This is a genomic window from Serratia sp. TSA_105.2, assembly GCF_052692115.1.
The window spans coordinates 1-57,671 of record NZ_JBQZFT010000015.1; the positions used below are offsets into that span (position 1 = coordinate 1).

At 59.4% G+C, this 57,671-nt stretch carries 50 protein-coding genes and 1 tRNA gene (1 of these 51 running past the window's edge); 16 read left to right on the forward strand and 35 right to left on the reverse strand.

Annotation, left to right across the window (positions count from 1 at the left end; all coding sequences use genetic code 11):
• Window positions 1–101: 101 nt before the first annotated feature.
• The gene (epmA, locus tag ACUTSC_RS23620; protein WP_004929681.1) at window positions 102–1,079 is read right to left on the reverse strand and encodes an elongation factor P--(R)-beta-lysine ligase; all 978 of its coding nucleotides are present in this window, start codon (window positions 1,077–1,079) and stop codon (window positions 102–104) included.
• A gap of 385 nt (window positions 1,080–1,464) precedes the next feature.
• On the opposite strand from epmA, the gene frdA reads away from it, so the two are divergent.
• From frdA to blc, 5 genes are all read left to right on the forward strand, one after another.
• On the forward strand, window positions 1,465–3,261 hold the full coding sequence (gene frdA / locus ACUTSC_RS23625) for a fumarate reductase (quinol) flavoprotein subunit (RefSeq protein WP_038879239.1): 1,797 nt from the start codon (window positions 1,465–1,467) through the stop codon (window positions 3,259–3,261).
• Window positions 3,254–3,988, forward strand: coding sequence for a succinate dehydrogenase/fumarate reductase iron-sulfur subunit (locus ACUTSC_RS23630; protein WP_070914371.1), 735 nt, complete (start codon window positions 3,254–3,256; stop codon window positions 3,986–3,988). The genes frdA and ACUTSC_RS23630 overlap by 8 nt, the downstream gene beginning before the upstream one ends.
• A gap of 15 nt (window positions 3,989–4,003) precedes the next feature.
• On the forward strand, window positions 4,004–4,396 hold the full coding sequence (gene frdC, locus ACUTSC_RS23635; protein ID WP_004929673.1) for a fumarate reductase subunit FrdC: 393 nt from the start codon (window positions 4,004–4,006) through the stop codon (window positions 4,394–4,396).
• A 12-nt stretch (window positions 4,397–4,408) separates the two neighbouring features.
• Window positions 4,409–4,768 carry a fumarate reductase subunit FrdD gene (frdD, locus tag ACUTSC_RS23640; RefSeq protein WP_197773557.1) on the forward strand — a complete coding sequence of 120 codons (360 nt, stop codon included), beginning with the start codon at window positions 4,409–4,411 and terminating at the stop codon, window positions 4,766–4,768.
• 84 nt (window positions 4,769–4,852) lie between these two features.
• On the forward strand, window positions 4,853–5,386 hold the full coding sequence (gene blc / locus ACUTSC_RS23645; protein ID WP_038879243.1) for an outer membrane lipoprotein Blc: 534 nt from the start codon (window positions 4,853–4,855) through the stop codon (window positions 5,384–5,386).
• Here blc and sugE read toward each other — a convergent pair.
• The 4 genes from sugE to efp all read right to left on the reverse strand — a co-directional run bounded on the left by sugE (window position 5,380) and on the right by efp (window position 6,911).
• Window positions 5,380–5,697 (reverse strand): quaternary ammonium compound efflux SMR transporter SugE, encoded by a 318-nt coding sequence (gene sugE, locus ACUTSC_RS23650; protein ID WP_004929669.1) that lies wholly within the window; start codon window positions 5,695–5,697, stop codon window positions 5,380–5,382. The two genes, blc and sugE, sit on opposite strands and share 7 nt — an antisense overlap.
• 192 nt (window positions 5,698–5,889) lie before the next feature.
• A complete protein-coding gene (locus tag ACUTSC_RS23655) occupies window positions 5,890–6,021 on the reverse strand; it encodes an entericidin A/B family lipoprotein (protein WP_033636766.1) in 132 nt (43 codons plus the stop codon).
• Window positions 6,022–6,142: 121 nt separating this feature from the next.
• On the reverse strand, window positions 6,143–6,274 hold the full coding sequence (locus tag ACUTSC_RS23660; RefSeq protein ID WP_019453400.1) for an entericidin A/B family lipoprotein: 132 nt from the start codon (window positions 6,272–6,274) through the stop codon (window positions 6,143–6,145).
• Between the two features lie 70 nt (window positions 6,275–6,344).
• Entirely contained in the window at window positions 6,345–6,911 is a 567-nt protein-coding gene (gene efp / locus ACUTSC_RS23665) for an elongation factor P (protein ID WP_004929666.1), read from the reverse strand.
• 42 nt (window positions 6,912–6,953) lie between these two features.
• On the opposite strand from efp, the gene epmB reads away from it, so the two are divergent.
• Entirely contained in the window at window positions 6,954–7,982 is a 1,029-nt protein-coding gene (epmB, locus tag ACUTSC_RS23670) for an EF-P beta-lysylation protein EpmB (protein WP_033636765.1), read from the forward strand.
• A gap of 82 nt (window positions 7,983–8,064) precedes the next feature.
• Here the strand turns inward: epmB and ACUTSC_RS23675 are convergent, their stop codons facing one another.
• The 5 genes from ACUTSC_RS23675 to ACUTSC_RS23695 all read right to left on the reverse strand — a co-directional run bounded on the left by ACUTSC_RS23675 (window position 8,065) and on the right by ACUTSC_RS23695 (window position 13,103).
• Window positions 8,065–8,409 carry a DUF4156 domain-containing protein gene (locus tag ACUTSC_RS23675; protein ID WP_025305007.1) on the reverse strand — a complete coding sequence of 115 codons (345 nt, stop codon included), beginning with the start codon at window positions 8,407–8,409 and terminating at the stop codon, window positions 8,065–8,067.
• A gap of 178 nt (window positions 8,410–8,587) precedes the next feature.
• Complete coding sequence (locus ACUTSC_RS23680; RefSeq protein ID WP_084826952.1) at window positions 8,588–10,213, reverse strand: methyl-accepting chemotaxis protein; 1,626 nt, start codon at window positions 10,211–10,213, stop codon at window positions 8,588–8,590.
• Window positions 10,214–10,438: 225 nt separating this feature from the next.
• Entirely contained in the window at window positions 10,439–12,085 is a 1,647-nt protein-coding gene (gene groL / locus ACUTSC_RS23685; RefSeq protein WP_004929662.1) for a chaperonin GroEL, read from the reverse strand.
• Window positions 12,086–12,129: 44 nt separating this feature from the next.
• Window positions 12,130–12,423: a co-chaperone GroES gene (locus ACUTSC_RS23690; protein ID WP_004952634.1), complete on the reverse strand. Its 294-nt coding sequence runs from the start codon at window positions 12,421–12,423 to the stop codon at window positions 12,130–12,132.
• Window positions 12,424–12,611: 188 nt separating this feature from the next.
• Complete coding sequence (locus ACUTSC_RS23695) at window positions 12,612–13,103, reverse strand: FxsA family protein (RefSeq protein WP_197767121.1); 492 nt, start codon at window positions 13,101–13,103, stop codon at window positions 12,612–12,614.
• Window positions 13,104–13,472: 369 nt separating this feature from the next.
• Between ACUTSC_RS23695 and aspA the strand changes: the two genes are divergently transcribed.
• The 6 genes from aspA to ACUTSC_RS23725 all read left to right on the forward strand — a co-directional run bounded on the left by aspA (window position 13,473) and on the right by ACUTSC_RS23725 (window position 19,646).
• Complete coding sequence (aspA, locus tag ACUTSC_RS23700; RefSeq protein WP_004929659.1) at window positions 13,473–14,909, forward strand: aspartate ammonia-lyase; 1,437 nt, start codon at window positions 13,473–13,475, stop codon at window positions 14,907–14,909.
• 323 nt (window positions 14,910–15,232) lie between these two features.
• Entirely contained in the window at window positions 15,233–16,534 is a 1,302-nt protein-coding gene (locus ACUTSC_RS23705) for an anaerobic C4-dicarboxylate transporter family protein (RefSeq protein ID WP_197767123.1), read from the forward strand.
• Between the two features lie 109 nt (window positions 16,535–16,643).
• Window positions 16,644–16,967, forward strand: a complete 324-nt coding sequence (gene cutA / locus ACUTSC_RS23710) for a divalent cation tolerance protein CutA (protein WP_004929657.1) — start codon at window positions 16,644–16,646, stop codon at window positions 16,965–16,967.
• Window positions 16,943–18,664: a protein-disulfide reductase DsbD gene (locus ACUTSC_RS23715; protein WP_443003605.1), complete on the forward strand. Its 1,722-nt coding sequence runs from the start codon at window positions 16,943–16,945 to the stop codon at window positions 18,662–18,664. Before cutA ends, ACUTSC_RS23715 begins: the two co-directional genes overlap by 25 nt.
• 170 nt (window positions 18,665–18,834) lie before the next feature.
• Complete coding sequence (gene dicD / locus ACUTSC_RS23720; RefSeq protein WP_015376374.1) at window positions 18,835–19,410, forward strand: division control transcriptional repressor DicD; 576 nt, start codon at window positions 18,835–18,837, stop codon at window positions 19,408–19,410.
• Between the two features lie 160 nt (window positions 19,411–19,570).
• Window positions 19,571–19,646: transfer RNA gene (locus ACUTSC_RS23725), tRNA-Phe, on the forward strand.
• A gap of 724 nt (window positions 19,647–20,370) precedes the next feature.
• Here ACUTSC_RS23725 and ACUTSC_RS23730 read toward each other — a convergent pair.
• From ACUTSC_RS23730 to ACUTSC_RS23780, 11 genes are all read right to left on the reverse strand, one after another.
• Window positions 20,371–20,655 (reverse strand): hypothetical protein, encoded by a 285-nt coding sequence (locus tag ACUTSC_RS23730; protein WP_197767126.1) that lies wholly within the window; start codon window positions 20,653–20,655, stop codon window positions 20,371–20,373.
• A 125-nt stretch (window positions 20,656–20,780) separates the two neighbouring features.
• Window positions 20,781–21,329 carry a LuxR C-terminal-related transcriptional regulator gene (locus tag ACUTSC_RS23735; protein WP_197767127.1) on the reverse strand — a complete coding sequence of 183 codons (549 nt, stop codon included), beginning with the start codon at window positions 21,327–21,329 and terminating at the stop codon, window positions 20,781–20,783.
• 159 nt (window positions 21,330–21,488) lie between these two features.
• Entirely contained in the window at window positions 21,489–22,085 is a 597-nt protein-coding gene (locus ACUTSC_RS23740; protein ID WP_197767128.1) for an MrpH family fimbial adhesin, read from the reverse strand.
• A complete protein-coding gene (locus ACUTSC_RS23745; protein WP_197767129.1) occupies window positions 22,069–22,551 on the reverse strand; it encodes a hypothetical protein in 483 nt (160 codons plus the stop codon). The genes ACUTSC_RS23740 and ACUTSC_RS23745 overlap by 17 nt, the downstream gene beginning before the upstream one ends.
• 165 nt (window positions 22,552–22,716) lie before the next feature.
• Complete coding sequence (locus ACUTSC_RS23750; RefSeq protein WP_197767130.1) at window positions 22,717–23,244, reverse strand: fimbrial protein; 528 nt, start codon at window positions 23,242–23,244, stop codon at window positions 22,717–22,719.
• A 10-nt stretch (window positions 23,245–23,254) separates the two neighbouring features.
• Window positions 23,255–23,749, reverse strand: a complete 495-nt coding sequence (locus ACUTSC_RS23755) for a fimbrial protein (RefSeq protein WP_197767131.1) — start codon at window positions 23,747–23,749, stop codon at window positions 23,255–23,257.
• A gap of 85 nt (window positions 23,750–23,834) precedes the next feature.
• Complete coding sequence (locus tag ACUTSC_RS23760) at window positions 23,835–24,449, reverse strand: fimbrial protein (protein WP_197767132.1); 615 nt, start codon at window positions 24,447–24,449, stop codon at window positions 23,835–23,837.
• Window positions 24,450–24,498: 49 nt separating this feature from the next.
• Entirely contained in the window at window positions 24,499–25,248 is a 750-nt protein-coding gene (locus tag ACUTSC_RS23765) for a fimbria/pilus periplasmic chaperone (protein WP_197767133.1), read from the reverse strand.
• A 63-nt stretch (window positions 25,249–25,311) separates the two neighbouring features.
• A complete protein-coding gene (locus tag ACUTSC_RS23770) occupies window positions 25,312–27,843 on the reverse strand; it encodes an outer membrane usher protein (RefSeq protein ID WP_197767134.1) in 2,532 nt (843 codons plus the stop codon).
• A gap of 29 nt (window positions 27,844–27,872) precedes the next feature.
• Complete coding sequence (locus ACUTSC_RS23775; protein ID WP_445653575.1) at window positions 27,873–28,418, reverse strand: fimbrial protein; 546 nt, start codon at window positions 28,416–28,418, stop codon at window positions 27,873–27,875.
• A gap of 66 nt (window positions 28,419–28,484) precedes the next feature.
• Complete coding sequence (locus tag ACUTSC_RS23780; protein ID WP_197767136.1) at window positions 28,485–29,042, reverse strand: fimbrial protein; 558 nt, start codon at window positions 29,040–29,042, stop codon at window positions 28,485–28,487.
• Window positions 29,043–29,457: 415 nt separating this feature from the next.
• On the opposite strand from ACUTSC_RS23780, the gene ACUTSC_RS23785 reads away from it, so the two are divergent.
• Window positions 29,458–30,210, forward strand: a complete 753-nt coding sequence (locus ACUTSC_RS23785; protein ID WP_197767137.1) for a winged helix-turn-helix domain-containing protein — start codon at window positions 29,458–29,460, stop codon at window positions 30,208–30,210.
• 58 nt (window positions 30,211–30,268) lie between these two features.
• On the opposite strand, the gene ACUTSC_RS23790 is transcribed toward ACUTSC_RS23785, so the two are convergent.
• From ACUTSC_RS23790 to fes, 11 genes are all read right to left on the reverse strand, one after another.
• Entirely contained in the window at window positions 30,269–30,628 is a 360-nt protein-coding gene (locus tag ACUTSC_RS23790; protein ID WP_197757325.1) for a hypothetical protein, read from the reverse strand.
• A gap of 118 nt (window positions 30,629–30,746) precedes the next feature.
• Window positions 30,747–31,541 carry a winged helix-turn-helix domain-containing protein gene (locus ACUTSC_RS23795; RefSeq protein WP_197767138.1) on the reverse strand — a complete coding sequence of 265 codons (795 nt, stop codon included), beginning with the start codon at window positions 31,539–31,541 and terminating at the stop codon, window positions 30,747–30,749.
• A gap of 262 nt (window positions 31,542–31,803) precedes the next feature.
• A complete protein-coding gene (locus ACUTSC_RS23800) occupies window positions 31,804–32,421 on the reverse strand; it encodes a DUF2238 domain-containing protein (protein ID WP_197767139.1) in 618 nt (205 codons plus the stop codon).
• 121 nt (window positions 32,422–32,542) lie between these two features.
• Window positions 32,543–33,562, reverse strand: coding sequence for a 7-bladed beta-propeller protein YncE (yncE, locus tag ACUTSC_RS23805; protein ID WP_443003615.1), 1,020 nt, complete (start codon window positions 33,560–33,562; stop codon window positions 32,543–32,545).
• A gap of 105 nt (window positions 33,563–33,667) precedes the next feature.
• Window positions 33,668–34,528, reverse strand: a complete 861-nt coding sequence (locus tag ACUTSC_RS23810) for an isochorismatase (protein WP_047569701.1) — start codon at window positions 34,526–34,528, stop codon at window positions 33,668–33,670.
• Window positions 34,529–34,531: 3 nt separating this feature from the next.
• Window positions 34,532–36,160, reverse strand: coding sequence for a (2,3-dihydroxybenzoyl)adenylate synthase (locus tag ACUTSC_RS23815; protein ID WP_197767141.1), 1,629 nt, complete (start codon window positions 36,158–36,160; stop codon window positions 34,532–34,534).
• Between the two features lie 7 nt (window positions 36,161–36,167).
• On the reverse strand, window positions 36,168–37,373 hold the full coding sequence (locus ACUTSC_RS23820) for an isochorismate synthase (RefSeq protein ID WP_197767142.1): 1,206 nt from the start codon (window positions 37,371–37,373) through the stop codon (window positions 36,168–36,170).
• A gap of 212 nt (window positions 37,374–37,585) precedes the next feature.
• Window positions 37,586–38,854, reverse strand: a complete 1,269-nt coding sequence (entS, locus tag ACUTSC_RS23825) for an enterobactin transporter EntS (protein WP_103774166.1) — start codon at window positions 38,852–38,854, stop codon at window positions 37,586–37,588.
• Window positions 38,855–39,030: 176 nt separating this feature from the next.
• Complete coding sequence (locus tag ACUTSC_RS23830) at window positions 39,031–42,975, reverse strand: non-ribosomal peptide synthetase (RefSeq protein ID WP_197767143.1); 3,945 nt, start codon at window positions 42,973–42,975, stop codon at window positions 39,031–39,033.
• A 32-nt stretch (window positions 42,976–43,007) separates the two neighbouring features.
• Window positions 43,008–43,214: an MbtH family NRPS accessory protein gene (locus ACUTSC_RS23835; protein ID WP_197767166.1), complete on the reverse strand. Its 207-nt coding sequence runs from the start codon at window positions 43,212–43,214 to the stop codon at window positions 43,008–43,010.
• Window positions 43,189–44,562: an enterochelin esterase gene (fes, locus tag ACUTSC_RS23840; RefSeq protein WP_197767144.1), complete on the reverse strand. Its 1,374-nt coding sequence runs from the start codon at window positions 44,560–44,562 to the stop codon at window positions 43,189–43,191. Before fes ends, ACUTSC_RS23835 begins: the two co-directional genes overlap by 26 nt.
• Before the next feature lie 284 nt (window positions 44,563–44,846).
• On the opposite strand from fes, the gene ACUTSC_RS23845 reads away from it, so the two are divergent.
• Window positions 44,847–47,129, forward strand: coding sequence for a TonB-dependent siderophore receptor (locus tag ACUTSC_RS23845; RefSeq protein WP_103774170.1), 2,283 nt, complete (start codon window positions 44,847–44,849; stop codon window positions 47,127–47,129).
• 59 nt (window positions 47,130–47,188) lie between these two features.
• On the opposite strand, the gene ACUTSC_RS23850 is transcribed toward ACUTSC_RS23845, so the two are convergent.
• From ACUTSC_RS23850 to ACUTSC_RS23860, 3 genes are all read right to left on the reverse strand, one after another.
• Window positions 47,189–48,421 (reverse strand): hypothetical protein, encoded by a 1,233-nt coding sequence (locus ACUTSC_RS23850; protein ID WP_197767145.1) that lies wholly within the window; start codon window positions 48,419–48,421, stop codon window positions 47,189–47,191.
• 47 nt (window positions 48,422–48,468) lie between these two features.
• Entirely contained in the window at window positions 48,469–51,378 is a 2,910-nt protein-coding gene (locus ACUTSC_RS23855; RefSeq protein WP_197767146.1) for a condensation domain-containing protein, read from the reverse strand.
• Window positions 51,379–51,456: 78 nt separating this feature from the next.
• Window positions 51,457–53,550: a TonB-dependent receptor gene (locus ACUTSC_RS23860; protein ID WP_103774173.1), complete on the reverse strand. Its 2,094-nt coding sequence runs from the start codon at window positions 53,548–53,550 to the stop codon at window positions 51,457–51,459.
• A 536-nt stretch (window positions 53,551–54,086) separates the two neighbouring features.
• On the opposite strand from ACUTSC_RS23860, the gene ACUTSC_RS23865 reads away from it, so the two are divergent.
• Both ACUTSC_RS23865 and ACUTSC_RS23870 read left to right on the forward strand, forming a co-directional pair.
• Window positions 54,087–55,697, forward strand: coding sequence for a condensation domain-containing protein (locus tag ACUTSC_RS23865; protein ID WP_103774174.1), 1,611 nt, complete (start codon window positions 54,087–54,089; stop codon window positions 55,695–55,697).
• 64 nt (window positions 55,698–55,761) lie between these two features.
• Window positions 55,762–57,671: the 5' portion of an amino acid adenylation domain-containing protein gene (locus ACUTSC_RS23870; RefSeq protein WP_445653576.1), read on the forward strand. Its footprint extends 1,186 nt past the window's final position; 1,910 of the gene's 3,096 nt are visible here — the first part of the coding sequence; it begins with the start codon at window positions 55,762–55,764; its stop codon lies off the right edge, out of view.

Sequence of the window (57,671 nt, forward strand, 5' to 3'; positions counted from 1 at the left end):
TTACGGATTCTTACACAGCGACAGGATCGTTCAAGTGATCCTTAACTGATCGGCATTACGGCAAATGCCGGCCCTTTTTGCTTTTCTTACCGCCTGAAACGTCAGGCGATCCCGACCGGGAAGGCCAATACGTCGCTCAGGCTCTCGGCGCCCAGCGCCAGCATCACCAGGCGATCCACGCCCAGCGCCACGCCGGAACACTCCGGCATGCCGTGCTGCAACGCCGCCAGCAGGTTATAGTCGATCGGCTGCTGCGGCAGGCCGCGCTCCGCGCGCTTACGGTTGTCCTGCTCGAAGCGCTGCTGCTGTTCACGGCCGTCGGTCAGCTCGCGGAAACCGTTCGCCAGCTCGATGCCCTTGAAGTACACCTCAAAACGCTCCGCCACGCGATGGTCCTCGGTGCTGATCTCCGCCAACGCCGCCTGGCTGGCCGGGAAGTGGTAAACGAACGCCGGCTTTTCACGGCCGATATGCGGCTCCACGCCCACGGTGAACAGCAGCTGCAGCAGCGTATCGCGATCTTCTTCGGTATCGGCGATGTTGCTCAAGTCGAGTTTGGCCGCCGCTTCGCGCAGCTGCGCCTTCTCCGCCGACAGCGGATCGATGTCCAGATGGCGCAGGAAGGCCTGCTGATAAGACAGGGTCTCCGCGCTCTCGCAGTCCAGCACCTGTTGCAGCAGATCGTCCACTTCGTTCATCAGGCGGTACATGTCGTAGTGCGGACGGTACCACTCCAGCATGGTGAATTCCGGGTTGTGATGCCGCCCGGCTTCTTCATTGCGGAAGCTGCGCCCCATTTGGTAGATCGGGCCGCTGCCCGCCGCCAGCAGGCGCTTCATGTGATATTCCGGGCTGGTCATCATGTATAGCGTCAGGCCCTCTGCCGCCCCCGGCCCGACGAAACGCGTCTCGAACGGGAACAGGTGAACGTCGGTGACCGTCGCCTGGCTCATAGTGGGCGTCTCAACTTCCAGCACGCCACGATCGGCGAAGAAACGCCGGATCTCAGCCAGAATCGCTGCGCGTTTCAACAAATTGGCGATGGGTGCACTAGGCTGCCAGCTTGCCGTTTCGCTCATGGTAATTAACTCCGAAATCAAACAGGGGATGCAGTCTACTCGCATCCTTGCAGCCAAACAAATTCTTCACGATACACAACCGGCCATAACGCCAATTTCCGATAAATAGGCGGCAAAAGCGCGTTAAAAAGGGTAAAGCACGCCGAACACGCGAAAAGGCAGGCAAGCCTGTTGGGCGAGTGTTAATCGACAAAACAATCGATCACATCAAATTTCGACTACTTAACTTTAGGTATAGTTAATTCCCCATTATTGGTGGGAGATATCTATCCTTAACCTTTAAGCAACATTAATTGGTTCAATTAGTTAGCACCCGAAGAGTTCGCTAAATTTTAAGCATAGATATTTAACTTGCCGTTCTTAATAAGAACATTGGAGGAATGCAGTGCAAACCTTTAACGCCGATCTTGCCATTATTGGGGCCGGGGGCGCTGGTTTACGTGCAGCAATAGCCGCAGCGGAAGCCAATCCCCAACTGAAAATCGCGCTGATCTCTAAGGTCTACCCGATGCGCAGCCACACGGTCGCCGCCGAGGGGGGCTCCGCCGCCGTCACCCAGGATCACGATACCTTCGACTACCACTTCCACGACACCGTCGCCGGCGGCGACTGGCTGTGCGAACAGGACGTGGTCGATCACTTCGTGCATCAGTGCCCGCGCGAGATGACCCAGCTCGAGCAGTGGGGCTGCCCGTGGAGCCGCAAACCGGACGGGTCGGTCAACGTGCGGCGCTTCGGCGGCATGAAGATCGAACGCACCTGGTTCGCCGCCGACAAGACCGGCTTCCACATGCTGCACACTCTGTTCCAGACCTCGCTGAAATACCCGCAGATCCAACGCTTCGACGAGCACTTCGTGCTGGATATCCTGGTGGATGACGGCCAGGCGCGTGGCCTGGTGGCGCTCAACATGATGGAAGGCACCCGCGTGCAGATCCGCGCCAACGCGGTGGTGATGGCCACCGGCGGCGCCGGGCGCGTCTACCGCTACAACACCAACGGCGGCATCGTTACCGGCGACGGCATGGGCATGGCGTTCCACCACGGCGTGCCGCTGCGCGACATGGAGTTCGTGCAATATCACCCGACCGGCCTGCCCGGTTCCGGCATCCTGATGACCGAGGGCTGCCGCGGCGAAGGCGGCATCCTGGTGAACAAGGACGGCTACCGTTACCTGCAAGATTACGGCATGGGCCCGGAAACCCCGCTGGGCGAGCCGAAGAACAAATACATGGAGCTGGGCCCGCGCGACAAAGTGTCCCAGGCCTTCTGGCACGAATGGCGCGCCGGCCGCACCATCGCCACCCCGCGCGGCGACGTGGTCTACCTCGATCTGCGCCACCTGGGCGAGAAAAAGCTGCTGGAGCGGCTGCCGTTCATCTGTGAACTGGCCAAGGCCTACGTCGGCGTCGACCCGGTGAAAGATCCGATCCCGGTGCGCCCTACCGCGCACTACACCATGGGCGGCATTGAAACCGACCAGAACTGCGAAACCCGCATCAAGGGGCTGTTCGCAGTCGGCGAATGTTCCTCCGTCGGCCTGCACGGCGCCAACCGTCTCGGCTCCAACTCGCTGGCAGAACTGGTGGTGTTCGGCCGCGTCGCCGGTGAGCAAGCGGCCCGCCGCGCGCTGGAAACCGCGCCGGCCAACGGCAGCGCGCTGGATGCGCAAACCCGCGACGTCGAAACCCGCCTGAGCAACCTGATGAAGCAGGAAGGCAACGAAAACTGGGCGAAGATCCGCGACGAAATGGGGCTGTCGATGGAAGAAGGCTGCGGCATCTACCGCACGCCGGAGCTGATGCAAAAAACCATCGATAAGCTGGCGGAGCTGAAAGAGCGCTTCAAGCGCGTCAACATCACCGACAACTCCAGCGTGTTCAATACCGATCTGCTGTACACCATCGAGCTGGGCTACGGCCTGGACGTCGCCGAATGCATGGCGCACTCCGCGTTTAACCGCAAAGAGTCGCGCGGCGCTCACCAACGCCTGGACGAAGGCTGCACCGAGCGTGACGACGTCAACTTCCTCAAGCATACGCTGGCGTTCCATAACCCGCAGGGTGCACCACGCCTCGAATACAGCGACGTGAAAATCACCAAGCTGCCGCCGGCCAAACGCGTCTACGGCGCAGAAGCCGAAGCGCAGGAGAAAAAGAATAAGGAGCAGGCAAATGGCTGAGATGCAAACCCTGAAGATCGACGTCATGCGCTATAACCCGGAACGCGACGCCGAGCCGCATTTCGTCACCTACGCCGTGCCTTACGACGAACAGACCTCGCTGCTCGACGCGCTGGGCTACATCAAGGACAACCTGGCGCCGGATCTCTCCTACCGCTGGTCCTGCCGCATGGCGATCTGCGGCTCCTGCGGCATGATGGTCAACCGCGTGCCGAAGCTGGCGTGCAAAACCTTCCTGCGCGATTACGTCGGCGGCATGAAGGTCGAAGCGCTGGGCAACTTCCCGATCGAGCGCGATCTGGTGGTCGACATGACCCACTTCATCGAAAGCCTGGAGGCGATCAAGCCGTACATCATCGGCAACGATCGCAAACCGGAAGACGGCCCGAACGTGCAGACCCCGGCGCAGATGGCCAAGTATCACCAGTTCTCCGGCTGCATCAACTGCGGCCTGTGCTACGCCGCGTGCCCGCAGTTCGGCCTCAATCCCGAATTTATCGGCCCGGCGGCGATCACGCTGGCGCACCGCTACAACCTGGACAACCGCGACCACGGCAAGAAACAGCGCATGCCGCAGCTTAACGGCCAAAACGGCGTCTGGAGCTGCACCTTCGTCGGCTATTGCTCCGAAGTCTGTCCGAAACACGTCGATCCCGCCGCCGCCATCCAGCAGGGCAAGGTGGAGAGCGCCAAAGACTTCATGATCGCCATGCTGAAGCCGCAATAAGGGAGAAAAATTGCCATGACAACTCAACGTAAGCCCTATGTGCGCACCATGACGCCCACCTGGTGGCAAAAGCTCGGCTTCTACCGTTTCTACATGCTGCGCGAAGGCACCTCGGTGCTGGCGGTCTGGTTCAGCATCGTGCTGCTCTACGGCGTGTTCGCGCTGAAGGGCGGCGCCGAGAGCTGGGCCGGCTTCGTCGGCTTCTTGCAGAACCCGCTGGTGCTGTTGATCAACGTCGTCGCCCTGCTGGCGGCGGCGCTGCACACCAAAACCTGGTTCGATCTGGCGCCGAAGGCCGCCAATATCGTGGTCAACAGCGAGAAAATGGGGCCAGGCCCCATCGTGAAAGGGCTGTGGGCCGTCACGATCGTCGTCAGCGTGGTCATCTTGGCCGTGGCCCTGATCTAATCCGGAGGAAACATGATAAATCAAGCACCTAAACGCTCCGACGAGCCGGTTTTCTGGGGATTGTTCGGCGCCGGCGGCATGTGGGGCGCGATCGTCGCACCGGCCATCGTGCTGCTGGTCGGCATTCTGCTGCCATTGGGGCTGTTCCCCGGTGAAGCACTGGGTTACGAGCGCGTGCTGGCGTTCTGCCAGAGCCTGATCGGCCGCCTGTTCCTGCTGCTGATGATCATTCTGCCACTGTGGTGCGGCCTGCACCGCATCCACCATGCGATGCACGATCTGAAGATCCACGTACCGGCCGGCAAATGGGTGTTCTACGGTCTGGCGGCGATCCTCAGCGTGGTCACCGTTATCGGCATCGTCACCCTGTAAACCGCTCAGGCGGCCAACGCCCGTTGGCCGCCCTTTTCTCATCGGCTACACTGTCTACTCGCCCCCGGTAAACAGGAGTCACCGATGCGTTTATGGTCAAAGCTTAGCGTCATGCTTTCTGCCCTGCTCTCCGTCGCTTGCAGCGTCTCCCCGCCCAAAGACATCAAGGTCGTGACCCCTTTCGACAGTCAGCGCTATCTCGGCACCTGGTACGAAATCGCGCGTCTGGATCATCGTTTTGAACGCGGTTTGCAGCAGGTGACCGCCCACTACAGCCCACGCGCCGACGGCGGGCTGAAAGTCATCAATCGCGGCTTCAATCCACAGAAACAGCAATGGCAAGAAAGCGAAGGCAAAGCCTACTTTATCGGTTCACCGCAGGTCGCGGCGCTGAAAGTGTCGTTTTTCGGCCCCTTCTACGGCGGCTATAACGTGATTGCCCTGGACCCGGACTACCGCTACGCGCTGGTTTGCGGCCCAAACCGCGACTATCTGTGGATCCTGTCGCGCACCCCGACGCTTGACGCCGGCGTGCGCGACAGCTTATTGCAGACGGCCAAGGGCTACGGTTTCGCCACCGATGCGCTGATCTGGGTGCAACAGTCTGCCGATCAGTGACTGCTGAACTTCAGCCCGAGGATGCCGACCACGATCAGGCACAGGCTGATGATACGCGCGATATTGGTCGACTCACCCAACAGCACCATGCCCATGATGGCCGCGCCCACTGCGCCGATGCCGGTCCACACCGCATAGGCGGTGCCGGCGGGCAGCGTTTTCATGGCGTTGGCCAACAGCAACATGCTGACCACCATCGCGGCGATGGTGATGATGCTCGGCGTCAGCCGGGTAAAACCGTGGGTGTATTTCAGACCGATAGCCCAAACCACTTCGAGCAAACCGGCGATAAGCAGAATAATCCAGGCCATGAGACGGCCTCCCTACCACTGGGGTCGTCCCCGATATAATGACGCGTAAACGGGTCGTCCCGTTCAGCGGGGTGATGAACGGCGGGTAACCTCACCCGCACTGCGGCAGGATAGCAGCAGCGTTAACGCTCAGGCAAGAGGAGGAAATGCGGCGGCCCTCCGCACGCGGAGGGCCGCCGGGTGGAGAACGGATTATTCCGCGCTGCGCTGAATGGCCTTGCCGCCGGCCTGAATGTCCTCACCCACGCCGCGGGTGGTGTTACAGGCGGTCAACGAGGTCAAAATCATCAAAGAGAAGATCGCGATAATACTTTTCTTCAGCATAAGAAAGTCCTTATTTGTCGTTGATGAAAAAGTACGGCTTTCTAAGCTTAGTCAAAATTGGCGCAGGGAGTGGGATCGCCACCGGCTTTGTGGCGCAAATACATCGGGTTAAAGGGTGGGATCAGCTGGCCGTGCGGGAGATGGCGCCGCCGAGATGCTGAACGTCTTCGCCGAAACCGCGAAACGTATTGCAACCGCTAAGGGAGAAAAGGAACAACAGGGAGAGCACGGCCAACAACGTTTTCTTGAACATGCGGGTTTTCTGCCAACGAACGGGGATGGGATAAAACAGAGGAACCGCGGGGGTTCCTCTGCTTTGAAACTTATTTAACGCGAGAGACGTATTCGCCAGAGCGAGTGTCAACTTTGATCACTTCGCCGATCTGGACGAACAACGGCACTTTAACCACGGCGCCGGTGCTCAGGGTAGCCGGCTTGCCGCCAGTCCCTGCGGTATCGCCTTTCAGGCCCGGATCGGTATCGGTGATTTCCGCTTCGATGAAGTTCGGCGGCTGAACGGCGATTGGACGGCCATCCCACAGGGTGATGATGCACTCTGCGTTGTCCTGCAGCCATTTGGCCGCATCGCCTACGGTTTTGCCGTCAACCTGATGCTGTTCGAAAGACTCAGGGTGCATGAAGTGGTAGAACTCACCGTCGCTGTACAGGTAGTTCATGTTGGTGTCCATCACGTCTGCGCCTTCGCAAGAATCGGTAGACTTGAAGGTTTTTTCCACGCGGGTGCCGGTCAGCAGACGACGCATTTTCACGCGTGCAAACGCCTGGCCTTTGCCCGGCTTAACGAACTCACTGGCTTCGACGGCGTAAGGTTCGCCCTCGAACATGATTTTAAGACCCGGACGGAAATCGTTGCTAGAATAAGTCGCCATGATGGCCCTCTGAATATTTGAACTGGTAGCTTAGCCAAAAAAATGGCACACATTATAACCCAAAGTACGGCACATAGAGAAGATTGGTTGCATCAACTCGCCGATGTTATTACCGATCCTGATGAATTACTGCAGCTTTTGTCACTGAATACGCACCCGGAACTGCCGCAGGGGCGCGATGCCCGCCGGCTGTTCGCCCTGCGCGTGCCGCGCGCCTTCGCCGCACGCATGCGCCCCGGGGATGCCAACGACCCGCTGCTGCGCCAGGTGCTGACCGCCAGAGAGGAGTTCATCAACGCCCCAGGGTTCACCACCGATCCGCTCGATGAGCAGCGCAGCGTGGTGCCGGGCCTGCTGCACAAATACCGCAATCGCGCACTGCTGCTGGTCAAGGGCGGCTGTGCGGTCAACTGCCGTTACTGCTTCCGCCGCCACTTCCCCTATCAGGATAATCAGGGCAATAAGAACAACTGGCGGCAGGCACTGGATTATATCCGCCAACACCCGGAACTGGACGAGATCATTTTTTCCGGCGGCGATCCGCTGATGGCCAAAGACAGCGAGCTGGAATGGCTGGTTGGCGAACTGGAGGCCATCCCGCACCTGAAACGCCTGCGCATCCACACCCGTTTGCCGGTGGTGATCCCGGCGCGCATCACGCCGGCACTGTGCCGCCTGCTGTCGGCCTCGCGCCTGCAGGTGCTGATGGTCACGCACATCAACCACGCCAACGAAATTGACCGCGATCTGCAAAGCGCCATGGCGCAGCTGCGCCTCGCCGGCGTCACGCTGCTCAACCAGAGCGTGCTGCTGCGCGACGTCAACGACGATGCCGACACGCTGGCGGCGCTCAGCAACGCGCTGTTCGACGCCGGTATCCTGCCTTACTACATCCACGTGCTGGACAAGGTGCAGGGCGCGGCGCACTTCATGGTCAGCGACGATGAAGCGCGCGCCATCATGCAAGCGCTGCTGAGCAAGGTGTCCGGCTATCTGGTGCCGCGCCTGACGCGCGAAGTGGGCGGCGAACCGAGCAAAACGCCGATCGATCTGCGCCTGATGCAGGAGTGACGCGCGCCAAGTCCCCCAACGAAAAGAGGAATGCCGTGGCATTCCTCTTTTTTTATCTCTTTGCGGCTCCGGCCTCAGCGCCTTACGGGCACTTGTAAACCTGGCCGACCATTTTGCTGTCCAGCGGTGCGAAGCTGGAGAGCAGGTTCTGGCTCGGGCTGTTGGCGCCGTAGATTACGTTGCCGCCCATGGCCGCCGCCTTGTTGCGCAGATCGTTGGCCGCACCGCGCATGGAGCTGCCTTCACCGCCGTTGCCGGACAGCCAGTTGCTCTGGGTGCCGGTCACTTCCCCCAGCAGCTGGCATTCCGCCGCCGGCTTGCTGTCGGTGAACTTGATCTGCTGACCCGCAGCGGTCAGTTCATGAGTGGTGCTGCAACCCGCCAGCAGCATCGCTGCCGAGAGACCCAGTAAGGCTTTAATCCGCATCTTGTTCCCCATTCGATGTTGAGAATTACGCAAAAGCTTATCAGAAAGCGATGCCATCTCTTAAGCATCCGTTGCCACGCGAGCGGGCCAACGTCTTGAGCGACAGCTGATGACTTACCAGTTTACCAGCTAAATCGCCCCGGGCGGCAAAAATATCATCAAATACAGTGCGGCGGCGTTAGGCCCAAGCGGCAACGGCCGCCGATGCCTGCGCCTCCACGTCGCCCTGGTGCGGTTCCCCCTCCGCCAGTTGGAATACCGCCACCGCCTGCGCCAGCAGGGCCGCCTGCTCCTCCACGCCGACGGCGGTGGTCGCCACCTCCTCCACCAGCGCGGCGTTCTGCTGGGTCACCTGATCCATCTGGGTCACCGCTACCCCGACCTGCTCGACGCCCTTGCTTTGCTCTTCCGACGCGTACGAGATGTTATCCATCAGCGACGTCACCTGGTTCACCGAGCCAACGATGGCATTCATCGTCTCGCCTGCCTGCTCCACCAAGCGCACGCCGGCGGCGATATCGCCGGTCACGCCGTCGACCAAACTGCTGATTTCCTTGGCCGAAGTCGCGCAGCGCTGCGCCAGATTGCGCACCTCGCCGGCCACCACCGCAAAACCCCGCCCCTGTTCACCGGCCCGCGCGGCCTCCACGGCGGCGTTCAGCGCCAGGATATTGGTCTGGAAGGCGATGCCGTCGATCACGCTGGTAATATCCCCCACCTGACGCGCGCTGTCGTTGATCGCCCGCATCTTGTCGACCGCGCTGGCCATCAGCGTTTCGCCGTTGCGGGCAATGCCGGCGGTCTGATTGACCATCCCGGCGGCCTGGTTGGCGTTATCGGCGTTTTGCCGCACCGTCGCGGTGATCTGTTCCATGCTGGCGGCGGTTTCCGTCAGCGCGCTGGCCTGTTCTTCCGTGCGGCTGGAAAGATCGGCGTTGCCGACGGCGATCTCGTGCGTACCGTGGTTGATCGACTCCACGCCGTCACGCACCTGCTGCACGGTGGCGCTCAGTTCCTGCTGCATCGTTCGCAGGCTGGCAAACAGCATGCCGATCTCATTGTTGTTGCGTACCGCGATCTCGCAGCGCAGATCGCCGCGCCCAACCTTCTGCAAGTGTTCGGCGATCTGGCGCAGCGGCAGGATCAAGCGCCGGCGGAAATCACGTTGCACGGCGACCAGCAGCAGCAGGATCGCCGCCAGGGTGCCGCTCAGCAGGCGTGCAAAGACTTTTTGGGTCTGCTCCGCCTCTTCCACCGCCAGACGATGGGCGGCCACCGTGGCCCGCATGTAGTCGGCAAACTGGCTATCCAGCCGCTGGCGCACCTGGCGCTTCTCTGCCGCCATAGCGTGCAGCCGCTCGATCAGCGCCACCTGCGGCGTGTCGGCCAACAGCGTCAGCTCTTGCTTCAGCACCGCCTGCTGCGCCAGGTAGACCTTTTTCATCGCCTCGCCCAGATCCGGGCGCGATACCGTCAGGCCCGGCGTCTCCCAGAACAGGTTGAACGCGACGTCGGCGCTGCGCAGCTCGTTACGTGCCTCAATGATGCCCTGCCGGATATCGGCGGCGTCCGTCTGCGCCATGCGCTCGAACGCCATGTTGTCGATCAGCGTCTGCGTTTGCAGCAAAGCACGCCAACTGCGGTTCAGCGCGGCTTCCTCGTCGGAGAAAGTGCTCATCCTGCCGATGCTGTTGCCGTTTTGCTGCATGAAATAGAAGGCGATGGCGCCGGTTCCCATGGGCATCAAGCCCAACAGCAACAGCATCAACATCAGCCAGGTGGCTATTTTCATATTTTTCAGCATAAGTCGTCTCCGTTGACAGTCACACCGGCGAGGGAAAATTCCCCGCCTGGTAGGGGCTATATCGGTACGAAACGACAACGGTTTAGGGCAAAAGCAAAATAATGCAATAATTCATTCAGTGAACTAATATCAAGCTAAATAAACATTCTTTTTATTGATTTTTAAGATAAAAAAAACCCCGGTCGCTTGACCGGGGTTCTCAGCACACAAGCGTGTGGGGGATGATTACATCATGCCGCCCATGCCGCCCATGCCACCCATGCCGCCTGCTGCGCCCAGATCCGGTGCGTCAGCCTTCGGCAGGTCGGTGACCATGCATTCGGTGGTGATCATCAGGCCAGCCACGGAAGCCGCGTACTGCAGAGCAGAACGGGTCACTTTGGTTGGATCCAGGATACCCATCGCGATCATGTCGCCGTATTCTTCAGAGTAAGCGTTGTAGCCGTAGCTGCCTTCGCCCGCTTTCACCTGGTTGGCGATAACGGAAGCTTCTTCACCGGCGTTGACCACGATCTGACGCAGAGGGGCTTCCATTGCGCGCAGCGCAACTTTGATACCCACGTTCTGGTCTTCGTTGTCGCCTTTCAGCGCGGCGATTTTGCCTGCAACGCGGATCAGCGCTACGCCACCGCCAGCAACCACGCCTTCTTCCACTGCAGCGCGGGTCGCGTGCAGGGCGTCTTCAACGCGGGCTTTCTTCTCTTTCATTTCAACTTCAGTGGCTGCGCCAACCTTGATAACGGCAACGCCGCCGGCCAGTTTCGCTACGCGCTCCTGCAGTTTTTCACGATCGTAGTCAGAGGTCGCTTCTTCGATCTGCTGACGAATTTGAGCAACGCGGCCCTGGATGGTCGCTTCGTCGCCCACGCCATCGATGATGATGGTGGTGTCTTTGTTGATCACAACGCGTTTTGCCTGGCCCAGGTCTTCCAGGGTGGCTTTTTCCAGCTCCAGACCGATCTCTTCAGAGATAACGGTACCGGCAGTCAGGGTCGCGATGTCCTGCAGCATGGCTTTACGGCGGTCGCCGAAGCCAGGCGCCTTAACGGCAGCCACTTTCACGATGCCGCGCATGGTGTTGACCACCAGGGTCGCCAGCGCTTCGCCTTCTACGTCTTCAGCGATGATCAGCAGCGGTTTGCCTGCTTTGGCAACGGCTTCCAGCACCGGCAGCATTTCGCGGATGTTGGAGATCTTTTTGTCAGCCAGCAGGATGAACGGGCTTTCCAGCTCAACAGAACCGGTTTCCGGCTTGTTGATGAAGTATGGGGACAGGTAACCGCGGTCGAACTGCATACCTTCAACCACGTCCAGCTCGTCTTGCAGGCCGGTGCCTTCTTCAACGGTGATAACGCCTTCTTTGCCCACTTTCTCCATCGCTTCCGCGATCAGTTTACCCACGGTTTCGTCGGAGTTGGCGGAGATGGTGCCTACCTGAGCGATAGCTTTGGAATCGGAGCAAGGTACGGACAGTTTTTTCAGTTCTTCAACCGCAGCGACAACCGCTTTGTCGATGCCGCGCTTCAGGTCCATCGGGTTCATGCCTGCAGCAACCGCTTTCAGGCCTTCGGTGATGATGGATTGCGCCAGTACGGTTGCCGTGGTGGTGCCGTCGCCCGCCGCGTCGTTCGCTTTGGAGGCCACTTCTTTCACCATCTGTGCGCCCATGTTCTCGAACTTGTCTTCCAGTTCGATTTCACGCGCAACGGAAACGCCGTCTTTGGTGATGGTCGGTGCGCCGAAAGATTTATCCAGCACTACGTTGCGGCCTTTCGGGCCCAGAGTCACTTTTACTGCATCAGCGAGAACATTCACGCCGCGGAGCATTTTCACGCGAGCGTCATTGCCGAATTTTACGTCTTTAGCTGCCATTGGTATTTCCCTTCAACTCGTTCAGTTCAGAAGATAAAGCGCAATTACGCTTCAACAATTGCCAGAATGTCGCTTTCGGACATGATCAACACTTCTTCATTGTCGATCTTCTCTGCTTTCACGCCGTAGCCGTCGTTGAAAATCACGATATCGCCAACTTTCACATCCAGCGGTTGGATGTTGCCGCTTTCCAGCACACGCCCTTTACCCACTGCAACCACTTCACCGCGAGTGGATTTACCCGCCGCAGAGCCAGTCAGGACGATGCCGCCAGCAGATTTTGATTCAACTTCTTTGCGCTTGACGATAACGCGGTCATGCAATGGACGAATACTCATTGAACGCTCTCCTGTAAGAAGGTCTCTATCAGATTTAGGGTTGTACACCGGATGGTTGTTATTACCGGCCTCGTGGGATTTGAGATGGGGGCGTTCCAGCCCCCTTCAAGGGGGCTAACGAAAAAAATTTCGCATTTTTGGTCGCGCGGGTGCTACAGAGATGAAAAACGCGGCCTGAGCCGCGTTGCTTAACGATCGTGAGGCTTGCGCTCCTCGTCCGGGCGGTGTTCCAGCACCGGGCGTTCGTCATCCTTCTTGCGTTGGAATTCGCCGTCGAAGGTGTTGCCGTTGGCGGCGTCGCCGCCCGTCCAACCGCCGGGGCGATAAACCGACAGGTGCGGCATCAGCTTCAGCGTCAACGATTTTTGCACCGGCGGCAGCAGCAGCAACAGGCCGAGGAAGTCGGTAAAGAAGCCCGGGATCAGCAGCAGGAAGCCCGCCAGCACCAGCGAAACGCTTTTCACCATTTCCGCCGCCGGGCTTTCGCCGGCCGCCAGTTTTTGCTGCATCTGCACGAAGGTTTTCATGCCCTGATTGCGCACCAGCGAGATGCCGACGCAGGAGCTGAACACCACCAGCAGCAGGGTGACAGCCACGCCGAGCACGGCGGCGACTTTGATAAAGATGGATATTTCTATGTAAGCCAGCAGAAATATCAGCAGTAGCGGTAACCAGCGCACCTGGTTCTCCTATCGGTAGGTAAAGCGCGGCCGCCACGGAGCGACGGCGCGAAAAAAGAGGCCGTAAACGGCCGACACCATTACAATGAGGGCATCACCCCACCATTTCAACCGAGAGCCGGTTTTTATTGCTAAAGTTCACAAACGTGAAAGAAGTCACAGAACCGGAAAAGGGCATATCCTTAAACACCATAAGGTGATCTGGATTCAGTCATTTCTTACCAACCAGCATATGATCTGGGCAGCAACGGGCGATTTGGTTAATCGTTTCACGCCCCAAGCCTTCGGCAATATTAATTTAGGCTGTGCCCTTACTAGCCTTGACCTGACAAATTATTAATTCGGCAGCAACACATAGAGAAGGTTCTCATGTCAAACAACATTCGTATCGAAGAAGACCTGTTAGGAACACGTGAAGTCCCCGCAGACGCTTACTACGGAGTTCACACTCTGCGTGCGATTGAAAACTTCTACATCAGCAACAGCAAAATCAGCGATGTCCCCGAGTTCGTTCGCGGCATGGTGATGGTGAAAAAGGCCGCGGCGATGGCCAACAAAGAACTCAAAACCATCCCGCGCAAAATCGCCGACGTGATCATCCAGGCCTGCGACGAGGTGCTGGATAAAGGCAAATGCATGGATCAGTTCCCGGTGGACGTGTTCCAGGGCGGCGCAGGCACCTCGCTGAACATGAACACCAACGAAGTGCTGGCGAACATCGGCCTGGAGCTGATGGGCCACCAAAAAGGCGAATACCAGTACCTGAACCCGAACGATCACCTCAATAAGTGCCAGTCCACCAACGACGCCTACCCGACCGGGTTCCGCATCGCGGTGTACGCCTCCAACCAGAAACTGATCGACGCCATCAACCAGCTGCGCGAAGGCTTCGACCGCAAGGCGAAAGAATTCGAAACCATCCTGAAAATGGGCCGCACCCAGCTGCAAGACGCAGTGCCGATGACCCTCGGCCAGGAGTTCCACGCCTTCAGCGTGCTGCTGAACGAAGAGACCCGCAACCTGCACCGCACCGCGGAGCTGCTGCTGGAAGTGAACCTGGGCGCCACCGCCATCGGCACCGCACTCAACACCCCGGAAGGCTATCAGCCGCTGGCGGTGCAAAAACTGGCGGAAGTCAGCGGCCTGCCGGTGGTGCCGGCGGAAGACCTGATCGAGGCCACCTCCGACTGCGGCGCCTACGTGATGGTGCACAGCGCGCTCAAACGCCTGGCGGTGAAACTGTCCAAAATCTGCAACGACCTGCGCCTGCTCTCCTCCGGCCCGCGCGCCGGCCTGAACGAAATCAACCTGCCTGAGCTGCAGGCGGGATCGTCCATCATGCCGGCCAAAGTGAACCCGGTCGTGCCGGAAGTGGTCAATCAGGTGTGTTTCAAGGTGATTGGCAACGACACTTGCGTTACCATGGCGGCCGAAGCGGGCCAGCTGCAGCTGAACGTGATGGAGCCGGTGATCGGCCAGGCGATGTTCGAGTCGATCCACATCCTGACCAACGCCTGCTACAATCTGCTGGAAAAATGCATTAACGGCATCACCGCGAATAAAGAAGTCTGCGAACACTACGTCTTCAACTCGATCGGTATCGTCACCTATCTGAACCCGTTCATCGGCCACCACAACGGTGACATCGTCGGGAAGATCTGCGCCGAAACCGGCAAGAGCGTGCGTGAAGTGGTGCTGGAACGCGGCCTGCTGACCGAAGCCGAGCTGGATGACATCTTCTCCGTGGAGAACCTGATGCACCCGGCCTATAAAGCCAAACGCTATACGGATGAAAATGAACAATAACAGACCTACCCGGTAGCCCTGAAAGGCACGCTAAATCCTCTGGATAGCGTGCCTTTTTACTTTCCGGCGCCCACAAAATTTTAACGTTTTATTTTCAATTTACACCCTAAATCATTGGGACTGCATCAAGGCGGCAAGCGCGCAAGTCCCCAGGAGCTTACTCAAGTAAGTGACTGGGGTGACAAATCTGCCGGGAGCAGATTTGAACGCTGTATTCAGCGGCCCCGCAGGGGGGAGGCCCAAGGATGGGCCGAATAGCGCTCGCAGCCAACACCGATGCAGTTTCAAGGATGACGGGAATCTCATTTTAAGGAGTAAACACTATGCTAGCCTTGGAATTGGTTATCGTTCTGCTGGCCATCTTTTTAGGGGCCAGGTTGGGCGGTATCGGTATCGGGTTCGCGGGGGGATTGGGCGTTCTGGTCCTGGCGCTGATCGGCGTCAAGCCGGGCAGCATTCCCTTCGACGTGATTTCCATCATCATGGCGGTGATCGCGGCGATCTCCGCGATGCAGGTCGCCGGGGGGATGGACTATCTGGTGCAGCAGACCGAAAAGCTGCTGCGCAAGAACCCCAAGCACATCACCATTCTCGCCCCTATCGTCACCTACTTCCTGACCATCTTCGCCGGCACCGGCAACATCTCGCTCTCGGCGCTGCCGGTGATCGCCGAAGTGGCGAAAGAACAGGGCATCAAGCCTTGCCGGCCGCTGTCGACCGCCGTGGTGTCCGCCCAGATCGCCATCACCGCCTCGCCGATCTCCGCCGCGGTGGTGTACATGTCTTCGGTGATGGAAGGCCACGGCGTCAGCTACCTGCACCTGCTGATGGTGGTGATCCCGTCCACCTTCTGCGCCGTGCTGGTGATGTCGCTGCTGGTGACCTGGCTGTTCGACTCCAAACTGTCTAACGATCCGGTGTACCTGAAACGCCTGGAAGAGGGCCTGATCACCCTGCGCGGCAACAACGCGCTGGAGATCAAACCGCGCGCCAAAACCTCGGTGCTGCTGTTCCTGCTGGGCGTGCTGTGCGTGGTGGCTTACGCCATCATCAACAGCCCAGGCCTGGGCCTGGTGGCCAAGCCGCTGATGAACACCACCAACGCTATCCTGATCATCATGCTGAGCGTCGCCACGCTGACCACCCTGCTGTGCCGCGTCGACACCGATATGGTGCTGAACTCCAGCACCTTCAAGGCCGGCATGAGCGCCTGTATTTGTATCCTCGGCGTCGCCTGGCTGGGCGATACCTTCGTGCAGGCCAACATCGATTGGATCAAAGAGACGGCCGGCAGCGTCATTCAGGCGCACCCGTGGCTGCTGGCAGTGATCTTCTTCTTCTGCTCGGCGCTGCTGTACTCGCAGGCCGCTACCGCCAAGGCGCTGATGCCGATGGCGCTGGCGCTGAACGTATCGCCGCTGACTGCCGTCGCCTCCTTCGCCGCCGTCTCCGGCCTGTTCATCCTGCCGACCTACCCGACGCTGGTCGCCGCGGTGCAGATGGACGATACCGGCACCACGCGCATCGGCCGCTTCGTGTTCAACCATCCGTTCTTCATTCCCGGCACCATGGGCGTGATCTTCGCCGTGGTATTCGGCTTCCTGCTCGGCAGCATCATGCTGTAACACTCCGACCGGGGCTACGGCCCCGGTTTTCCTTCTGGCGATAAACTCGCCTTCTAGCCAATCCGCCTTCAGGGTATAGTGCCCATTCGAACCGATGAGAGGGCTGAAGATGTCTGATTGCGAAGCTGTCGTCATACTCTGTACCGCACCCGATGAAGCCAGCGCCCAGGAACTGGCGGCGCGGGTCTTGGGCGATAAGCTGGCGGCCTGCGCCACACTGCTGCCCGGCGCTACCTCGCTGTATTACTGGGAAGGGAAACTGGAACAGGAATACGAAGTGCAGATGCTGTTCAAAAGCGATCGCCGCCGTCAGCAGGCCCTGCTCGACACCCTGAAACAACATCACCCTTACCAGACGCCCGAGCTGCTGGTGCTGCCGGTGATGGCCGGAGATAAAGACTACCTGTTATGGATCAACGCTTCCTTAAACTGATTTTGCTGCTGTGCAGCCTGTTCTTCCTGCCGCAGGCGGCGCAGGCTTCGCTGTTCGCGCCGAAGGGCGGCAGCCAGTTCGTGCCTGTCGATCAGGCCTTTGCCTTCGATTTCAAACAGCAAGGCAGCCAGGTAACGCTGAACTGGCAGATCCGCCCCGGCTACTACCTGTATCGCCAGCAGATCAAACTGGTGCCACAGCAGGCGACGCTCGGCGCCTTCACCCTGCCCGAAGGGTTGAGCCACAAGGACGAGTTCTTCGGCGAAGTGGCGATTTTCAAACAGCAGCTGAATCTGCAGGTGCCGCTGCAACAGGCGGCGGCCAACGCCAGCCTCAGCGTCACCTATCAGGGCTGCGCCGAGGCCGGCTTCTGCTATCCGCCGGAAACCCGGATCATCCCGCTGGACGCGGTCAGCGCCGGCGCGGCCGCCCCGCTCCCGGCGGTTGACACCGCACCAACCGAACAGCCCGCTACGCCGGCCAGCCTGCCGTTCTCGCCGCTGTGGGCGCTGCTGATCGGCATCGGCATCGCTTTCACGCCGTGCGTGCTGCCGATGTACCCGCTGATCTCCGGTATCATCCTCGGCCGCGATCGGCCGCAAAGCAGCGGCCGCATTCTGGCACTGGCGGTGGTTTACGTGCAGGGCATGGCGCTCACCTACACCCTGCTGGGGCTCGTGGTGGCCGCCGCCGGATTGCAGTTCCAGGCGGCGCTGCAGCACCCTTACGTGCTGATCGGCCTGTCGGTGCTGTTCATCGCGCTGGCGCTGTCGATGTTCGGCCTCTATTCCCTGCAGCTGCCCTCGGCGCTGCAAACCCGGCTGGCGAACTGGAGCAATACCCAGCGCGGCGGCTCGCTGACTGGCGTGTTCCTGATGGGTGCCCTGGCCGGGCTGATTTGTTCCCCTTGCACCACCGCGCCGCTCAGCGCCATCCTGCTGTATATCGCCCAGAGCGGTAACCTGTGGGCCGGCGGCGGCACGCTGTACCTGTACGCGCTGGGTATGGGCATTCCGCTGGTGATCGTCACCCTGTTCGGCAACCGCCTGCTGCCGCGCAGCGGCCCGTGGATGCAGTACGTGAAAGAGGCCTTCGGCTTCGTCATTCTGGCGCTGCCGGTGTTCCTGCTGGAGCGGGTGATCGGCGATTTGTGGGGCATGCGTCTGTGGAGCCTGCTCGGCCTGGCGTTCTTCGGCTGGGCCTTCGCCCTGAGCCTCAGAAGCGCACGTGGATGGACGCGCGCCCTGCAACTGCTGCTGCTGGCGGCGGCGGTGATCGCCGCGCGGCCGCTGCAGGACTGGGCTTTCGGCACCGACCAGGCGCAGCAGGCGGCTCAACCGCATCTGGCCTTTACCCGCATCAACAACGTCGAGCAGTTAGATCTGGCGCTGCAGCAGGCGCGGGGCAAACCGGTGATGCTGGACCTGTACGCCGACTGGTGCGTAGCCTGTAAAGAGTTCGAGAAATACACCTTCAGCGATGCGGCGGTGCAGGCAAGCCTGGCCAACGCGGTGCTGCTGCAGGCGGACGTCACCGCCAACGGAGCGGAACAGGCGGCGCTGCTGAAGCACCTGCAGGTGCTGGGGCTGCCGACGATCCTGTTCTTCGATCCGGCGGGCCAGGAGCTGACGGCCGAGCGGGTCACCGGTTTTATGAAAGCGGAAGCCTTCAACGCGCATTTGCAGAAAGTGATGTGATATACCCTATAGCTTTCGAGTTGCAGCTAGGCGGCAAGCACAGGAGTCCCCAGGAGCTTACTAAAGTAAGTGACTGGGGTGAGTGTGAGCAGCCAACAACGCTGCGGCTCGAAAGATGACGGGTATAATAAATAACACTGAGGATCTGAACTGAAGAGGAGGAAGCACAAGTGCAACGTGAACACGTCCTTGATACCGCGCTGGGCCTGTTGGAACAACAGGGCCTGGCGACCGCCACATTAGAGATGCTGGCGGAAAAACTCGACGTTCAGCCCGGCGATCTCAAACGGTTCTGGCCGGATCGCGAAGCGCTGCTGTACGACTGCCTGCGCTACCACGGCCAACAGATCGACACCTGGCGCCGCCAGCTGCTGCTGGATGAAAACCTGAGCCCGCAGCAAAAGCTGCTGGCGCGCTATGACGTGCTGGCGGAATACGTGCAGCAAGACCGCTATCCCGGCTGCCTGTTTATCGCTGCCTGCAGCTTCTTCCCGGAAACGGATCACCCGATCCACCAGCTGGCGGAGCAGCAAAAGCTGACCTCGCTGGAGCTGACCCGCGAACTGCTGCGCGACATGGACGCCGACGACGCCGACATGGTGGCGCAGCAAATGGAATTGATTCAGGAAGGCTGCCTGAGCAAACTGCTGGTAAAACGCCAGCTCCAGGACGTATCGGTCGCCAAACGGCTGGCGGAAGACATCTTGCAGGTGGCGCAGTGCCGCCGCAACGGGGCGCTGAGCTGAGCGAGCCGCGCTTACGCCGCCGCCAACCCAAGGTGATAGCCGGAACAGGCGCATTTTTTGCGCCCTTTGCCTGAAAAGCCAGCAACCGGAGGCATTTTAACGTCTTTCACGTATAAAGCCGTTGACGGCCATCGGCCAATACGGTTTAATGCTGCGCGTTGCCCGGATAGCTCAGTCGGTAGAGCAGGGGATTGAAAATCCCCGTGTCCTTGGTTCGATTCCGAGTCCGGGCACCATATTCAGAAGAACCCGCCTATGGCGGGTTTTTCGCTTTCTGGGGTACGGACTCTCCATCGAACTACGTTCGATTATTCGGCCAAAGGCCTCACCCTGCGGGCCAGCGCTAAAGCGCTGTTCAACGCGGCGCAGGCGCCGGTTGTCCGAGTCCGGTCGCCCTATTGAGAGAACCCAGCCTATGGCTGGGTTTTTCGCTTTCCGGGGTACGGACTCTCCATCGAACTACGTTCGATTATTCGGCCAAAGGCCTCATCCTGCGGGCCAGCGCTGAAGCGCGGTTCAACGCGGCGCAGGCGCCGGTTGTCCGAGTCCGGTCGCCCTATTGAGAGAACCCGCCTATGGCGGGTTTTTGCTTTTCAGGGACAGGGCTCATCATCGAGCGGCGCCAGGGGATTACATTACCATTAGCCCCACGGCCACCGCCGCATCATTCTATCAACCATCTCTCCCTGTAGCGTCAAACGTTTTTTTTTCATACGTTTCGCATGCATAAAAAATGAAAACACACTCAGGAAAAACAGTAAAATCGCCAGAAAAAATAAACTCACTGTACCTTCCTTTGGTAACGCTTATTGGCGCGCTTTATTTCTAAAAAACCACCTAACCAGAAACCAGACTGGTATTCTTCCCTAGGGTTATATTTAGAACTGAATCCATAACCCTCTCCGGCCAGGATCACAAAAAAAGCAGGGAGGCATCCCTGCTTGTTAATATGGATAATCACTACTGACAGATGGCGGCATACTTTTTCATAAAGGGTGAAGAACAAATGGACTTCAACGTCTCGCTTTTGTCTTTTTCTTTCGGTTTGGCGGCGCCGTTGCTTTCCCCTGTACACTGCCCCGCATTTTGGCCGTTGCCGTTAATACATACACCGACATTGCTGTTTCCCGCGCCGTTACCGCCCCCCTCATTCCCTGAGACGCCTTGATTACCGTTAAAGCCGGCGTGCGCGTAAGTCGACAACATCGTGCAGGCGAGAATCAATGAAATAGCCGTTTTCTTCATAATTAGCTCCTGAAATATTTATAGTCAATTAAAAACAAACAATCATTCACAAAATGAATTTAATTATTTAAATGGAATTTAAAAAGATATAGTAAAAATGAAAAACAGAATACCCCTCATAACGATTAGGAATATTCTTCCTCATGCGAGAGTAACCAATAAATAAAGTCATGAGATCGGCTCAGCATCATTTTGCTCATTACCGACCGTTTATGGCTGTGAATCGTTTTGACGCTAACGCCCAATACTCTGGCGGTTTGCGACTGATCGAGCCCTCTTCTGAGATAGCCCATGACCTGCCGCTCGCGCAGGGTCAAAGGTGAGTGATCGAACAATCTTTCCGACCGCGTGTTGGCTAAGACCTCGGCCAGCAATTCAAACAACTTAGCCGGCCGGTCCGTTCGGTACAGCACGCGAGGGGGCGGATTAGTGGCAACCACGGGCCTTTCCGTGATCGTGACTACGGGCGAGCGACCATTATCATAAGCCGTTCTGCGCCAGCTCTGGGACCCCCGCCGTGTAGAAACGAATACTACATCAGGCCGAATCACCGCATTCCGCTTTAGAAAAAAAACCGACTTATTATTGAGCCGAGCATATTCGTTAATACTGCTCTGCAGGCCAGCAGAAAAATAGCTATTGTCATCATCAATGATAATGTTAATCATCTTCATCTATAACCTCTTAATAATAGCATGCGAGCGTAGCCAGCAGAAAATATGAACACGTTCGGATTAGAACATCACAAAATTAATTTATTTTCTCATCGAACACTCAATATCTAAGCGGTGAATTTGTATCGCATCGATTTTATATCTTTGCTGTAAACATACTCAATAAGCATTTATGATAAGAATACCATTGCCACTAAATGGCCCTTCTTCAACATTGCCGACAGTATGTAAGGTGGATTCCAGGTCAATAGATACCCCACCAGTAGGAATGTTAATTTTCTTACCCGTCATGCCGGGAACGCCATCGATAGTCACGGTGGAATAGAGACTATTATCGCCTTTTAACATAATTTTTTCATTGCCATTATTACTCAACAAAGCGATATTCGCGTTTGCCGGGTAGGTACAGGAAATTCTAAAACTCTCCTTTCTCTTATTTCCATTAACCTCATCAGTTCCTAACTGCCCGTGATCCAGCGTCACCGAACCGGCATCAATATTGCATTGATTATTGGGCGGTGTTGGGCCAATACAACTTTGCCCAGGAAAGGGATACTTGTACGTACTACTACCAGTTTGATCATAACCAAGTATGAAGCACACTTTTGAATACGCCTCCCATTTGTTTGTGATAATACATCCTGTAGAATATAATTCAGGGTCACAAAAATATCTAGGAGAAGTATACCCAATAACAGTTTTTCCAACCAAAAAACTATTCGATTTCGTGTTAAGAGACTTATACAGTTCCCCCATTGTTTTTTCTTCGTTCCCCCCCCCCCCAATACGTTCCCGTTGGAGACCATGCCCCTATATATTCTCTGTATGGACCATTGCCAGTGGCAAGACCTGAAAAGTTATGAAAAACACCAAGAGATATATTACAACCATGTGTTCGATAACAAGGGTTAGGGGTTGGATCATTATAGTCAATGCTTACAATCACCCCTGTAGCCTTGTAAGAGTTTGCATCCACAATACTCCCATCTTTTTCTATGGGTGCATAAGTGGTCTCCCATACTATACTGGCCGTTGCTTTATTGAACGGGGATAAAATAATAAAAACAGGTAAAACACACTTAATTATCCATGATACCTTCAAATTAAAAAAATATGAATAACTGCCCCTCATAAATACCTCTTTAAAACCAAAAAATACATTAAAAAACAAAATCAGCAAAGATAGTAGTTGGCTAATAAAAAATTTATTTTTATCAGCCACGCATCATGAACAAACTCACTATTAATTTAGTTAGCTTGTTAATTACCAGTAACACCAAGAACTAATATTTCCAGTGCAATATTTAAATAATACTTTCAAATTTTCACGCAACTAAGTCGTGTTTCCTGCAACCAGGCATATTCCGCCCGGTTGCAGAAGCCACTATTACTCATACTCGGCGGTCAGGGTCGCAGCTCCGGTAAAGTCTGCGCCTACCAGCATACTTCCAGACCGTGCGATGGGTACCGCATAGAGCTTAGTAGGATTAGCCGCATCAATGATCAGTTTGGTGTCACTGACGTAGGTGGTGTCACCTGTACCTTGCGTAATGCGCAACCCAAGATTACCAATGCTGGACTGTAAAGGCTTGCCATCCCCCCAGGATACCGGTGTAAAACCCAGCTTCACCTTCAGATCGCCCGCATTCGCAGAGCCACCGTTACAGGAAACGCTGTAGGGGATCTCCATTTTTTTGTAGCTAACACCGTCAATTTTATTGATGACGACATTGGTAAAATCCACGCTAATGTCTTTGCCGTCATTCAGCGTACAGGTAGGTTGCTCTACCAATTTCCCCGTAAACTTTACATTTACCGCTTGCGCAGAACCGGTCGCCAGCAAGCCCATGCAAAGTATTGCAGCCATGCCTGAACAGCACTTTATCTTCATTGTGTTCATATTAACTTTTTTCATGTTCATCTCCTTATTGAACCTCTACGAGCAATGTGGCGGCACTGGAAAAGTCGCCCCCGTGCAGCGTGGCGCCGCTGCGCTTGACCGGTACAGCATATAAAGCCGGCGTATATGGGTAGGTAAAATTAAGCCAGGCATTCAACCGCAGCTGTTGACCATTCTCTTGCACCAGCTTAATTGCCAAATCGTTATTATTGGTGCGCAATAAGCCTTCGCCAAAATCCGGTGCCAACCCTTGTAAGCTAATTTTCAACAACCCGGCGCTACCTGAGGTATTGCCGCTGCAAGTCACCGAGTAAGGGATCTGCCGTTTACCGTATCTTTCGCCATCAATCTTGATCGTGGTCAGCTCACCGAAGGGTACGTTAATATCCTGTCCACCATTAATTTCACATTTTGGCTTGGCAACAATGACGCCTTTTACGGTCACCGTCACCGTAGCGGCCCATCCGGCCTGGCTAACCAGCAGCACCGCCAACAAGGTTAACGCGGAGGTCGTCGCCATGGTTGCCGCCAGGGCGCAACAGAGCCGTATGCATTCCCTCGCCTTTTGCCACGCACAGTACCCTGGGTTGCCCATTGTTTCCGCCTCAGTCATAGCTCATCCGAAAATCAATCGCTGCCTGGTAGGCGCCGGCAACCATAGGCGCGCGCGTGCGCTCCGCCATTACGTAGAAATTCAACACGTCGTTTGCACCTGCCAACAGCCGTGGCCGGCTGCGGCTGCCTAAACGCACATCCTTTTTGTCGCCATCCAGCAAGCGTAGTGCCAGCCCCCCCGCCCCACGGACTTTGACCAACTGCGCGTTATCCGCGTCGAAGGGTGCGTTAAAACTCACCGTAACGGCCGGCTGATAGGCATCCCATACCCGATTGCCCAAGCGGGCATCTTGTATTGCCCCCCCCATTCGCAGGCAGTCTCGCAAGCGAAGCTGAAAAGCGACCGGTTTAGTGCGTTCGCCCACCCTGGCCAAACTGCCCGTTGTCGTTTCCCCCAACCAGACATCTTGATATGCCGACGCCATATCCAACCGACAGGCCCCTTCGGTTAATGCGCCATGGACAAATAGAACACCGTGATTCCCTTCGTCCGCTTCGGCGAAGCTGGTTGCCAGCAAGGCCACCGCCAATAGGGTGCCTATGCCTGCTTGCCGTGTTAAAAAGCCGCCCCGCAGATCGCTGTAACCCCTGCCCATTCTTTGCATTGCTTCTTCCCCGCTCGCTTCAACCGGTAAAATAGAACACCGGCATCGGTTACCCTTTTGCGTCTGGCACAACCTGGCAATCACTGGCGCCGCACTTGAACGTCAGCTCCGGGCGCCCGCCGTAATCATTGACATAGGTCAGCACCGGCGCATCACCCAAGCCAGAAGCCCCCAGCGCAATATTCCCTTTAGGCGGTACCATCAGCGGTTCAAAGCCCTGTGCCGTTTTTCCTTTTTTGCTGCTGCTGGCATCGACCAGAGTAATGTAGTAAGGCGTAGGGTTATTCACCTGGAAGCCCGCCCCCTGGCGCGTCAGCGTTAACTTCTCCTGCCACGGCGTAAAGGCGCTACCCTTGCTGGGTGTAATCGCCGCAGGGCGATAGAACAGCTTGATGCGTGTCTGCAAAGCGATTTGCAGCGTGTTAGCTTTCTCGCTTTTCGGCGGAATTTCACGCAGGTTAAAATAAAACAGCGTTTCTCGATCCTGCGCTAACAAATTCGCCGCCGGCGTCGCCTGGACTTTTATTTGGCTTTGCACCCCAGGCTCTAACCGCTGCACTGGCGGCAATACCACCAGCGGACTGGTAATTTTCTTGCCGTCGGCATCTTCCAGCCAGCCCTGCGCCAAATACGGCAGTTGGGTATTTTTATTACTGATGTTTAGGCTTACTGATTTATCCGCACCGTTAAAAACCACTCGAGTACGATCCAGCGCGATAGCGGCCTGAGCCGGGCTGCTCAATACCGTTGCCGACAGCACACCGACAATTGAGAATACTTTTACTATGTTCTTTTTCATAAAATTGTTCCGTCTCATAAAGCTTGCACTTACTTAAATTTAAATAGTGATACGCGCAGCGGTTTATTCCGCCTGTACCCCGGTGTTCGCCCGGCATGGCAACAGCAGGTTGCTCAGCGCTATATCCGTGCGAATTTCCGGCAATGCGATCCGACATTGCGCTTTACCATCCCAATTCACCGTCATCTCCGCATTGGGCTGAATACCACTCAGGTACACGCTACCCTCATCATTCACCAGACCGGTCTGCTGCTGCCGGCTGTTGTAGACCACTGCGCCAAACGGCGGAGCGCTGCCGTCAGTCAGGCGGATCACCGCCATCGCCTTTTGCCCGGAAATCACGTTGAAACGCCGGTAGCCAATCGCGCCCTCGGTCAATGTCGCCTGCACCACCGATTGCGTTGCGTCAACGTCATCCGGCAAAGTGTTGAGATCGATACTCGCCCTACTGCGGTAATAACTGCTGATGTCCGCAACCACCGCTTTGCCAAACCCATTAGTGCGCGTCGTCGCGCCAAATCCGCGTACTGGAACCCCAGCCACGCCTTCGGTATCCAGCAACAAACGCGTACCGCCAAACGTGCCGTTTCGATGCAGCGCCGCCCCTTTGGCGGTGGCTGTCATTCCGCCTTGTAAAGAGAGCCCCATAGATGAGTAGCCGCCCCCCTGGTAACTGGCGTTGGCACTGATGCGCGCGTTATCCCCTTCGTGGGTATAGAAAGCGCTGGCCGAGCCCCCCTGGCGTGAGAGGCCACTGCTCAACTGATAGTTATTGTGCTCATCCAGCCTCTGGTAATATCCCACCCGCTGTGTGTTTTCGTTACGGTTCCACGAACTGCTGTAACTAACGTTGGAATTTACCCCCCACGGCAAGGTGAAGGACAAATACATGCCGTCGTCATTGGTCCTTTGATATTTATTTCGATACGCAGTGAGCGACGCACTCATATTCCTCAGCGCCCCCAAATCGAAATAACGAGAAAGCGCTAAGCTGTAACGCTCGGTCACGGGCTGATCCCAATACGTCTGGTGGCTATAATTGAGATAGGTGCTTATGCCCAAATCCCGAAACTGTTTATTGAGTGTGATGGTGTACATCTCACGACTTTTCCCAAGGCGACTGTCACCATAACGGGCATCGAGATATTCACTCATGGTCATAAAGTTCTGCTCAGAAAAACGATAGCCGGCAAAGGTGATCTGGCTGTCGTATTCATCAAAACTTTTTGAATAACTGACCCGGTATGACCCACCGCTTTTAGTGCCCCCCTGCTGCGACAATTCCGCTCGTGATTGCGTGGTGTCAAATGACACCGCTCCAAAGGCCAGCAGATCGCGCCCCAGCCCCATGGACAACGCTTTATAGTCCCCGCCCCCCAAGGCACCGCCGTACAACGACCAACCGTTGCTCACCCCCCAGGAGAATTCGCCGGTGGCGAACAGAGGCCCTTGAACGCGATGGTTCCAGTCTGAAGGCTTACCGCCGGCAAATTTGTAACGCACCGTTCCTGGCCGAGTCAGATAAGGAATATTGGCGGTGTCGACCTTAAACTCCTGTATGCTGCCGTCTTGCTCTTCCACCCGCACATCCAACTGCCCATTGATCGAGTCATTAATGTCCTGGATGCGGAATGGTCCCGCCGCAACCCGGGTTTCATACAACACCCGGCCCAGCTGACTAATGACGACTTTAGCGTTGCTTTTGGCTATCCCCGTCACTTCCGGCGCATAGCCCCGGAGGTTAGGCGGCAACATATTGTCATCCGAACTTACGCTGAAGCCGGTGTAACGAAAGCTGTCGAAGATATCCGTCGCCAGATAATCCTCTCCCAAGGTCAGCCGAGCCCCCCAGTCAGGCAACGCGCGGAACGCGTAATACCGGCTCCAGTCGAAATCTTGCTGCGTCGATAAACCGGAACCGGTTTGATGATTGATATTCATCTGCCAGTCAGCACGCAGGCGCCAGGCCCCCAAATTGGCCCCTGTCGTGCCGTTCCCACTCAGGCTGTAGGACTGCAGCCCGGTTTGCTGAGTGCGTTGTACCTGTGAATTCAGGTTATAATCCAGCAACAAGCCTGGAATACCTTCATCCCAACGCGACGGCGGATCCCAATCCGGGGACGAATACACCAGATAAGCCTGTGGCACATTTAAATACAGGGCGGATGTTGCCAAATCCCCTTTGGCCTCCAAACCGTTAAGGCTGGCGAGGTCCAGACACTGTTCGCCATGCCACCACCGCAACTTGGCCAAGATCTCTGTTTTAAACCCGAGCTTTTCAACCAACGCAGGCGATATGCACGCTGCACTTCCCTTGGCATCATTTTCCGGCGCATAGAAGGCGATAGACTCTTCGGGCAAAACCTGTGTGTTCAGATGAATCGACATGGTATATTTCCCCGGCATAATAAAGCCGCCACGGGAAAACTGACTCAGGTCAATATTTTTCCTGTCGTTTAGATCCAACACATCAATGTTGAACTGCACTTCACCGCTCGCCTGCAATTGAAAAGGCACACTGCATATCGCTAAAGCAACACACACGCCCAGTAGGCTCAATAAAGGTGCTTTCGAGTTATTTGCGTTCGATTTCATGCTGCCGCCAACCTTTAACTTATTTATAATCAGTAGTAATTCAATTTAAAACGGATAGCGGTTCTATAATCCCCGGCATGCAATACCTGGCGATTAGCTACCAGCTGCATGGAATATTTTAAATAACTTTCTTTTATTATTGACCCATTTATTGGCATGGCTAAGCCTGGGTAAATCACATTGCCTACACCGTCTGAAAGGCGTAATGCAATTCCCTTTGCTTCTCCCGTCACGCCGAATAATCCATTATCGGCCCGGCCATCAAACGTCATTTGAAAATGCTGGCGACCAGGTTGCATTTGCCCCACGTCTGCCAAGCTACAATTCAATAACCGCAAACTGAATGTTTTGGTCAGCCCGTGACCGTCGCGGGCAATTTGTGCTACCGGCAATGTTTGCATATCAATGGTTTGATCGCGGCTCGCTGCCTCAATAGCACAAGCGGCATTGACAATGGCACCTTCCATATTGACTCTTCCCCACCCAATCACAGAGCTTTGTGCCATTAATGGCTGGGTAATAAAAATCAGGATCAACAGGGAGGGGGCCACTAAGACCTGGGTTTTCTGAAACATATGCGTGTTCCTGGCAATAAGATTCCATTTTAAAAAGCATGCGGTTACCCGCATGCTGAATATGACTTATTGATAGTTCAGTGCAAAGTTAACAACGCTGGTGAACGCACCGGGAACGATGGTGTCCAGAGCACCGCCATTGCCTTTCAGGAAGGCCTGGAATTTCAGTTCAGCGTCAGTATCGCCTTTAGCAATAACTTGGCCGGCAGTTGCCGTGCCCAACTCAACCACGGCGTTACTGTTGTTAGAATCGGTAATGACAATGCTGGCACCTTTAGCGGTACTGCCGCTGCCAAAAGCAACCATTTTCTTGTCGGTGCCAGCAGAGCCGCCCGGCTCACCGGTAAAGGTGGTTTTCACGGTTTGCGCCGTTGCCGCAGTACAGTCTTCCAATTTGATCGAGAAGCTTTCTTTAACGAGCGACTCACGGCCGTCTTTCAGGCCCAGGTTTGAGATCTGGCCCAGAGGAACGGTTTGATCGATATTGCCCGGTGCAATTGAGCATGGCGCATCGATAATTTCACCGGTAAAGGTGACTGAACCGCTGCCCTGATTTGCTGCGTTAGCGAAAGAGGAAACACCCAGAGCCATCACTGCGGCCAGCATAATTTTATTCAGTTTCATAGAAATCCCTTACATTCCTTAGTAAGCAGTGGAGTCAATTAAATCCATAAGAGTCACGCTATCAATGCTCCAGATATATTCACGAACATGATTTACGTGGCTAATACGCTGCGTTTTTGCGCTCCGTATCAGTGAGTACAAAGTTACACCCCAAAACCAAAAAATAAAATGTTATGTCGCAGAAATACAAAAACACAGGATTTTTATAAAAAAATAGGATAAAAATAGGTTTTAACTCCAACAAATACCCTTTAATTACCGATATTTATTTTTAAAAACCTGGCAAGTAACAGGCGGGATATATTATTTATAGCGATATAGAGAAAAATCCGACTTACAAGCATTTCGAAGGATTGAAAAAAGCCCTTTCAAGTCTCAGAATAATCTCTCGACAGGAAAGTTGCAGGTTATAAAAATGATTTTTATCATCAACAACAGTATCCTCTATAATGAGGAAGAAGGTACGCTGGCGCATATTGATAATGCCAACAATAAAGTAGCTTTACTTAAACCGACCAGCCGACTGCTATCGTTATTCATCAGAAACAATCATCAACTTATGCTACGTGAGCGGCTGATTAATGATGTTTGGGTCGAACATGGGCTAAAAGCTTCAAGTAATAACCTGAATAATTATGTGTCCGGCTTACGTAAATCGTTGGCACAGTTCGGTATAGAAGAAATTATCGTTACCTATCCTCGGCAGGGGTTTAAATTTAGCGCTTTGAGTATTCATAGAACTGATGGAGAGAAAGAGACTGATAATAAAGAGAGTAATATTGCAGAATCAGCGACGGTTGCATCGTCAAATAATACGGCCGTCAATCTTCGCCGCTTATTACAACGTTTGCTGATGATCGCCGCCGCCTGCCTGGTACCATTTGCGATCGTGATCCTGTACCAAAACAGCACGCGCATCAGCGTCTACCCATTAGGCAGCTATGAGAATTGCCAGATATACAGTATGAGGCTGGGCAGCGGCAATGTGGATTACATCAAGCAGGTAATACGGCGCGTCGGGTTCAGCTGCCAAAAACGAGCGGATGTCTATTACTACGACAACATTCGCAATGAAGGTACCGAGAACACTGAACAGTGGCTCACGTTTTGCCCGCGTTCGGGTAACAGCCCGTGCATCAACAATTATATCGACAATAAACAGCCTTAATACTTTTGCCATTTATCCCCAGGGTCCGCAGATAAACGGCCCCCGGTGTCACCGGGGGCTATCCGCCAGATGCCGTGGCGCAGACGAACATCGGCCCGTAGTTGTTCACGAAAAGAAAGTGGTGCTTATCCACCTGTTCAATGTGCAGATGATATCGCCGCCCTTCCAGCGGCAGGCGCAGATTTAACTCAGGGGATTTCAGCGTGTCTTGCGGCATCCGGGTATTACTGACCACATTGAATATATAGTTGCCCCCCTGCCGGCGATAATCCAGCTCAAGCGCCCGATCGATGTTGTATCTCACCTCGTTATCAAACAAACTGCCGTTGATCCGCACCACCGCGCGCCGCGCGCCGTCGGGCAGCACGCTGATCAGCAGAGCGCGCCGCAGCGTCTTGTCGCCCTGCTGGTTGCTCATCCACAACACCGCCCGGCATTCCGGCACCTGAGGCTTTAAAAACAGCAGGTAGACGGAGACACCGCAGCAAATCAACGCCAGAGCGGCCAACAGGCCGTAGCAATAGGTGCGGAAAAAACTACAGCCCCGTGCTTTCATAGAAGTTCTCGCATTGCACTTCGCCCGTCGCCATTTTTCCCGACGGACAATAATAGAAATAAGACGCTCTGACCTGCCCCGTGGTATTTGGCGTTATTGACAGGGTGTCGTAGTAGAAGATGGTCGCCGGCTCATTACATTTGATATGGTTTTTTTGATCCAGCATCTGTTGCAGATGTGCTAAATCCACCTGATTAGGGCCGACCTTGTGGTAGGAGGTGATAAATTTAACCTCACACTGACCAATTTTCCCCACCGTGGTGGTGCTAATTGCCGGATAGCCGGAATCTTGCCAGGCCCAAATGCCCCCTAGCATCGCCACGATCAACAGCACACTCAATGCGAGGACATTCAAGCGGTTCCACCGCCCCGACACAGCGGAAGATGATGCCACTGGGGCCGGGGCAGGCTGTTCTTCGCTTGTCGGCAACGCTGTTGCCAAACTGTCCGCCGTCTTCAGCTCGCGGGCGGTAAACATGAACCCCTGCCGCGGAAGGGTGACGATGATCTCTTCCTCACCGAGCGAAGAGAATGCTTTGCGCAGAATCGAGATGGTGTTGTTGAGGTTGTTGCCGGAGGCGACCTGTCCGTGCGCTTCCCACACCTGTGTTAGCAGCGTATCGCGGGAAAGCACCAGGTTATTGTTGCGTACCAGGGCGGAAAGCAGGCGGTTCAGCGTGGCCGTCAACACAATCGGCGGGATGTCATCATGCAGCGAGATCAGCTCCGATCTATCCTCATGATATTTAATATTATTATTAATTATATATCTCATAATTCCCTGCGCGATAAACTAATTAACGCCAATTATCCCCTACCAAACATGGCAATATTAGCATAGCGCAACCAATAAGAAAATTCTTAACAATAATATCAAAATACAATAAAAACAAAAAGATATGAAATAAACCTACACAATTCACAGAGTGCGTTTTGCCGCCTCTTGCTGATTCCACGCGCGTGCAGAGTGGATTAACAAGCTGAGTATAAATAAAAAAACCCGCCACTGGGCGGGTCTGAGCAATGTCGGAAAATACTCAGCGCAGGCGGCGAATTTGCCGGTCTTGCCAACCGGCGAACAGCAGCAAACCGCATAGCGCGCCGAGCAACGCGCAGAACATGTCGGACTGGGTATCCCACGGGTCGCCCTGGGTGCCGAGAAACTCGTCGGCGCCCTGGCCCAGCGCCAGCGCCGCCCACCACTCGATCAGCTCGTAAACGGCGCTGATGGCCAGCGCGATGCAGCACACCACGAAACCCAGCATCTTGCGGCCCTGCACATAGCCGCCGCGCAGCAGGATCTCGCGCGCCACCAGCGCCGGCACCAGCCCCTGGAAGAAATGCCCCAGTTTGTCGTATGGGTTACGGCCAAGATCCAGCCACTGCTGCACCTCAAACCCCAGCGGCACGCGGGCGTAGCTGTACATACCGCCGAAAATCAGGATCAGCGCATGGAAGAAAATCAGCGTGTAGAGCAGCGGCGTCAGCGAATAACGGCGATGGGTCAGCCACAGCAGCGGCAAGGCGATCAATACCGGCGCCACCTCCATCAGCCAGGTGGTGCGATCGTAGGGGCGGATGCCGCTGTGGATCAGCGCGGCCAGCAGCAGCAGGGTGATAACGGACAACAACAGCGGGGTGCGCGAGGCGGGCATAACCAACGTTCCTTCGGGTTAACGGATCAATGCACTCTTTATACCGCAGATCCTTGGGCGAAAAAAAACAGACGGAGCGTCGCCGCTTCGCCTGTTCGGTGTGTGCTTACCCTAAGCGGGATTATTTCAGCGCTACGCGGATCACGTCGTCCGGCGCGGTGGCTTCTTTCTCGCGGCTGGAAGCCTGCTTGACGCTAACGTACAGCGTCTGGCCGTCCGGCGACAGCGCCAGGCTGTTCGGATGGGTCGGCGTTTTAATGGTGTTCAGCACCTTGTAGCTTTTGGCGTCGATTACGCTCACTTCACCCGCCTGGCGATGGGTGACGTAAACTTCATTGCGCGCCGGGTTGAACAGCACCGCCAGCGATTCCGGCACGTCGATCTTGCTCAGAACGTTGCCGTTGCGGGTATCCACCACCAGCACCTGCGGCTGCTTGGAATCGGTGATGAACGCGCGATGGGTAGCGGTATCCAGGCTGATGTTCAGGAAGAAGTGCTCTTTGGACTCATCCAGCTTCTTGCGCGACAGCACCTTGTTGGATTGGGTGTCGATGGTCACCAGCTCGCCGTCGGCGTTGGTGACGTACAGACGCTTGGCGGCGGTGTCCAGCGCCAGGCCGGTGCCGTATTTGCCGGTGTCGGTCACGGTGGCGCGCAGGGTCAAATCCTTGCCGTCCACCACCCACACCACGCTGGATTCACCCAGCCCGGTGATGTACAGGGTATCGCTGTCGGCATCCGCCACCAGCTCGCGCGGCGCCAGCGGCTTGACGGTCTCGGAACGCTGGCGCGCGTCCAGCACCAGGCGGCCTTTCACGTCGCCGGTCTTGGCGTCGATGGCGGTCACCGAGTTATTGACGGTGTTGCCGAAGAACAGCGTGCCGGTCTTGGCGTTGACGGCGGCGCCGAACGGCTTGATGTCGTTATGGATAATTTGGGTCACGTCCAGCGTGGTCGGATCCAGACGGTAAACGATGCCGCCCTTGTCCAGCTTGCGGCTCTGCGACGTCGCCAGGTACAGCGCGTTCTCGCTCGGGCTGTAGGCCATTTCATAGGCGCCCTTGCCAACCGGCTTGCGCAGCACTTCCGGCGCGGTCTGCGCCAGCAACGAGTTGGAGAACAGCAGCGTGGACAGCAGCATCAGCGGAAATGCCGCAAGTTTTCCCTTGGTGATCAAAGTCTTCATCGAAATCTCCTTATAGAGCCAACGGGGCGGCCGCTCGGCCGCCCTCTCTCGTTATTAAAATCAGGCTTTCTCTTCGGAAAGCAGCGCCCACCAGCTGTCGATGGTCGGGTTGCGCGCCAGCGCGATAAAGTCGATGTCGCCGCGGATCTTGCGCCAGCGGGTCGCCAGCTCCATGATGCGCACCGAATCCAGGCCGTAATCGATCAGGTTCTCATCGTTGCCCATGTCTTCGCTGTCTTCGTCAAGCAGCGGCAGGATCTGCTGACGCAGCGCATCGATGCTGGCGATACCGGCAGCCGGCAACAGAGACGCGGTGGTCACTACCCGGCCGCAGCGGCCGGCGGTGTAACGCAGTGCCATCAGGTGTTCATCGCGCGAGAAATCCGCCAGGCCGTCGGCCACCATGAACGGCTGGATGTTGCGCATGAAGGCGTCGATGGCGGTGGTCAGGCAGCCGATGTGCGCATACACGCCGCAGATGATCAGCTGATCGCGGCCGGACTCCTGCAGGATCTCCTGCAGCGGCGAGCGGTGGAAGGCGCTGTAGCGCCATTTCACCAGCACCGTGTCGTCTTCGTCCGGCGCCAGCGCGGCGGTCACCGCCTGCTGCTCAGGGTGTTTGTTCAGGCCCGGCCCCCACATGTCGTTCAACAGCGCGCGATCTTCATCGCTCTGCTGGTTCGGCTGCGCGGTATAGAACACCGGAATGCCCTGCTGTTTGCAGTAGCGGCGCAGGCTGGCGATGTTCTCCACCACCTGTTTAATCAGCGCGCTGTCTTCGCCCCAGAAATTGAGGAAATACTGCTGCATATCGTGGATCAGCAGCGCGGCGCGCTGCGGTTCTACCTGCCAGGTGACTTTATTTTGCGGCAGTTCGTCCGCCGTCGGCAGCGCGTAATCATTAAGTTTTGGAATGGCCATCGATTAATCTCCCTGAGCCTGAGTCTGTAGTTGCGCGTCGAGCTGCTGGCGCAGCCGTTTTTTGTCCACTTTGCCGACCGGGGTCAGCGGCAGGCTGTCCACCTGAATAAAGCGATCCGGCAGTTTGAAGTCCGCCACGCCCTGCTCGCGCAGGTGGCGACGCAGCACCACCGGCTTCAGCGGCGCGTTGGCGATGATATAGGCGCAGCTCTTCTCCCCCATCAGCGCGTCCGGCATCGACACCAGCGCGGCGTTGATCACGTCCGGATGACGCAGCAGCAGGTTCTCGATCTCCTCGGCGGCGATCTTCTCTCCGCCGCGGTTGATCTGATCTTTCTGCCGCCCCTGCACGGTGATGTAGCCGTCTTCGCTGATGCTGATCAGATCGCCGGAGCAGTAGAAACCGTCGGCATCGAAGGCGTCGGCGTTGTGCGCCGGGCTCTGGTAGTAACCGCGGAAGGTATAAGGCCCGCGCGTCATCAACCGCCCGACCTCGCCCGCCGGCAACGGATTGCCGTCGTCATCCGCCACCCACACTTCGTCGTCCGGCGACATCGGCCGCCCTTGCGTCGTCAGGATGTGGCGTTCGTCGTCGTCCAGCCGGGTGTAGTTCACCAGCCCTTCCGCCATGCCGAACACCTGCTGCAGTTGGCAGCCGATTTCGTTCTGAATGCGCGCCGCCAGCGTTTCGCCCAGCTTGGCGCCGCCCACCTGCAGCAGTTTCAGGCTGGCGAGCTGGGCATTGCCGCCCCACTCTTCGATCGCCTGCAGCCACAGCGTGACCGCCGGCGGCACCAGCGCCGTCACGTTGATTTGGTGCTGTTCGATCAGGCGGAAGCACTGCCCGGCGTCCGGATCGGCGGCGAACACCACCAGTCCGGCGCCATAAAACACGCCCAGCACGCCCGGCGAACTCATCGGGTAGTTGTGCGCCACCGGCAGCGCGCACAGATAGCGGGTCTGCGCGTCGAAACGGCAGATCTCCACGCTGCGGCGAATGCTGTAGTAGTAATCATTGTGGGTACGCGGGATCAGCTTCGGCGTACCGGTGCTGCCGCCGGAAAGCTGGAAGAACGCCACCTGATCGGCCGCGGAAGGCTGCGCGACAAAACCGTCGCTCGCCTCGTCCAGCCAGGCGGCCAGCGCCAGCTCGCCCTCGGGCTGGCTGCGCAGCGCCACAACCCGCAGCGAAGGATGCGCATCGCGGAAGGCGTTCAGGAATTGATCGTCGGCAAACAGCCCGTGCTGGCGATCGGCGATCAGCAGCGCCGGTTTGATCTGCTCGGCATAGGCATTCAGCTCGCTGCGCTGATGGCTGAACAGCGCGTTGACCGGCGCCACGCCAATTTTCAGCAGCGCGAAGAACACGATATAGAACTCCGCCACGTTGCCCAGTTGGACCAACGCGGTGTCGCCGGGTTTCACGCCGCGGCGCAGCAGAGCGGCCGCCAGACGATCGGAACGCTGCTGCAGCTCGCGGTAGGTCAGGCTGCCCTGGGCGTCGATAATCGCCGGGGCGTCGTTGTTGGCCTGGCGGTCGAGGATCTCGGTCAGCGGCTTGTCAGTCCAGTAGCCGCGTTCGCGATAGCGGCTGGCGAACTCCGCCGGCCAGGGGGTAAAGGCAATGCTCATCTTGTCGTTATCCTTGATTCATACCAAAGGCACGCAGAATGGTGCTGAGTTTGGTGCCTGTTTCATGCCATTCAGATTCGGGTGAAGAGTCTTCCACGATGCCGGCGCCGGCAAACAGCCGCACCCGGTTGCCGTCAACGGTGCCGCAGCGGATAGTCACTACCCACTCGCCGTTGCCTTCGTCGTCGCACCAGCCGACGATGCCGCCGAACAGGCCGCGATCGAACGGCTCCAGCTTGCCGATCAGGGCATGCGCCTCGGCCGTCGGCATGCCGCACAGCGCCGGCGTTGGGTGCAGCAGGCAGGCCAGCGACAGGGCATTTTCATCTGGAGACGCTGCCTCGCCGTCGATCGGCGTGGAGAGATGCCACAGCGTCGTGGTAGTCAACAATTCAGGGGTGTGCGGCACGTTCAGGTAGCGGCAGCGGCCGGCCAGCACGTCACGCATGCTTTCGGTGACGATGCGATGCTCGTGGCGATCTTTCGCCGAGGCCATCAGCCGCTCCCCCACTTCGCGATCGCGCAGCGGGTCGGCCTCGCGCCGGGCGGAACCGGCCAGCGGGTTGGAATAGAAACGGCCGCCGTCCTGGCGCAGCAGCAGCTCCGGGCTGGCGCCCAACAGCGCGCCCTGCTCCAGCGGCACATGGAAATGGAAACCGTGCGGGTTCTGAGCAATCACGCGCGCCATCAGCGCATGGCGATCCACCGGCTGGCGCGTTTCGATCTCCAGCAGGCGCGACAGCACCACTTTATCCAGCTCACCGGCCTTCATCGCGTCGACGGCATCGCTGACCATGTTCATGAACGGCTGCTGCGGCGGCAGCTCCGTCACGCCGGCCAGTTCAGGGCCGTTCGCCGCCGGCCGAACCCCGGCCATAAAGGCGGCGCGATCGAACCAGCGGCTCTGCTGCGGAATAAACAGCGCCGAAGGCTGCCGGGTATCGAACGGAATGGCGCCGCACAGCAGCGGGTTTTTGATGCCGGCCTGACGGGCATCGGCAAACGCCTGCCGTACGCTGCGCTGGAACTCGCCGTTCAGGTCGGCGCCGTCCGCGGCCGGCAGGCGAATGCGGCTGAAACAACCGGTGGTGGTCAAGCTGCGGAAAGGGGAGGTAAAGAAGAAGCCCGACGCCGGAGAAAAATCAGCGGCGAACCGGTGTTCTTCGCGCTCCTGCATTTCCTTTCGATTGATGTCGTTCACGGCAGTATCCATCGCTTCGCCCTCAAGGATTTGAAGTGATAACCAATATAATAATGATTATCATTTGAGTTAATTCCGCGCTAAATTACTCGCCGATATTTGCTATGTCAATAAACGTAAGCACTTCTTTCATTTCGAAATCATGACATAAACGCTGTGGGTTTTACGCATGCCGATGATAAGCATTGCTATTTGATCCCACAGCGTCGCATTAGCGCATGACGTTACTTTTCGCTGGCTGGTTGCGCCTCGTTCTGCGGCTCTGGTTTGTGCAGCGTCACCTGGCGCAAACCGGTCATGGCGAACAGCAACAGGATGCCGAGCACCGCCGCGCCGAAGCCGAAACCGCTGGCGCTCATCGCCGGCAGCATGAAGGCGCCCATCGCCCCCAGCAACAGTGCGCCCAGCGCATCGCCCACCACGTTCTGCGCCGTCCACAGGCCGTTGATGCGGCCGAGGAAGTTGTCTGGCGTCAGACTCTGGATCAGGCCGTATTGCAGCAGCGAGTTCAGCGCGCTCAGGTAGCCGAACGCCACCAGGCACAGCAACGCCAGGCTGTACCACGGCATCAGGCCGAACAGGCCAATGGCGGCGAACGCCGCGATCGCCGTCAGCAGCATCACCCAGCCGGGGCGTGCCACGTGTGCCACGCGCCCGCTGGTGAACGCACCGATGGCCGCGCCGAGCGGCACGGCGGCATACATATAGCCGAGGTGGGCAGCGTCGATGTGCCAGCTCTCCGCCATCGCCGGGTACAGCACGCGCACCGCGCTGGCCATGGTCAGCAGCGCGCCGATCAGCGCCACCATGCCGATCACCTTGTTCTGGAACAGGAAGGCGAAGCCGCCCGCCAACGCGCGCAGCGGGTGTTCACGCGGCTGCGGCGGCGGCATCAGCTGCGGCAGGCTCAGCAGCGGCAGCAGCGTCAACAGGGTGCCAAACGCCGCCAGGCCGTAGTTCCAGGCAATGCCCATATGGGCAATCACCAGGCCGCCAATCGCCGGGGAAAGAATCGAGCCGAAGCGTACCGTCAGCATGCTGATGGCGCCCGCCTGCACGATGTTTTCGCGGCCCACCAGCGCCGGCGTGGCCGCCAGCAGCGCCGTCACCCCCACCGCGCCGAAGAAGCCGTCCCACACCGCCAGCAGATAAATGGCCGCCAGCGAAGGCGACGGCAACAGGGCGTTGAGGCACAGGCCGACGAAGCCGACGCCGCAGGTAGAACGCGCGAACAGGATCAGCCGGCGCCGCTCATAGCGATCGGCCAATACGCCCCCCATCAGCAGCCCGGCGAACATGCCGCCGCCGGCCAGCGTCACCGCCAGCCCGACCTGCAGGGTGGAACCGGTCAGCGCCTGGATCTGCACCGGGATGGCGATCGCCATCAGCCCCAGCGCCACAATGGAGATAAAGCGCGCGCAGAACACCGCGCGGAAAGCCCGGTTGGTTTTCAGCAGGCTAAAATCAAGCAGGATGGAGGGTTTGCTACTCATCGGTTGTTCACCACATCTTTAAACGGGGATTCTGCAGTTGCGGGGCGCTATGCTAGCACAGATGACGAAATCAATAATGATAATAAAACTCATTGATATTCAACTATGAGCAACCGCAAGAAACGCCGCCACACGCGGGGTCATCCCCGTGCCTGGCGGCGAGATGACGGGCGCGATTACAGCGTGCGCAAGATCCGGTTCAGCAGCGGCCCCAGCACTTTGAACGACGCCGGCGAAACGATATCGACATGCGCGCAGTCCAGCTCGTGCGCCTGCAGCGCATCGACGTACTGCGACCAGGTCTGCTGCACGTCCATTCCTTCCTGCAATGTGCGCTTGGCGACGAACAGCGTCGCCTGGCCGCGGAAGCGGGCGGTACGCGTGTGCGACAGCAACCGCACCGAATCGGCGTAGTTGGCTTCGATGTTGTCGAACATCACGGTGCGCGTCTCGCCCAGCGCCGGATCCAGCGTATCCTGCGACACCGCCAGGAACTGCTCGCGCTCGCGCTGCACTTCCTTCAACACGTTGTCATCCAGCATCACGTCCCAGTTTTGGGTCTCCGGCGGATAGGTATCCAGCAGGCCGAGGAACGCCACCTGCTCGCCGCGCGCCTGCAGCCGGGCGGCGATGCCCTGCGCCAGCGTGCCGCCCAGCGAGTAGCCGATGAAGTGGTACGGCCCGTGCGGCTGTACCTGCAACACCGTCTGCAGGTGGGCATCCACCACCTGATCCATATCTTCGCTCAGCGCCAACGGGCCGTCCGGCCGCGGTGACTGGATACCGACCAGCGACCAGTGCTGATCGAGATAGCGCGGCAATACGCTGAACTGCCAAGAGAAACCGGACGCCGGGTGCAGACAGAACAGCGTCGGCCCCTCGGTGACGCGCAGCGGCAATACGCTGTCGAAGCCGCTGCGATCGGCCTCTTCCTGCGTGCGATCTTCCGCCAGCAAGGCGGCCAACTGCTCAACGCGCGACGCCACCATCACCTGGCCGACGGACACCGCCTTGCCCAGATCGCGGCGCAGCTCCGCCGCCAGCCGCATCGCCAGCAGCGAATGGCCGCCGAGCGCGAAGAAATCGTCGTCGGCGAACACCTGCTCGCGCTGCAGCAAGCGGGCGAACACCGCCGCGATCTCGCTTTCCAGCCCGGCCTGCGGCGGCCGTCCTGCCTTGCGTTCACCGCCCTGCGGCTGCGGCAAGGCCTTGCGATCCAGCTTGCCGTTGGCGCTCAGCGGCAAATCGCTCATTTCCACCAGCGCCACCGGCACCATGTGCGGCGGCAGGCGGTCGGCCAGCGCCGCACGCAGGGCTTCCGCATCCCAGCTCGCGCCGGGCTGCATCACCAGATAACCCACCAGCTGGCGCGCATCGCCGCCGGCGTCCACCGGCGTGCCCTGCAGCACCAGCGCGTGCGTCACCGCCTGGCGCACGCCCGGCAGCGACAGCAAGGCGTGGTCGATTTCGCTCAGCTCGATACGCTGCCCGCGGATCTTCAGTTGATCGTCGCTGCGGCCCAAATATTCCACCGCGCCGTCCGGCAGCCAGCGCGCCACGTCGCCGGTGCGGTACATGCGCCCGCCCTCGCCGAACGGATCGGCGACAAAGCGGCTGGCGGTCAGATCCGGCCGGCCAAGATAGCCGTGCGCCAGCTGCACGCCGGTCAGATACAGATCGCCCGCCACGCCCGGCGGCACCGGCCGCAGGCGCGCGTCAAGAATGCGCAGCCCGGTGTTCCACACCGGCAGGCCGATCGGCACGTTGGCGCCGGTCACCTTCGCCAGCGCGTCGCCGTAGGCCGGATGCCAGGTCACGTCCACCGCCGCTTCGGTCGGGCCGTAGAGGTTGTGCAACGGCACCGCCGTGCGGCTTTGCCACAGGCGGCACAGCTCCGCCGGCAGCGCTTCGCCGCTGCAGAACACCTGGCGCAGCGCGGCGCAGCTCGCCACCGCCGCGTCGTCGTCCAGGGCGGCCACAAAAGCCGCCAGCATCGACGGCACGAAGTGCAGCGTGGTAATGCGGTGTTGCGCGATCAGCTGTTGCAGCTGCTGCGGATCGCGATGCGCCTCCGGCGGCGCCATCACCAGCCGGGCACCGACCATCAGCGGCCAGAAGAATTCCCACACCGAGACGTCGAAACTGCACGGCGTTTTCTGCAGCACCGCGTCGTCCGCCCCCAGCGGATACTGGTGTTGCATCCACAGCAGGCGGTTGACGATCGCCTGATGGCCGACCAGCACGCCTTTCGGACGCCCGGTGGAGCCGGAGGTAAAGATAATATAGGCCGCATGGTCCGGCTTCGGGCCCGCGATCGCCACCCCGGCGGCGTGATCGGCCGCCAGCGGCGCGTCATACAGCAAGATTTCGCCCTTGTCGGCGAAGCGCGCCTGCTGCGCCGGGTTGGTGATGACCAGCCGCGGCGCGGCGTCTTCCAGCATCATCGCCAGCCGCTCATCCGGATAACCGGTGTCCAGCGGCAGATAGGCGGCGCCCGCTTCCACGATCGCCATCAACGCCAGCGACAGGAACACCGAACGCGGCAGCGCTACCGCCACGATGTCGCCCGGCCGCACGCCCTGCGCAACCAGCTCGCGCGCCAGCGCCGTGACCTGCTCGCGCGTTTCGCGGTAGGTGAAATTGAAATGCGCATCCGTCAGCGCCGGCGCGTCCGGCGTGGTTTGCGCCTGCTGCGCCAGCAGCTGGCTCAGCGTGGTCGCCGGCACCGGGTGCGCCGTGTCGTTGACCCGCGCCAGCAGCGTGTGATCGTCGGCGGTCAGCATATCGGCTTCGCCGATCGGCAACGTTGCCTGCGCGGCGAACTGCGCCAGCAGCAGCGGCAACCGCTGCAGGTGCGCCTGCAGTTCCTGGCGGCTGTAACGCTCGGCGTTGGCCAGCAGCTCCACCTTCAGCTGATGGTGTTCGTCGATAAACAGCGCAATCTCCAGATCGCGCACCGGCCCGGAAGCCAGATCGTGGGTGATGCCTTCGATACCGGCGAAGTCCAGCTGGTAATCGAACATTTTGAAGTTGAAGACCGTGCCGTACAGCGGTTCACCGTCGCCGATGCGCCCCAGATCGCGCTGCACCTGTTCGGCATCGTAGCGCTGATGGCGGCGCACCGTTTTCAGCTCGCGACTGATGCGAGTGGCGGCCTCATACAGCGTGGCCTGCGGTTCGAGATGCATCTCCATCGGCAGCACGTTGATCACCGGGCCGGCGGCGCACAGGGCGGCCGATCCGGTGCGGCGCATGAAGATAAAACCGGCGCTGAAGCTCGGTTGGCCGCTCAGGCGCGATACCCACAGCGCCACCAGCGCCACCGCCATATCGGCGGCGTTCAGCTTCTGCTGCGCGCCGCACTGCACCAGTTCGGCGAAGGCCTGCGGATCGCAGCGCTGTTCCAGCCGGTGGATGCGCGGCGTGGGGGTTTGCCCAGCCAGCGGCTGCGGGCAAAGGGTCGCAGGCGGCGGCAGCTGCCGCGCTTTCTCGAGCCAGAAATCGGCGTCACGCTGCCAGGCCGGCGCCTCCCGGTAAGCCTGGTATTCCGCCACCACGTCGCTGAACGCCGTGAAAGGCGTCGGTTCCAGCGCGTCGCCGCGGCAAAGATGGGTGTAAATCGCCGCCACGCGGCGAGCGATGGCGGTGAAGCTGAAACCGTCCACCAGCAGATGGTGATAGCGCTGATACCAGAACCAGCGGTCATCCGCCAGACGCATCACCACATGGCGATACAGCGGCGCGCCGCTGCCGGCGCGCAGATCGCTCGCCAGATCGATATCCATCAGCGCGCGCGCGGCGGCTTCGGGGTCCGGCGACGTCGTCAGATCGACGAGTTCCGGCTCGTGCACCGCCAGCGTGTTATCCAACCATTGCACCGGCACGCCGTCACGTTCCGCAAAACGCAGGCGCAGCATATCCACCTCGCCCAGACCCTGGATGATGGCCTGCAGCAGAGGCTCTACGGCAATGGGGCCGTTGAGTTCGATGGCGTGGGCCACCGCGTAGGCATTGCGATACGGGGAAATTTGATCGGCGACCCAGATGCCGGGTTGCGCCGCGACCAGCGGCCATTCGCCCGCAAGCGCCGGGCCGCTGAGAGAGTTAGGGGTGTGTGACACTGCTTATTGCTCCCGTGATTACCTGGCGCCGGTCACGCCTCGCGTGCTGCGACCGGCAGAATGTCTTGCCAATGCTGTTCCAGCCATTCGGCGCACGCAGTGCGCGCCGCCGGGCCGAAGACGATCGTCCACTCGGACGGAATGGCGCGGAAATCCGGCCACAAACTGTATTGTTGTTGTACGTTGCGCAGCACCAGGCTGCGCTGCTGTGGATCATCGAACGGATTCAGGCTTTCCATCATGTGTTCCTCGTGCCGTCGCCGATGCCGGGTAAGCGGTGGCGAAAGCGGAAGCCCAGACCGCCTGCAGCCCGTCGGTCAGGCCGCTGCGCCAGCACAGCGCGTCGTGCCCGCCTTCCACCACCCGGTAGTGCACCCGATGGCCGGCGTCGCTCAGGCGCGCTGCCATTTCGCCGCTGACCCGGTGCACCAGCTTTTCCTGCGAACCGGCTTCCATAAATACCTTCAGCGCGCCGTGGTTGCCCAAGCCGTACCGTTCTATCTGCTGCATCAGCCAGCAGGCGTCGTCGGGAATGCTTGGCAGCTGCAGCATGTCGCGCCGCGGCCACCAGTAGGAACCGGACTGGGTGATCACCGCACCGAAACGCTGCGGCCAGCGCAGCCCGGCATACAGGGAGGCCAGGCCGCCAAAGCTTTGCCCCGCCACCACCGTATCGGCCGGTTTGTCGCTGTGCGGCGCCCAGTCGGCCAGCTGCGGCATCAGTTCTTCCTGCACCGCCAGCCAGAAATCGTCCTTGCAGGTTAATTCTCGCGCCCGGTGCGGCAGATCGATGATGTCGATCAGCACATACACCGCTTCCGGCAACGCCCCCTCGCGGGTCAGCTGCATCAGCGGCTCCCAGACCGGCATTTGCTTCGCCCAGAACTGGCCGTCGAGCAGGATAGCCAACGGACGCTCGGCCGGCTTGCTGTCGCCGGTGGTGTAGATCCAGACATCGCGGCTGTTGCCCAGGCGTTCGCTCTGCCAGGTATGGCGCTGCAAACGCGCCGGCAGCGGCGGCGTGCAGCGCCCGCTGGCGATCTCATATTCGTCGAACGAGCGCCATACCGGCTGCGGCGGCGCATCCGGCATGTGCAGACCGGAGACGCTGTGGCCGCTGGCGCTTTGCCAGGAGCGATACGGGTTGAGCAAATCGGGGGTGGCGCTGGCGAACACCTGGTGCCACCAGTGGCGCAGGTTGTGCATGTTGGCGTGCGCATCGTCGCCGCTGAACGCCGGCGGCCGCTCGTCAAAGCAAGGGATAAAGCAGTAGCTGCCGCGCCAGGCGCCACTCAGCTCGGTCTGCCAGTACCACACGTCGGTGCCGGCCAAACGCTGCAGGCTTTGCGGCGGATTCGGCTGATGATGGTCGGTCAGGCAGTTAATGTTGATCCACACGCGACGGTAGGCGGAGGTCAATTCGCATCCCTGAGGATCGCGCCAGAAAAAGGTGGTTCGCCAGCGGCCGTTACCCGCCGGTTCTACCCATGGCGTACCGCGTCGTGCCACCGTCAACCACCACCCTGGACTGCCCGCATTGCTGCTGGCCAATAATCTGCTGCTTTCTGACTGTAGTTCTGTATTCACAACGCCTACCCATTTTGTAGTTGGCGGCACCGGGAACGTCGACTTTTCCCTATCGCCGGCCACCGCCCGAACGCACTGTACGCCAAATACTATTGATAATAATTTGCATTTGCAATAGTGTGTAAGGCTTGGAGATCGTGCTGGTATTGCGCGCAACGGACAGGGATCGGGGATACATCAATGGCATCCCTTGCCGCAGCCGATTTTCTATTTCCGACTACACAAAAACTACAACCGCCCTTCCCCCCGTTCGGCGAGGGATGGCAGCAAGGTAGGACACTCAAATGAAAAGCAAGCTATCACGTTATTCTTTAGCCACTCTTATCGGCTTGGGATTGGGCGCGTCCGCGTTCGCCAACGCCGCGCAGCAGACCGACACCCCCACCACGGAAGAAAACAGCGGCACCACGGATAAAAAGCCGCGCGGCGAAGACACCATCGTCGTGACCGCCGCCCGGCAGAACCTGCAGGCGCCGGGGGTGTCCACCATCACCGCCGAAGAGATCAAAAAACGCCCGCCGGCGCGCGACATCAGCGAACTGATCCGCACCATGCCCGGGGTTAACCTGACCGGCAACTCCACCAGCGGCCAGCGCGGCAACAATCGCCAGATCGATATCCGCGGCATGGGCCCGGAAAACACCCTGATTCTGATCGACGGCAAACCGGCCTCCAGCCGCAACTCGGTGCGCCAGGGCTGGCGCGGCGAGCGCGACTCGCGCGGCGATACCGCCTGGGTGCCGCCGGAAATGATCGAACGCATCGAAGTGCTGCGCGGCCCGGCCGCAGCGCGCTACGGCAACGGCGCCGCGGGCGGCGTGGTCAACATCATCACCAAGAAGGCCGGCGATGCGCTGCACGGCTCGCTGAACGGCTACTTCAACGTGCCGCAGCACAAGCAGGAGGGCGCCACCAAGCGCACAGACTTCAGCCTGTCAGGCCCGTTGAGCGATTCCCTGAGCTTCCGTCTGTTCGGCGGCTACAGCAAAACGCAGGCCGACGCCTGGGACATTAACGAATCGCATAAGTCCGAACGCGTCGGCGCCTACGCCAACAGCGTCCCGGCCGGGCGCGAAGGGGTGGTCGATAAAAATATCGACGCCTTGCTGCACTGGGACTTCGCCCATCTGCAGTCGCTGGAGTTCGAGTACGCTTACGGCCGCCAGGGCAACCTGTACGCCGGCGATACCCAGAACACCAACACCAACGCCCTGGTGCAGAGCAACTACGGCGAAGAGACCAACCGCATCTACCGTGAAACCTTCGGCCTGACCCACCGCGGCGCCTGGGACAACGGCGTGAGCACCAACAACTACGTGCAGTTTGAGCGCACCCGCAACACCCGCCTGAACGAAGGGCTGGCCGGCGGCACCGAAGGCATCTTCGACACCAAAAACACCGGGTTCGGCACCACCAAACTGGACGACTTCCTGGCGCACAGCGAAGTCAGCGTGCCGTTTGAACTGGGCGTTGCCCAGACCGCCACGCTGGGTACCGAGTGGACCCAGCAGCGGATGAAAGACGGCACGTCCACCAGCCAAACGCTGATGGGCGGCACCATTCCCGGCATGACTACCGGTACGCGCAGCCCTTATGCTTCCGCGCATATCTTCTCGCTGTTCGCCGAAGACAATATCGAGCTGACCGACACCACCATGCTGACGCCGGGCCTGCGTTACGATCTGCATTCCGAATCCGGCAACAACTGGAGCCCGGCGCTGAACCTGTCGCAGGAACTGGGCGACTACTTCACGCTGAAGATGGGCATCGCGCGTTCCTATAAAGCCCCGACGCTGTTCCAGACCAACGGCAACTACCTGCTGTACAGTAAAGGCCAGGGATGTGCCGGCAGCGATACCAAAAACGGCTGCTACCTGCTGGGCAACGACGATCTGAAAGCGGAAACCAGCGTCAACAAAGAGATCGGGCTGGAATTCCATAACGAAGGCTGGCTGGCCGGCGTGACCTACTTCCGCAACGATTACCACAACAAGATTGAGGCGGGTAACTCTCGCATCGCCACCAGCAGCACCGGCACGGCGGTCTATCAGTGGGAGAACGTACCGAAAGCGGTGGTACAAGGGCTGGAAGGCTCGTTGAACGTGCCGGTCAGCGAGACCGTCACCTGGAGCAACAACGCCACCTACATGATCGAGAACAAGAACAAGACCACCGGCGATTACCTGTCGGTGATCCCGAAGTTCACCGTCAACTCGACCCTCAGCTGGCAGGCCACGCAGGAGCTGTCGATGCAGTCCACCCTGACCTGGTACGGCCGTCAGAAGCCGAAAAAGTACAACTACCAGGGTAAACCGGCCACCGGCGGCGAAACCCGCGAGGTCAGCCCTTATGCCGTCGTCGGCGCCAGCGCGACCTATGACCTGACCAAAAACGTCAGCCTCACCGCCGGCATCGACAACCTGTTCGACAAACGCCAGTTCCGCGCCGGCAATGCGCAGAACGTGGGCGATCCGAACACCGGCGCGATCAACATCGCCGGCGCGGGCGCGGCCACCTACAACGAACCGGGCCGTACCTACTACATGAGCATCAACACCCACTTCTGATGACATGATCCAATAACAAAGGGGCGCCACGGCGCCCCTTTTTTTATCTTTCCATTCCGTTACTTGGTATGCAGCTGAATGCGCACCACGCTTTCCGGCTTGCCGGCCTTGGTGGAAGCGCCGTCGTTTTTCACCGTCACGAACAGCGCGTCGCCTTTCGGATCCAACGCCAAGCTGTTAGGGTGCGGCGGCAGGTCTACGGTTTGCAGGCGCTTGAGCGTTTTGGCGTCGAACACCGTCAGCGTCCCGGCGCCGTGATCCACGCGCACGCCTTTGCGGTTTGCGACGTACAGCCGCTGGCTGCGCTCGTCGAGCAGCAGGCCGATCGGCACCTCATCCGTCAGCTCGCTGGCCAGCACCTTGCCGCTGTCCGCATCCAGCGCAAACACCCGGTGGCCGCTGCTGCGCTTCACGTAGTCGTGCCCCAGATGATGGTTGCGGTAGTCGTCGCGATCGATGCCCTGATCGACGCCCAACAGGCGATTGCTCGCCGGGTCATACACCAGGTTCAGCAGTTGATCGGCCTGCACTTCATGCGTGGCGGTGATCGCCAGCGTGTCGGCGTTCAGGGTGATCACCTGCCCCTGCATGTTGGAGACGAACACCCGGCGGCCCTTCTCATCCAGCGTGATGCCCACCGCGTTGTAGCCAAAGCCCGGGATCACTTTCTCCAGCTTGCCGGCCTTGGTATCGACCACGTACAGCACGCTGTCAACGCCGAAGCCCAGACCCGGCAGGAACAGGCGGCCGCTTTGCGCGTCATATTTAATCTCGCGGAGGCGGTACAGGTAGTCCTCGGTGATTTTAAACTTCTTCAGCTCCGCCAACAGGAAATCCAGACGCTTGCCGCTGATGCCCGCCTGCTTGTAAGCCTGCTCCAGCACCGCTTTGTCCAGCAGCTTGATGCTGCCCAGCGCGTGGTTGGTGGTGGTGTCCACCACCCCGACTTCGCCGTTGAAGGCCTGCGTCAGGTACAGGCGATTACCCGCGTCGTTCAGCGCCACGCCGAAGCCTTTCACCTGCAGCGGGATCTCCGCCTTGATCGCCAGGGTGTTGGGATCCAGCCGCAGCACGCGGGAGCGCGCCTCTTCCTTCCAGTCCGGCGCGCTGACGAACAGCGCCTGTTGCGAGGTGCTGTAGGCCATTTCCACCACCGTCGACGACAGCGCCTCGCGCTTGATGTCCTGCGGTTTGATGCCGGCATCGTCGGCCTGCGCGGTGCCGGCGACCACCAGAGAGGCCGCCACCAGCAGCGACAGTAACGCGCGCGGGGTTGCTAGGGTTCCAGACATCCTTTTATCTCCTTGAAAATCATGCTTTCGGTTAGAGTGAAACAACGTCATGCCTGCGGCCCGGGCGGCAGCGCCGCCAGAGCGATATCGCCAGCGATGTGCTGCGCAAACTGGGTAAAGACGTGCTGAACGCCGTCGGCGATCAGATTGGCCTGCTCCCGGCTGTAGTGGTCTTGGCGGTAGGTCATCATCACCCGTAGGGATTTCTTCCCGGCCAGATCGTCTTCCATCACCTCAAACTGCAGGCCGAGCAACGATTCGGCTTTCTCCGGCTCCACCTGACGGTAGGCGATCGCGCTGCCGTCCTGCAGCCGGAACTCGCCGTTCAGCTTGATGCGGCTGTGGATTTGGATGAACACTTCGAACATGTGGTTCTTGCGGTCGGCATCCACGCCGAACAGCCCTTCCTCCACCAGATCGATCGGAATGTCGGTATACGGCAGCGAGCCGTTGATGGTGTTTTTCACCTGGCTGACCAACCCGGCCACCGTCAGCCCCTCGTCGAAGCGCACGCGGTGCACCACCACGGTGGTGAAATAACCGACGGTATCGAAGAACTCGGCGTCGTTACGGCCGGAGGTCGAAGTGCCCACCAGCAGATCCGCCGGGCCGCCCAGCAGGCGCAGCGCCGAGGTAATCCCGGCATACACCACGTTGAACAGCGAAGCTTTGTTGCGGCGGGCAAGCTGATACAGGCCTTCCGCCACGACAGGATCGACCTCGAACTCCAGCCAGCCGCCGTTGACGTCCGCCGGTGCCGGCACCGCCGGGTGGGTGGATGCTTCTTGTCGGAAGATCGGCTGGCCGACCGGCGCGCCGCGCAGCGCATCGAGCCAGTAGTCCAGATGTTGCTGCTGCACCCCGGAGGCCCGCTGCTGCCGGGCGAAGGTGTGGAACTGCGGCGGTTGCCCACTCCACTGCGGCGCTTGGCCGACGACGCGATGGCGATAGGCGACGCCCAGCTCATCCATCATCAGGTTGAGCGACCATTCATCCAGCACCACATGGTGGAACAACAGCGACAGCAACTGCTGGCCGTTGTCCGCATCGCGCAGCAGCGTGGCGCGCAGCGGCAGCTCGGCGGCCAGATCGAACCGGTGCTGGCCGGCATCGGCCAACAGGGCGGCGGCGTTGCCCGCCGGCGTTTCGTGGGAGAAGCGGAACCACGAGTAATCCGAGAGTTCGGCGGCCGGCACCACCACCTGTACCACCTCTCCCTGCTGCTCGACGAAGCGTGAACGCAGCACGGTATGGCGAGTCATGACGTCGATAAACGCCTGACGCAGCGCCGTTTCGTCCACCGCATCGAAGAAGCGCAGAGAGAACGGCAGGTTGAAGATCTCGTCATGGCCAAAGGCTTCATACACCTTCCACAGCGATTCCTGCGCCAGCGACAGCGGCGCCTGCGCCCGATCATGATCGTCAGCGGTGGCCACCGCGGCATTCGGCTGCGCGACGTTCAAGCGTTTGGCGTAGCCCGCCAACCCGCGCGCCGTCGGATGGCTGAACAGATCGTTAATGTTGATTTCGATCTGATGCAGGCTCAGCAAACGGCCGATCACTCGGGTAGCGACCAGCGAATGGCCGCCGCGATCGAAGAAGTCTTCATCCAGGGTCATTTCCGGCGCCACCAGCGCCTCACGGAACTCCTGCAAAATCAGCGGTGCAACGCTTTCGTCCGCGTCACCGTTCGCCGCCGGCGCGGCCATCGCCGGGGAAGCGGCCTCAGCCGCTGGCAGTGCGACGACAATTCGCTGCCCGGCCAGGAAGGCGCTGAACTGCTCCAGCAGGAAAGGCGCCGCGTGCGGAGACAGGCGCGGGTCGGTGACCAGCTCCAGCGTCAGCGCTTCCGCCTCGGGCAAGCCCAACAGCAGCGCCAGTTCGAACGGCGTATGCAGCGGCGGCAGCAACAGGCGTTCGGCGTGAACGCCTTCCAGCCGCCACTCTGCGGCCAGATCGTCGCGCCAGGCCACCAGCAGCTGCGCCCGCTGCGGATCCGGCTGTTCAGTCACGGTCTGCGCCAGCAGCCGCTGCCCGATGCCGCCCTCGCCATGCTGCACGGTCAGGCGTATCAGCGGCGCCGCCGTCAGGCCCAGCTCCAGGCCGACGCACTCCGCCGTATCCGCCGCCGGCACGCACAGCTGCACAGCTTGGCCGCCGGCCTGCGCGGCGACGAATTCGGCAAACCGTGCCGCCACCGCCGCCAGCAAGGCCCGCGGCGTGTCGTTGGCGGGCAACAGCGAGCGCGCAATGCGCGTGACCACGCGCGCGCCCACCGGCGGCAACGCTTCAGCACGCTGCGCCGGGCTGCGATAATCCTGCAGCGAGACCGCCTGGCGCGCCCAGGGCAGCTGTGGCTCCGGGATTTCCGCCAGCTCGACCGGCTCCGCCGCGAAAGGCAGAGGCATCGCATCTCCGTTATAGCGGGCGGACAGCATCGCCGGCAGGTGGCGCCACGGCAGCGTTTCCGCCAGGATGTCATGCAAGACCACGCCCAAAATCACGGCATCGCCCGGCGTGAGCAACAGCAGGCAGCGCAGCGGCGCTTCGCTTTCCAGTTCAAATGGCGCCGCCTGCGCTTGCAGCAGGCGACAAATGGCGTGTTGCTCATCCGCCACCTGACGAAAACTCACCGGCAACGACGCCGAGCCGGCTGGGCGTTTCACCAGACCGTTTTCGTCATCAAAAACGTAACGCACATCCACGCCCGGCGTTTCCCGCACCAACGCCTGCAGCGCCGCCGTCAGTTGGGCGACATCCACGTCCCCCGTCAGGCGCCAGGCCAGCGCCCGCTGCCCGCGTGCGTCACCCTGCTGCAGATGGGCAAACCATGCCCGCTCTTCGGCTTCGCTCACCGGCCGATCGCCGTTCGCCGACGCCGCACCCAGCGCCTGAAACGCGCTCTCCAGCCGCTGGGCCTCTTCATCGCTCAGAATGCTGTCAAAATCACCGATCACTGCGTTATCTCCTTTGCCCGGCCGTGCCGGGATAGCGCATAAAACGGGGGACATTCGTCCCCCGTCATCGCGATAGCGTTAGAAATTCAGCTCAACCGCCGCGCCGACCATGCGCGGGCGCTGCTGCGTCGCGGTGTAGATATCGTTGCCGCCAACCATGATGCGGCGCTCGGAGTCGAACAGGTTTTGCGCAAACAGCGTGGCGCGCCCATAGGCGAAGGTGTAGGCCAGCTGGGCGTTAGCCGACCAGTAAGAACCTATACGCCCGCGCGAATCGTTGTCATACGCCGAGTAATAGGAGTCCGAGAATGCCACGTTAGTGCTCACTTCCCACCCTTTCAGGAACTGATATTTGGCGCCCATGTTGGCGGTGTAAGCCGGTGCGCGCGCCAGCTCATGCCCTTCCACGCCGCTGCCCGAGAACTTTTTGATCTTGGTTTTCAGCAGGCCAACGTTACCGAACAGCTCGAAGTCCCAACGCGGCTGCCAGGTGGCGCCGATTTCCGCGCCGTAGGTTTCCACCTTGTCGGCGTTGCGGATCACGCTGGAATTTTCACCCAGGTAATAAGGCAGCTGCATGTCTTTGTAATCGTTGTAGAACACGTTGCTGGTCAGCACCACGTTGGCGTCTTTCAGGTGATGGCGGGTGTACAACTCATAGTTCCAGACATACTCGGAACCGTAGGTGTAACTGACGATCGGGCTGCTGAGAGTAATGCCTGCACCGCCGGCGTTATAACCGCGAGCGATCTTGGCACCGTAGGTTTGGGTGTCCGTCGGTTTCCAGGCCACGTCCAGCTTCGGCAGGAACACCGTGTAGGTTTCGTCGAAGTCGATGCGCACCGCCTGGCTGCCGCCGTTGCGTTGGCGATGTTCGCGTTCCAGACGGCTGGCGGCGGTCACGTCCACCTGCGGCGTCAGCGCATAGGTCAGCTCAGCGAAGGCCGAGTTAGTGTCGGTTTTATCTTTAAAAGTCGCGCCGCCGAAGATATTAACGAACTCATCCTGCTTGGCGTGGAAATAACGCAGCCCCGCCAGGCCGTGCAGGCGGCTGTCCGCGCCGCCGAAGCGCACCACCGGTTCTACGTGCACCTCTTTACCGCCGATGTCGGCGTACGGCAGCTGATAAGCCGTGGCGCGGTTAATGTTGAAATCGGTATAGATAACGCGGTTTTCCAACGCCAGGCCATCGGAGGCCTCCCAGGCCAGATCCCAGATCCCGCTGTTCACATTGCTTTTGAACACCGGCCGACGGATGTCGTGACGCGCACTCGCAGGATGCGGCTGCGGGTTGAGGCTTTCGTTCTGCGGTGCGGTGCTGCCAAAGTGGTTAAAGGTCAGCTTGGTGGTCAGATCGCGCAAACCGGCCGGGTTGAACAGCAGCTTGGCGCGAGCGGTGGTGGCCTCCACTTCACGCGGATCGCCTACCGGTTCATAGGCCGGCAGGTCAGCATCGCTGCGGCGACGCTGACGATCGACGCTGACGCGGAACGCCAACTGGTCTTCCACCAGCGGGCCGGACGCCATGGCGGCCAGTTGAGAGGAGTGCTGATTGCCGGCCCCGCCCTTAAAGGCGCTTTCCCATTCGAAGGTCGGGTCTTTACTGGCCATGACGATGGCGCCGGCGATAGCGTTGCGCCCCTGAATATAACTTTGCGGGCCGCGGAACACTTCGACGCGATCCAAATCCCACAGCGATTGCGGTCCGTAGGCTTGTTCGTTATAGGTCAGCGAACGGCCGTCCAACGACAGATTGAGGCGCGGCCTGGTGCCGCTGAGGAAAGCGCCGGCACCGGTGGTCGGGCCGGAGCCGTCAACGCCACGCACGGTTGGCAGATCGTTGCCGATGCCGACATCCACCACGTTGGGGGTCATGCGCAACAAATCGGGAACCTGTGTCGCATTAGGCATAGAGGAGATGCGGTTGCTGTCGAACACTTCGACGCTGGAGCCGGTGTCGAAAATGGAACGTTTCACCTTCTCACCGGTAACCAGCAGCGTTTCCGCGTCCTGGTAGGTTTCGTTGCTTTTGGTTTCCGCCGCGTTGACGTTACCGATCGCCAGTGAACAAACCCCTAAAAATACGGAGGAAAACGCCCCAAGCGCTTTCATCCCCGCCTTTTCCCCGTTTCCTACGCTTTCATGCCGTTGAGCCGCAAAATGCTTGCCCATAGATGTCTTCTCCTTTCATCCCAGAGGTGCACAAAATTTGATTTTTTTTTTACACAACCTACATCGACACTCACACAGACCATGACGCTGCGGCCTTCCCGGCCTTGCTGTTGCTTATCCCTGCGGCAAACCCATGTCTTGCGCGGCCAAACGGGCGCGGCCCCGTCCACGGCCAAGCCGCCGGCGAAGCGGCCGGCAGCTTGTATAAAAACGTAAAATAGTGTTAAGAATGATAATATTTTGCATTTTCTAATGCAAATCATTATCAACAAAGATGAGGGGCCGAGCACGCAAACAGCCAGAAGGCCTTATACTTTTGCAGGTAAAACACGCGCTGCAATAACAAGCAATCGTTGCAATGCTAAGAATAATATAAATAAATTATTCACACTCAACACCATCTGCGCCATCCACCGCTAAAACCCCTTATAGATAGCACCTCCGCGCCAAATGGATCAAATAATAATAATTTTCATTCCTATTAACATTTGGATATATTCTTGCAGTCTCGTTGGCTGAATCAAAATGGATACCCGATGAAAGCTTTAACCACGATGCAGGCCGCCTATTGGGTAGGCCGACAGTCCGCTCCTCCTCTCGGCGGCATGGCCGCCCACCTGTACGCGGAATTCGACGGCGGCGAACTGGACATCGCCCGGTTGCGCCAGGCCGTCGATGCGTTGTACCTGCATCATCCGCTGTTACGCCTGCGCATTACCGATGATGGCCGCCAGACCATCGTGCCTCCCGGCCCCCGGCATACTTTGCATCTCGACGACTGGCGGCACGCCGATACAGCGACGCTGGCGGCCGCGCTCGCCGCCAAACGCCAGGCGAAAAGCACCCAGTTGCTGCCGCTGGAACAGGGCGTGCCCTGCGATATCAGCCTGAGCCTGTTGCCGGAAGGGCGCAGCCGCCTGCATGTCGATCTCGATATGATCGCCGGCGATGCCATGAGTTTTCGCCTGTTGATGGAAGATCTGACGGCGTTTTATCACCAGTGCCCACCGGCCCCCTCCCATGACGCGCTACCAGCCTACTTCGATCATCTCTCACAACGCGACGCCGACGAGGCGCTGCGCCAGCGGCGTGAACGCGGCCAGCGTTGGTGGCGTGAACGCCTGGCGCAAGTGCCACCGGCGCCGCGCCTACTGCGCACGCCGGACCGCTGCCGCAGCGATCGCCTGGCCATACAGCTGGACGCAGAGGAAAGCCGCGCGCTGGAGAACGTCGCCAAACGGCACCACACTTCGCTCTCGACGCTGTTTCTCGCACTGTTCGCCCTGGCCGTCGGCCAGGGGTGGAACATGACGCGCTTTCGGCTCAACGTGCCACTGTTCCACCGCGAGAGCGAACGGGAGGACGCGCATCGCCTCATCGGCGATTTCTCTAACCTGGTGCTGCTCGGCGTGGAGCTGAACCCGACGGAAAACCTGAGCGCCTTCTGCCGGCGCCTGATGACCCAGCTGGCGGAGCTGATCGAGCATGCGGATTACCCCGGCGTGAGCGTGATGCGCGATCTCTCGCGCCTGCACGGCAGCCTGCAGCCTTCGCCGGTGGTGTTTACCGCCGGTTTCGGCATCCGCGGCAAGACGCTGTTTTCCGAACGGGTCACCGACACCTTCGGCCGTCTCGGCTGGGTCATCTCTCAGGGGCCGCAGGTGGCGCTGGATGCGCAGGTCGCCCACGTCGACGACGGCATTCTGATCAACTGGGACGTGCGGCTCGACGCGTTCCCCGAGCAGGTGCTGCCACGCCTGCTGGCCTGTTACCGGGCGCTGCTGCACCTGGCCGCGCGGCAAACGGCGGCGTTCGATCGCCCGCTGTCGCAGTTGCTGGCGCAATGCACGCCCGACGCGCTCGCGCAGCAGGCGCCGGTGCGCCAGGTGCTGCATCGGCTACTGACGCGGGTGGCCCCCGAGGCTAGCTTGCACGACCACGACGATATCCGCCGCTTGGCCTTGCCGGATGCCGGGGTGAACGCGCTGCTGACGGTGCTCAACAAGTATCTGGCGGCGGCGCTGACGGCGCAGGATCTGGCGGCGCACTCCTCCCCTGCGGCGCTGGCGGCGCTGATCTGCCAACGCTCGCCTGAGGCAGGAAGGCATGCGAAAACGCTGCTCGCCGCGCTGGCGCCGCAGCACTGAGATCGGTTTCCGGGCGCGCGGCGCCCGGCTCGTTTTAATCGGTTAGCGACTATAGGGAAGTACCATGGAGACAGCATTAACCGCACTGCAGCAGGCCTATCTTCTGGGCCGCAGCGATCGATGGCCGCTCGGCGGCGTGGCGATGCACGACTTTCGCGAATACCGCGCCCGGCAGCTGGATGTACCGCGCCTTGAAGCGCGCCTGACCGAGCTGGTACAGCACTACCCGGCGTTGCGCACCTGCATCGATGTGCAGCGCGGCACGCAGCACGTACGCCCGGAGGTGACGCTGCATCTGGATCGTCACGATCTGCGTGCCCTTGATGGCGAAGCGTCGCAGCGGCAGGTCGAACAGCTGCGCGAGCGATACTCCCACCAGCGCCACGATCCGAGCCAACCGCTGTGGCGCATCGCCGTGATCCAACGGGCCGAACAGCAGGATCCGACGGGATCGCCGTACGATACGCTGATCTTCACCAGCTTCGATGCGTTGATCCTCGACGGCCAGGGGATCTCCACCGTGATCGCTCGCCTGTTTGACGATCGCCCTCTGGCGCCGACCGCCGCTGCGCTGCCGCCCCCCGCCGCACCGGCGGCGCAGCGGCAGGCCGATGCCGCCTACTGGCGCGAAAAGCTGCAGGATGTCACCACCCCGTCGGCATTACCGTGGCGCGCCCCGCTCGCCAATCTCACCTCGTCACGCTATCGCCGCGCCAGCCTGACGCTGCCGCACGATACGATAAAACAACTCGGCCGTCTGGGATCGCCGCATGCGCTGCTGCGTAACAGCCTGCTGTCGGCGCTGATCCTCGATACGCTGGCCCACTGGACCACCGACGGCGAGCTGTGCGTCGGCGTGCCGGTGGCATTCCCCGCCGCCGACGGCGCCTTGGGCAACGCCTCCAGCTTCGTGGCGGTGCGCTATTCGCGCCACGGCGAAGATTTTATCCAGCGCGCGCAAGCCCTGCAGGACGACGTGCTCGGCGCGCTCGACCACCTGACGTTTTCCGGCGTCGATCTGGCGCGGCAGTTGCTCGGCCAAAGCCAGGGCGGCCCGGCGCTGCCGGTGATCCTGACCAACTGTCTGGGCTGGGAAACGCTGCCGGCCGAAGCGCCGGTGCGCTTCCACGACGGCCTGACCCAAACGCCGCAGGTCGCCATCGACATTCGCCTAACGCTGGACAGCGAAAAAAACCTGCAGCTGTGCGTGGACTACGCCGAGCAGGCGCTGCATGGCGAGCAGGTAGAAGCCATGCTGGCGGCGTTGCAGCGACGCATCCTGCATAGCTGCCAACGGGCCGACCTGGCGATCGCACCGCGGGACTTCATCGATCTGGCGCATTACCGCCACAACGACAGCGAAGCGAATTACACACCTTATCCTTATCTGGCACAGCTGGCCGAGCGGCTGTTCGGCGCGCAAGACGGCGGCAACGCGCTGATCTGCGGCGAACAGACGCTGACCTACCGCGAGCTGGGCCAGCGGATCGCCACGGCGATCGCCAATCTGCAGAGCCGCGGCGTGCAGCCGGGCAACGTGGTCGCGCTGTATCTGCCGCGTAGCCCGGAACAGATCATCCTCAGCCTCGCCTGCGCCCTGCAGGGCGTGATCTGGGTGCCTGTCGATATCAACTCGCCGCCGGAACGCACCGCCTATCTGCTGGAGAACTGCCGACCGACGCTGGTGGTGCACGGCGGCGATCTGGAGACGCCCATTGGCGTGACGCCGGCGACCCTGCTGGCACCGACGGATCGCGCGCCTGCGCTGCAGGATGAGCAGACGCTGGTTGAACGCAGCGCCAGCCAGGCCGCGAGCTACTACCTGTATACCTCCGGTACCACCGGTAAGCCCAAATGCGTAGTGCTCAACAACCGCGCCACCGCCAACGTCGTCCACCAGACCCAGCAGCGCTGGGCGGTCACCGCCGACGACGTCTTCATTTCCGTCACGCCGCCGCACCATGACATGTCGAT

Coding starts and splice junctions, on each gene's coding strand:
- epmA (WP_004929681.1), bottom strand. CDS start 1,079: ATGAGCGAAACGGCAAGCTGGCAGCCTAGTGCACCCATCGCCAATTTG.
- ACUTSC_RS23630 (WP_070914371.1), top strand. CDS start 3,254: ATGGCTGAGATGCAAACCCTGAAGATCGACGTCATGCGCTATAACCCG.
- frdC (WP_004929673.1), top strand. CDS start 4,004: ATGACAACTCAACGTAAGCCCTATGTGCGCACCATGACGCCCACCTGG.
- frdD (WP_197773557.1), top strand. CDS start 4,409: ATGATAAATCAAGCACCTAAACGCTCCGACGAGCCGGTTTTCTGGGGA.
- blc (WP_038879243.1), top strand. CDS start 4,853: ATGCGTTTATGGTCAAAGCTTAGCGTCATGCTTTCTGCCCTGCTCTCC.
- sugE (WP_004929669.1), bottom strand. CDS start 5,697: ATGGCCTGGATTATTCTGCTTATCGCCGGTTTGCTCGAAGTGGTTTGG.
- ACUTSC_RS23655 (WP_033636766.1), bottom strand. CDS start 6,021: ATGCTGAAGAAAAGTATTATCGCGATCTTCTCTTTGATGATTTTGACC.
- ACUTSC_RS23660 (WP_019453400.1), bottom strand. CDS start 6,274: ATGTTCAAGAAAACGTTGTTGGCCGTGCTCTCCCTGTTGTTCCTTTTC.
- efp (WP_004929666.1), bottom strand. CDS start 6,911: ATGGCGACTTATTCTAGCAACGATTTCCGTCCGGGTCTTAAAATCATG.
- epmB (WP_033636765.1), top strand. CDS start 6,954: ATGGCACACATTATAACCCAAAGTACGGCACATAGAGAAGATTGGTTG.
- ACUTSC_RS23675 (WP_025305007.1), bottom strand. CDS start 8,409: ATGCGGATTAAAGCCTTACTGGGTCTCTCGGCAGCGATGCTGCTGGCG.
- ACUTSC_RS23680 (WP_084826952.1), bottom strand. CDS start 10,213: ATGCTGAAAAATATGAAAATAGCCACCTGGCTGATGTTGATGCTGTTG.
- groL (WP_004929662.1), bottom strand. CDS start 12,085: ATGGCAGCTAAAGACGTAAAATTCGGCAATGACGCTCGCGTGAAAATG.
- ACUTSC_RS23690 (WP_004952634.1), bottom strand. CDS start 12,423: ATGAGTATTCGTCCATTGCATGACCGCGTTATCGTCAAGCGCAAAGAA.
- aspA (WP_004929659.1), top strand. CDS start 13,473: ATGTCAAACAACATTCGTATCGAAGAAGACCTGTTAGGAACACGTGAA.
- ACUTSC_RS23705 (WP_197767123.1), top strand. CDS start 15,233: ATGCTAGCCTTGGAATTGGTTATCGTTCTGCTGGCCATCTTTTTAGGG.
- cutA (WP_004929657.1), top strand. CDS start 16,644: ATGTCTGATTGCGAAGCTGTCGTCATACTCTGTACCGCACCCGATGAA.
- ACUTSC_RS23715 (WP_443003605.1), top strand. CDS start 16,943: ATGGATCAACGCTTCCTTAAACTGATTTTGCTGCTGTGCAGCCTGTTC.
- ACUTSC_RS23730 (WP_197767126.1), bottom strand. CDS start 20,655: ATGAAGAAAACGGCTATTTCATTGATTCTCGCCTGCACGATGTTGTCG.
- ACUTSC_RS23735 (WP_197767127.1), bottom strand. CDS start 21,329: ATGAAGATGATTAACATTATCATTGATGATGACAATAGCTATTTTTCT.
- ACUTSC_RS23740 (WP_197767128.1), bottom strand. CDS start 22,085: ATGGGGGAACTGTATAAGTCTCTTAACACGAAATCGAATAGTTTTTTG.
- ACUTSC_RS23750 (WP_197767130.1), bottom strand. CDS start 23,244: ATGAAAAAAGTTAATATGAACACAATGAAGATAAAGTGCTGTTCAGGC.
- ACUTSC_RS23755 (WP_197767131.1), bottom strand. CDS start 23,749: ATGGCGACGACCTCCGCGTTAACCTTGTTGGCGGTGCTGCTGGTTAGC.
- ACUTSC_RS23760 (WP_197767132.1), bottom strand. CDS start 24,449: ATGCAAAGAATGGGCAGGGGTTACAGCGATCTGCGGGGCGGCTTTTTA.
- ACUTSC_RS23765 (WP_197767133.1), bottom strand. CDS start 25,248: ATGAAAAAGAACATAGTAAAAGTATTCTCAATTGTCGGTGTGCTGTCG.
- ACUTSC_RS23770 (WP_197767134.1), bottom strand. CDS start 27,843: ATGAAATCGAACGCAAATAACTCGAAAGCACCTTTATTGAGCCTACTG.
- ACUTSC_RS23775 (WP_445653575.1), bottom strand. CDS start 28,418: ATGTTTCAGAAAACCCAGGTCTTAGTGGCCCCCTCCCTGTTGATCCTG.
- ACUTSC_RS23780 (WP_197767136.1), bottom strand. CDS start 29,042: ATGAAACTGAATAAAATTATGCTGGCCGCAGTGATGGCTCTGGGTGTT.
- ACUTSC_RS23785 (WP_197767137.1), top strand. CDS start 29,458: ATGATTTTTATCATCAACAACAGTATCCTCTATAATGAGGAAGAAGGT.
- ACUTSC_RS23790 (WP_197757325.1), bottom strand. CDS start 30,628: ATGAGCAACCAGCAGGGCGACAAGACGCTGCGGCGCGCTCTGCTGATC.
- ACUTSC_RS23795 (WP_197767138.1), bottom strand. CDS start 31,541: ATGAGATATATAATTAATAATAATATTAAATATCATGAGGATAGATCG.
- ACUTSC_RS23800 (WP_197767139.1), bottom strand. CDS start 32,421: ATGCCCGCCTCGCGCACCCCGCTGTTGTTGTCCGTTATCACCCTGCTG.
- yncE (WP_443003615.1), bottom strand. CDS start 33,562: ATGCTGCTGTCCACGCTGCTGTTCTCCAACTCGTTGCTGGCGCAGACC.
- ACUTSC_RS23810 (WP_047569701.1), bottom strand. CDS start 34,528: ATGGCCATTCCAAAACTTAATGATTACGCGCTGCCGACGGCGGACGAA.
- ACUTSC_RS23815 (WP_197767141.1), bottom strand. CDS start 36,160: ATGAGCATTGCCTTTACCCCCTGGCCGGCGGAGTTCGCCAGCCGCTAT.
- ACUTSC_RS23820 (WP_197767142.1), bottom strand. CDS start 37,373: ATGGATACTGCCGTGAACGACATCAATCGAAAGGAAATGCAGGAGCGC.
- entS (WP_103774166.1), bottom strand. CDS start 38,854: ATGAGTAGCAAACCCTCCATCCTGCTTGATTTTAGCCTGCTGAAAACC.
- ACUTSC_RS23835 (WP_197767166.1), bottom strand. CDS start 43,214: ATGGAAAGCCTGAATCCGTTCGATGATCCACAGCAGCGCAGCCTGGTG.
- ACUTSC_RS23845 (WP_103774170.1), top strand. CDS start 44,847: ATGAAAAGCAAGCTATCACGTTATTCTTTAGCCACTCTTATCGGCTTG.
- ACUTSC_RS23850 (WP_197767145.1), bottom strand. CDS start 48,421: ATGTCTGGAACCCTAGCAACCCCGCGCGCGTTACTGTCGCTGCTGGTG.
- ACUTSC_RS23860 (WP_103774173.1), bottom strand. CDS start 53,550: ATGGGCAAGCATTTTGCGGCTCAACGGCATGAAAGCGTAGGAAACGGG.
- ACUTSC_RS23865 (WP_103774174.1), top strand. CDS start 54,087: ATGAAAGCTTTAACCACGATGCAGGCCGCCTATTGGGTAGGCCGACAG.